The sequence below is a fragment of the Ruegeria sp. CF3 genome (genome assembly GCF_056537365.1).
Map to the genome: position 1 here is coordinate 170,680 of NZ_JBQFRK010000004.1, position 56,320 is coordinate 226,999.

53 protein-coding genes and 4 pseudogenes (2 of these 57 running past the window's edge) are annotated in these 56,320 nt (G+C 58.2%); 34 read left to right on the forward strand and 23 right to left on the reverse strand.

Annotated elements, in window-relative coordinates; genetic code table 11:
* Positions 1-867: the 3' portion of a DMT family transporter gene (locus ACR0KC_RS15280; RefSeq protein ID WP_480791157.1), read on the forward strand. Its footprint begins 51 nt before the window's first position; only the last 867 of its 918 coding nucleotides appear in the window; its start codon lies off the left edge, out of view; it ends in the stop codon at positions 865-867.
* Positions 868-912: 45 nt separating this feature from the next.
* Here ACR0KC_RS15280 and ACR0KC_RS15285 read toward each other — a convergent pair whose 3' ends face one another.
* Together ACR0KC_RS15285 and ACR0KC_RS15290 are read right to left on the reverse strand one after the other, a co-directional pair.
* Positions 913-1,383, reverse strand: a complete 471-nt coding sequence (locus ACR0KC_RS15285) for a hypothetical protein (RefSeq protein ID WP_480791156.1) — start codon at positions 1,381-1,383, stop codon at positions 913-915.
* Positions 1,384-1,394: 11 nt separating this feature from the next.
* A complete protein-coding gene (locus tag ACR0KC_RS15290; protein ID WP_480791155.1) occupies positions 1,395-2,189 on the reverse strand; it encodes a YdhR family protein in 795 nt (264 codons plus the stop codon).
* A 91-nt stretch (positions 2,190-2,280) separates the two neighbouring features.
* On the opposite strand from ACR0KC_RS15290, the gene ACR0KC_RS15295 reads away from it, so the two are divergent.
* Positions 2,281-2,712, forward strand: a complete 432-nt coding sequence (locus ACR0KC_RS15295; protein WP_480796351.1) for a winged helix-turn-helix transcriptional regulator — start codon at positions 2,281-2,283, stop codon at positions 2,710-2,712.
* 137 nt (positions 2,713-2,849) lie between these two features.
* Here ACR0KC_RS15295 and ACR0KC_RS15300 read toward each other — a convergent pair whose 3' ends face one another.
* The 4 genes from ACR0KC_RS15300 to ACR0KC_RS15315 form a co-directional block, all read right to left on the reverse strand.
* Complete coding sequence (locus ACR0KC_RS15300; protein ID WP_480796352.1) at positions 2,850-3,254, reverse strand: helix-turn-helix domain-containing protein; 405 nt, start codon at positions 3,252-3,254, stop codon at positions 2,850-2,852.
* A gap of 223 nt (positions 3,255-3,477) precedes the next feature.
* Positions 3,478-3,822 carry a type II toxin-antitoxin system RelE/ParE family toxin gene (locus ACR0KC_RS15305; RefSeq protein WP_480791152.1) on the reverse strand — a complete coding sequence of 115 codons (345 nt, stop codon included), beginning with the start codon at positions 3,820-3,822 and terminating at the stop codon, positions 3,478-3,480.
* Complete coding sequence (locus tag ACR0KC_RS15310; RefSeq protein WP_480791151.1) at positions 3,812-4,069, reverse strand: ribbon-helix-helix domain-containing protein; 258 nt, start codon at positions 4,067-4,069, stop codon at positions 3,812-3,814. Before ACR0KC_RS15310 ends, ACR0KC_RS15305 begins: the two co-directional genes overlap by 11 nt.
* Before the next feature lie 252 nt (positions 4,070-4,321).
* The gene (locus tag ACR0KC_RS15315) at positions 4,322-4,978 is read right to left on the reverse strand and encodes a GntR family transcriptional regulator (RefSeq protein WP_480791150.1); all 657 of its coding nucleotides are present in this window, start codon (positions 4,976-4,978) and stop codon (positions 4,322-4,324) included.
* Positions 4,979-5,116: 138 nt separating this feature from the next.
* Between ACR0KC_RS15315 and dctP (ACR0KC_RS15320) the strand changes: the two genes are divergently transcribed.
* The 5 genes from dctP (ACR0KC_RS15320) (at position 5,117) to ACR0KC_RS15340 (ending at position 10,834) form a co-directional block, all read left to right on the forward strand.
* The gene (dctP, locus tag ACR0KC_RS15320; protein WP_480791149.1) at positions 5,117-6,103 is read left to right on the forward strand and encodes a TRAP transporter substrate-binding protein DctP; all 987 of its coding nucleotides are present in this window, start codon (positions 5,117-5,119) and stop codon (positions 6,101-6,103) included.
* Positions 6,104-6,196: 93 nt separating this feature from the next.
* Complete coding sequence (locus ACR0KC_RS15325; protein WP_170378218.1) at positions 6,197-6,739, forward strand: TRAP transporter small permease; 543 nt, start codon at positions 6,197-6,199, stop codon at positions 6,737-6,739.
* A 5-nt stretch (positions 6,740-6,744) separates the two neighbouring features.
* Positions 6,745-8,061 (forward strand): TRAP transporter large permease, encoded by a 1,317-nt coding sequence (locus ACR0KC_RS15330; RefSeq protein WP_170463731.1) that lies wholly within the window; start codon positions 6,745-6,747, stop codon positions 8,059-8,061.
* Positions 8,058-9,314, forward strand: coding sequence for a malonyl-CoA decarboxylase (locus ACR0KC_RS15335; protein WP_480791428.1), 1,257 nt, complete (start codon positions 8,058-8,060; stop codon positions 9,312-9,314). The genes ACR0KC_RS15330 and ACR0KC_RS15335 overlap by 4 nt, the downstream gene beginning before the upstream one ends.
* A gap of 5 nt (positions 9,315-9,319) precedes the next feature.
* Positions 9,320-10,834 (forward strand): malonate--CoA ligase, encoded by a 1,515-nt coding sequence (locus tag ACR0KC_RS15340; protein WP_480791427.1) that lies wholly within the window; start codon positions 9,320-9,322, stop codon positions 10,832-10,834.
* A 257-nt stretch (positions 10,835-11,091) separates the two neighbouring features.
* Here ACR0KC_RS15340 and ACR0KC_RS15345 read toward each other — a convergent pair whose 3' ends face one another.
* Positions 11,092-11,376 carry a glycine cleavage T C-terminal barrel domain-containing protein gene (locus ACR0KC_RS15345; RefSeq protein ID WP_480796353.1) on the reverse strand — a complete coding sequence of 95 codons (285 nt, stop codon included), beginning with the start codon at positions 11,374-11,376 and terminating at the stop codon, positions 11,092-11,094.
* 47 nt (positions 11,377-11,423) lie between these two features.
* Here ACR0KC_RS15345 and ACR0KC_RS15350 point away from each other — a divergent pair, with 47 nt between their 5' ends.
* A complete protein-coding gene (locus tag ACR0KC_RS15350) occupies positions 11,424-11,669 on the forward strand; it encodes a hypothetical protein (protein ID WP_480791425.1) in 246 nt (81 codons plus the stop codon).
* 71 nt (positions 11,670-11,740) lie between these two features.
* Here the strand turns inward: ACR0KC_RS15350 and ACR0KC_RS15355 are convergent, their stop codons facing one another.
* The 3 genes from ACR0KC_RS15355 to ACR0KC_RS15365 form a co-directional block, all read right to left on the reverse strand.
* The gene (locus ACR0KC_RS15355) at positions 11,741-12,409 is read right to left on the reverse strand and encodes a hypothetical protein (RefSeq protein ID WP_480791424.1); all 669 of its coding nucleotides are present in this window, start codon (positions 12,407-12,409) and stop codon (positions 11,741-11,743) included.
* Between the two features lie 3 nt (positions 12,410-12,412).
* On the reverse strand, positions 12,413-13,813 hold the full coding sequence (locus tag ACR0KC_RS15360) for a selenium-binding protein SBP56-related protein (protein ID WP_480791423.1): 1,401 nt from the start codon (positions 13,811-13,813) through the stop codon (positions 12,413-12,415).
* Positions 13,814-13,896: 83 nt separating this feature from the next.
* Complete coding sequence (locus tag ACR0KC_RS15365; protein WP_480791422.1) at positions 13,897-14,655, reverse strand: IclR family transcriptional regulator; 759 nt, start codon at positions 14,653-14,655, stop codon at positions 13,897-13,899.
* 88 nt (positions 14,656-14,743) lie between these two features.
* On the opposite strand from ACR0KC_RS15365, the gene ACR0KC_RS15370 reads away from it, so the two are divergent.
* Genes ACR0KC_RS15370 through ACR0KC_RS15380 form a run of 3 tightly spaced genes read left to right on the forward strand, consistent with a single transcriptional unit; the run spans position 14,744 to position 17,986 of the window.
* Positions 14,744-15,856, forward strand: coding sequence for an S-(hydroxymethyl)glutathione dehydrogenase/class III alcohol dehydrogenase (locus ACR0KC_RS15370; RefSeq protein ID WP_480791421.1), 1,113 nt, complete (start codon positions 14,744-14,746; stop codon positions 15,854-15,856).
* Positions 15,857-15,859: 3 nt separating this feature from the next.
* Entirely contained in the window at positions 15,860-16,732 is an 873-nt protein-coding gene (locus ACR0KC_RS15375) for an MBL fold metallo-hydrolase (protein WP_480791420.1), read from the forward strand.
* A 33-nt stretch (positions 16,733-16,765) separates the two neighbouring features.
* On the forward strand, positions 16,766-17,986 hold the full coding sequence (locus ACR0KC_RS15380) for an NAD(P)/FAD-dependent oxidoreductase (RefSeq protein WP_480791419.1): 1,221 nt from the start codon (positions 16,766-16,768) through the stop codon (positions 17,984-17,986).
* A 193-nt stretch (positions 17,987-18,179) separates the two neighbouring features.
* On the opposite strand, the gene ACR0KC_RS15385 is transcribed toward ACR0KC_RS15380, so the two are convergent.
* Positions 18,180-18,749, reverse strand: a complete 570-nt coding sequence (locus ACR0KC_RS15385) for a TetR/AcrR family transcriptional regulator (protein ID WP_480791418.1) — start codon at positions 18,747-18,749, stop codon at positions 18,180-18,182.
* A gap of 119 nt (positions 18,750-18,868) precedes the next feature.
* Here ACR0KC_RS15385 and ACR0KC_RS15390 point away from each other — a divergent pair, with 119 nt between their 5' ends.
* Positions 18,869-19,360 (forward strand): hypothetical protein, encoded by a 492-nt coding sequence (locus ACR0KC_RS15390; protein ID WP_480791417.1) that lies wholly within the window; start codon positions 18,869-18,871, stop codon positions 19,358-19,360.
* Positions 19,357-19,887 carry a hypothetical protein gene (locus ACR0KC_RS15395; RefSeq protein ID WP_480791416.1) on the forward strand — a complete coding sequence of 177 codons (531 nt, stop codon included), beginning with the start codon at positions 19,357-19,359 and terminating at the stop codon, positions 19,885-19,887. The genes ACR0KC_RS15390 and ACR0KC_RS15395 overlap by 4 nt, the downstream gene beginning before the upstream one ends.
* 136 nt (positions 19,888-20,023) lie before the next feature.
* Here ACR0KC_RS15395 and ACR0KC_RS15400 read toward each other — a convergent pair whose 3' ends face one another.
* From ACR0KC_RS15400 to ACR0KC_RS15415, 4 genes are read right to left on the reverse strand one after another with little or no spacing between them, the layout of a single operon-like run.
* Positions 20,024-23,407, reverse strand: a complete 3,384-nt coding sequence (locus tag ACR0KC_RS15400; RefSeq protein ID WP_480791415.1) for an indolepyruvate ferredoxin oxidoreductase family protein — start codon at positions 23,405-23,407, stop codon at positions 20,024-20,026.
* A 17-nt stretch (positions 23,408-23,424) separates the two neighbouring features.
* Positions 23,425-24,672 carry an aminomethyl transferase family protein gene (locus tag ACR0KC_RS15405; RefSeq protein WP_480791414.1) on the reverse strand — a complete coding sequence of 416 codons (1,248 nt, stop codon included), beginning with the start codon at positions 24,670-24,672 and terminating at the stop codon, positions 23,425-23,427.
* A gap of 26 nt (positions 24,673-24,698) precedes the next feature.
* Entirely contained in the window at positions 24,699-25,541 is an 843-nt protein-coding gene (locus tag ACR0KC_RS15410; RefSeq protein ID WP_480791413.1) for a fumarylacetoacetate hydrolase family protein, read from the reverse strand.
* Positions 25,538-26,473: a ketopantoate reductase family protein gene (locus ACR0KC_RS15415; protein WP_480791412.1), complete on the reverse strand. Its 936-nt coding sequence runs from the start codon at positions 26,471-26,473 to the stop codon at positions 25,538-25,540. Before ACR0KC_RS15415 ends, ACR0KC_RS15410 begins: the two co-directional genes overlap by 4 nt.
* Before the next feature lie 144 nt (positions 26,474-26,617).
* Here ACR0KC_RS15415 and ACR0KC_RS15420 point away from each other — a divergent pair, with 144 nt between their 5' ends.
* The gene (locus tag ACR0KC_RS15420; RefSeq protein WP_480796354.1) at positions 26,618-27,517 is read left to right on the forward strand and encodes a LysR substrate-binding domain-containing protein; all 900 of its coding nucleotides are present in this window, start codon (positions 26,618-26,620) and stop codon (positions 27,515-27,517) included.
* On the opposite strand, the gene ACR0KC_RS15425 is transcribed toward ACR0KC_RS15420, so the two are convergent.
* Entirely contained in the window at positions 27,514-28,215 is a 702-nt protein-coding gene (locus ACR0KC_RS15425; RefSeq protein ID WP_480791410.1) for a Type 1 glutamine amidotransferase-like domain-containing protein, read from the reverse strand. The two genes, ACR0KC_RS15420 and ACR0KC_RS15425, sit on opposite strands and share 4 nt — an antisense overlap.
* Before the next feature lie 211 nt (positions 28,216-28,426).
* On the opposite strand from ACR0KC_RS15425, the gene ACR0KC_RS15430 reads away from it, so the two are divergent.
* The 7 genes and pseudogenes from ACR0KC_RS15430 (at position 28,427) to ACR0KC_RS15460 (ending at position 35,293) form a co-directional block, all read left to right on the forward strand.
* Entirely contained in the window at positions 28,427-29,905 is a 1,479-nt protein-coding gene (locus ACR0KC_RS15430) for an ABC transporter substrate-binding protein (RefSeq protein ID WP_480791409.1), read from the forward strand.
* 60 nt (positions 29,906-29,965) lie between these two features.
* On the forward strand, positions 29,966-30,925 hold the full coding sequence (locus ACR0KC_RS15435; RefSeq protein ID WP_480791408.1) for an ABC transporter permease: 960 nt from the start codon (positions 29,966-29,968) through the stop codon (positions 30,923-30,925).
* A gap of 3 nt (positions 30,926-30,928) precedes the next feature.
* Entirely contained in the window at positions 30,929-31,816 is an 888-nt protein-coding gene (locus tag ACR0KC_RS15440; protein ID WP_480791407.1) for an ABC transporter permease, read from the forward strand.
* Positions 31,817-31,830: 14 nt separating this feature from the next.
* Positions 31,831-33,864 (forward strand): dipeptide ABC transporter ATP-binding protein, encoded by a 2,034-nt coding sequence (locus tag ACR0KC_RS15445; RefSeq protein WP_480796355.1) that lies wholly within the window; start codon positions 31,831-31,833, stop codon positions 33,862-33,864.
* Positions 33,861-34,199 (forward strand): annotated as a pseudogene (locus ACR0KC_RS15450) (FAD-dependent oxidoreductase); the annotation flags it as partial. The gene ACR0KC_RS15445 and the pseudogene ACR0KC_RS15450, both read left to right, overlap by 4 nt.
* Positions 34,198-34,710: pseudogene (locus tag ACR0KC_RS15455) on the forward strand (IS6 family transposase); the annotation flags it as partial. The pseudogenes ACR0KC_RS15450 and ACR0KC_RS15455, both read left to right, overlap by 2 nt.
* 118 nt (positions 34,711-34,828) lie before the next feature.
* Positions 34,829-35,293, forward strand: coding sequence for an N-acetyltransferase family protein (locus ACR0KC_RS15460; RefSeq protein ID WP_480791405.1), 465 nt, complete (start codon positions 34,829-34,831; stop codon positions 35,291-35,293).
* A 120-nt stretch (positions 35,294-35,413) separates the two neighbouring features.
* On the opposite strand, the gene ACR0KC_RS15465 is transcribed toward ACR0KC_RS15460, so the two are convergent.
* Both ACR0KC_RS15465 and ACR0KC_RS15470 read right to left on the reverse strand, forming a co-directional pair.
* Entirely contained in the window at positions 35,414-36,904 is a 1,491-nt protein-coding gene (locus ACR0KC_RS15465; protein ID WP_480791404.1) for an aldehyde dehydrogenase (NADP(+)), read from the reverse strand.
* A 16-nt stretch (positions 36,905-36,920) separates the two neighbouring features.
* The gene (locus tag ACR0KC_RS15470; protein ID WP_480796356.1) at positions 36,921-37,574 is read right to left on the reverse strand and encodes an enolase C-terminal domain-like protein; all 654 of its coding nucleotides are present in this window, start codon (positions 37,572-37,574) and stop codon (positions 36,921-36,923) included.
* On the opposite strand from ACR0KC_RS15470, the pseudogene ACR0KC_RS15475 reads away from it, so the two are divergent.
* A pseudogene (locus tag ACR0KC_RS15475) lies at positions 37,511-38,395 on the forward strand (IS1595 family transposase); the annotation flags it as partial. The gene ACR0KC_RS15470 and the pseudogene ACR0KC_RS15475 sit on opposite strands and share 64 nt — an antisense overlap.
* Here the strand turns inward: ACR0KC_RS15475 and ACR0KC_RS15480 are convergent.
* Positions 38,352-38,819 carry a hypothetical protein gene (locus ACR0KC_RS15480; RefSeq protein ID WP_267367467.1) on the reverse strand — a complete coding sequence of 156 codons (468 nt, stop codon included), beginning with the start codon at positions 38,817-38,819 and terminating at the stop codon, positions 38,352-38,354. The pseudogene ACR0KC_RS15475 and the gene ACR0KC_RS15480 sit on opposite strands and share 44 nt — an antisense overlap.
* A gap of 62 nt (positions 38,820-38,881) precedes the next feature.
* On the opposite strand from ACR0KC_RS15480, the pseudogene ACR0KC_RS15485 reads away from it, so the two are divergent.
* A pseudogene (locus ACR0KC_RS15485) lies at positions 38,882-39,052 on the forward strand (integrase core domain-containing protein); the annotation flags it as partial.
* 31 nt (positions 39,053-39,083) lie between these two features.
* On the opposite strand, the gene ACR0KC_RS15490 reads toward ACR0KC_RS15485, so the two are convergent.
* The gene (locus tag ACR0KC_RS15490; protein ID WP_480796357.1) at positions 39,084-39,626 is read right to left on the reverse strand and encodes a leucine-rich repeat domain-containing protein; all 543 of its coding nucleotides are present in this window, start codon (positions 39,624-39,626) and stop codon (positions 39,084-39,086) included.
* A gap of 786 nt (positions 39,627-40,412) precedes the next feature.
* On the opposite strand from ACR0KC_RS15490, the gene ACR0KC_RS15495 reads away from it, so the two are divergent.
* The 10 genes from ACR0KC_RS15495 to ACR0KC_RS15540 are packed head-to-tail and all read left to right on the forward strand — an operon-like array spanning position 40,413 to position 51,193.
* Positions 40,413-41,774 carry an FAD-dependent oxidoreductase gene (locus tag ACR0KC_RS15495; protein ID WP_480791401.1) on the forward strand — a complete coding sequence of 454 codons (1,362 nt, stop codon included), beginning with the start codon at positions 40,413-40,415 and terminating at the stop codon, positions 41,772-41,774.
* Between the two features lie 50 nt (positions 41,775-41,824).
* Positions 41,825-42,841 carry a TRAP transporter substrate-binding protein DctP gene (gene dctP, locus ACR0KC_RS15500; RefSeq protein WP_480791400.1) on the forward strand — a complete coding sequence of 339 codons (1,017 nt, stop codon included), beginning with the start codon at positions 41,825-41,827 and terminating at the stop codon, positions 42,839-42,841.
* Between the two features lie 54 nt (positions 42,842-42,895).
* Positions 42,896-43,399, forward strand: a complete 504-nt coding sequence (locus ACR0KC_RS15505) for a TRAP transporter small permease subunit (RefSeq protein WP_480791399.1) — start codon at positions 42,896-42,898, stop codon at positions 43,397-43,399.
* Positions 43,400-43,403: 4 nt separating this feature from the next.
* Complete coding sequence (locus ACR0KC_RS15510) at positions 43,404-44,717, forward strand: TRAP transporter large permease (protein ID WP_480791398.1); 1,314 nt, start codon at positions 43,404-43,406, stop codon at positions 44,715-44,717.
* Positions 44,718-44,724: 7 nt separating this feature from the next.
* The gene (locus tag ACR0KC_RS15515) at positions 44,725-46,290 is read left to right on the forward strand and encodes a CoA-transferase (RefSeq protein WP_480791397.1); all 1,566 of its coding nucleotides are present in this window, start codon (positions 44,725-44,727) and stop codon (positions 46,288-46,290) included.
* 12 nt (positions 46,291-46,302) lie between these two features.
* On the forward strand, positions 46,303-47,043 hold the full coding sequence (locus tag ACR0KC_RS15520) for an enoyl-CoA hydratase/isomerase family protein (protein ID WP_480791396.1): 741 nt from the start codon (positions 46,303-46,305) through the stop codon (positions 47,041-47,043).
* Positions 47,043-47,789 carry an enoyl-CoA hydratase/isomerase family protein gene (locus tag ACR0KC_RS15525; protein ID WP_480791395.1) on the forward strand — a complete coding sequence of 249 codons (747 nt, stop codon included), beginning with the start codon at positions 47,043-47,045 and terminating at the stop codon, positions 47,787-47,789. Before ACR0KC_RS15520 ends, ACR0KC_RS15525 begins: the two co-directional genes overlap by 1 nt.
* 21 nt (positions 47,790-47,810) lie before the next feature.
* Positions 47,811-49,355, forward strand: a complete 1,545-nt coding sequence (locus ACR0KC_RS15530; protein WP_480791394.1) for an AMP-binding protein — start codon at positions 47,811-47,813, stop codon at positions 49,353-49,355.
* A gap of 21 nt (positions 49,356-49,376) precedes the next feature.
* Positions 49,377-50,480 carry a glycine cleavage T C-terminal barrel domain-containing protein gene (locus tag ACR0KC_RS15535; RefSeq protein ID WP_480791393.1) on the forward strand — a complete coding sequence of 368 codons (1,104 nt, stop codon included), beginning with the start codon at positions 49,377-49,379 and terminating at the stop codon, positions 50,478-50,480.
* Positions 50,481-50,533: 53 nt separating this feature from the next.
* On the forward strand, positions 50,534-51,193 hold the full coding sequence (locus ACR0KC_RS15540; RefSeq protein ID WP_480796358.1) for a GntR family transcriptional regulator: 660 nt from the start codon (positions 50,534-50,536) through the stop codon (positions 51,191-51,193).
* A gap of 401 nt (positions 51,194-51,594) precedes the next feature.
* Here ACR0KC_RS15540 and ACR0KC_RS15545 read toward each other — a convergent pair whose 3' ends face one another.
* The 3 genes from ACR0KC_RS15545 to ACR0KC_RS15555 form a co-directional block, all read right to left on the reverse strand.
* A complete protein-coding gene (locus tag ACR0KC_RS15545; protein ID WP_480791391.1) occupies positions 51,595-52,728 on the reverse strand; it encodes a CaiB/BaiF CoA transferase family protein in 1,134 nt (377 codons plus the stop codon).
* A 21-nt stretch (positions 52,729-52,749) separates the two neighbouring features.
* Positions 52,750-54,132: an MmgE/PrpD family protein gene (locus ACR0KC_RS15550; protein ID WP_480791390.1), complete on the reverse strand. Its 1,383-nt coding sequence runs from the start codon at positions 54,130-54,132 to the stop codon at positions 52,750-52,752.
* A gap of 149 nt (positions 54,133-54,281) precedes the next feature.
* Positions 54,282-55,622 carry an MmgE/PrpD family protein gene (locus ACR0KC_RS15555; RefSeq protein WP_480791389.1) on the reverse strand — a complete coding sequence of 447 codons (1,341 nt, stop codon included), beginning with the start codon at positions 55,620-55,622 and terminating at the stop codon, positions 54,282-54,284.
* A 125-nt stretch (positions 55,623-55,747) separates the two neighbouring features.
* Here ACR0KC_RS15555 and ACR0KC_RS15560 point away from each other — a divergent pair, with 125 nt between their 5' ends.
* Positions 55,748-56,320: the 5' portion of a LysR substrate-binding domain-containing protein gene (locus ACR0KC_RS15560; protein ID WP_480791388.1), read on the forward strand. 372 nt of this gene lie beyond the right edge of the window; 573 of the gene's 945 nt are visible here — the first part of the coding sequence; the start codon lies at positions 55,748-55,750; its stop codon lies beyond the right edge, outside the window.

A 56,320-nucleotide genomic window follows, 5' to 3' on the forward strand; every position in this document is an offset into this window, starting at 1 on the left:
TCGTCTTTCCCACTGATCAACATCGCTGTCGACGAGATTTCACCGATGTACATGGCTGCCGCGAGGGTTTTGATCGCCACACCGATTGTGGTGGTGTTCCTGTACGCGTCCGGCCGGAAACTACCGCCAATCGGGATAAAATGGTTGCCGCTTTTGGTGTTGGGTCTGCTGACGGCGGCCATTCCCTACTTCACGATTGCCTGGGGACAGACGCGGATCGATAGCAGTCTCGGGGGAATACTGTTTGCGACCATCCCAATCTTCACAGTTATCCTTGCCCCGATCCTTACGAAGGAAGCCAGCTTGTCCGGTGCGCGCATGATGGGCGTCGCCCTCGCATTTCTCGGGGTCGTTCTTGCGGTCGGGCCCGAGAGCTTCGAGAACCTGGGGGGACAGGCCGCAGGTGCAGTCGTCACGCTTGCCGCCGCTCTGAGCTACGCGCTTGGCAATATTTTCGCGCGCGCCCAAAGCGAACTGGATCCGGTTCTGATGGCGGCGGGACAGATGGTGACAGCCTCGCTTGTTTTGGTGCCGATCGGATTGTTTTCGGGCGGGCCGTTTCCTGCGATGCCAAATGCTGCTGCGATCTTCGCCACGTTGGCTGTCGGCGTATTCAGCACTGCTGTGCCGGTTCTGCTCATGTTCATGCTCGTCAAGAAGGTTGGGGCAACCCGTACGTCCTTACTGGCCTTCTTCATTCCAGTGGCTGCCGTTTTGTTGGGCGTCGCTCTTCTAGGCGAGCAACTGGCTCCTCTAACGATACTGGGGTTCGCGATGATCATCGGCGGAGCGCTTTGGTCTTCACGGGTACCGGCCAAAGCGCCGGAACCTGTTGCCACATCTCAATCGGCATCAATCAGAGACTAAGCAACTGCCAGACGGGCGGCATGTTCATAGTGCCGCCCGTTCTCGTTATTTGCAGATCTTGCCGAAGTAACGAACCAGCCCAACGAGGTTATCTGGGTCGCGCATGTCGACCAGCCCATAGCTCTGGAACTGGCCAGAAACGCCTTCCATGGTCCCCCGTGTTGAGCCTTCCTGAATGTCGTAGGTGATCTCGACCATATACCGGCCGGGCTTTCCGGGCACTGCCGTTAGCTCTGCATGATCTTTTGTTAAAAAGGCCCCTCCGTCGCCGCGACCAAAATAGTGCTCAATGTCCATTTCAAGGCCAGTTTCAGTTTCTCGCTGCGACAGGATTTTACCTGCTGCGTTTTGAACGCTGCCCATAAGAGTAGCGGAAATGACGATGGGTTGTTCCTCGCCTTCGACAAAGAAGTTCGGAATTGCAACGCCCCCGATGGGAAAGCACTCTTCGGCATCTGCCGTGCTTGCCGCCGCGATACCTGCGGCCAGCAGAACGAGTTTGGCCAAGTTTTTCATTCCTATTCCTTTCAGGATTCAATCTGATAATAGGGAGAATTCAACAGCCTGCTTGCCTCTTCAGTGACTGTGGCATCGAATATCCGCGTATAAAGTGCGGCGTTCATTCTGGCGGCTGTTTCGGGGAACGCATCGATTGCGAAGTTGCGTGCGTTCTCGACGGTATCGAACGCATCCAATCCGCCAAGCGTGTGTGTGTTGAGACCACTGAGCCAGGTTTTTGAAATCAGGCCGGGCGTCTCCTTCAGTGCCGGATTCCGATCCTGCCAAGGCGCGTCCGCAAACGGTACGTTCACTTGTAGCTCTGTATAGACAAACGCGCCCGGCGCTTTATCAAGCTTCTGGCCGAAATGCGGGGAGTAGATGTCGCGGCTGGCCTGGGCGACGACCGACGCATCAAAAATTCGCGTGTTGTGCGCAACGCCGAAGGCGCGTGGCTCGGTTGGAAAATAGACGTTCACGAACCGTTGCGCGTTTTCGATGCTGTCAAAGGCATAGAATCCACCGAGCGAGTTGTTGCCCAGGCCGGAAAGCCAGGTTTTGTTCAGAAATCCAGGCTGTTTGCGGATGGTTTCGCTGATCTGCCGCCAGGGGGCATCTGCGAATGGAACCGAGATCTGAACTTCAGTGTATACAAAGGCTTTTGCATTCATTTTGGTTTTCTCTTGATTGACGTTGGTTTGCGCACGAGCAGCCGAGGGTGAGAGAACTGAGGCTGCTCCTGCCGCAGCGATCCCCCCTATCACTCGCCTGCGGTTCAGTGTGTTTGCCAGCGAAGCCATGCTGTTCTTGTCGTCATGTTTCATTGCCGTTTCCTGTATCGAGAGAATCAACTTGCATTTTGCAAGTGGTGAACAATTACGTCATCTACTTGTATTTTGCAAGTGGTGAGAGTAAATGCTTCGAATGACTGATCAGAACTCAAAACGGCCGTCAGGTTGCCCTTTAGCGTTTGCGCTGGATACCTTCGGAGACAAGTGGACGCTGTTGATCATCCGTGAACTGATGTTCAACGACAAAAATACCTATGGCGATTTTCTGGAAGCCGACGAAGGGATCTCAACTAATATTCTGGCAAGCCGACTAAAACATCTGGAAACGGAAGGGATCATCGTAAAGCGCCGCGACCCGGAAAATTTTCGCAGTTTCATCTATAATCTTACGCCGAAAGGGTTTGATCTCGCCCCGGTACTGTTTGAGATTATCGCTTGGAGCGGAAAGCATGACCCAAGGCCCTCGAGGTTAAGACAGATGGTGGACCGTGTCGCCAAGGATCGCAAAGGACTGGAGCGTGAAATCGAACAGAAACGCACATCGCAGAATGAGTAACACAAGGTCGTTCTAGGTCAGATCATTCGAGAAATAATTAGGTATTTGAAAAAGCTTCCTAAACCTAAAGTACAAAACCTGTTTTGAACTTAGTCCAAAGACAACTTGCGCGAAAAGGTGAATGCGTGAAGAAGCGCTTACCCAAAGGTCTTAAGATAGTCTGAAACGTGAATTCCAAAACGTCTTTGAAATGCGCGACGCGTCCTTTGAACATCGCCAAACCCGCTCTCAGAAGCCGCTTGTTTTTGCGGTAGTTTGTGCTCTAGAAGCCCGCGCGCGTGATCGACGCGGATCCGTTCGACGAACTGCGCTGGTGTCTCCTGCAGATCACGTTTGAAATGTCGCGACAACGTGCGCGGATTGAGCCCAGCTTCACTAGCCAAGGCATCCAGCGTCCAATTCTGATGCGGTTGAGAGACGACTTTCTCGATAAGACCTGAAAGAGTGTCCCCCCGGGAAAACTGACCTGCCAGGTGAATCGCATATTGGCTCTGACCTCCGGTCCGCCGCAGTTGAACAACCAACTCCCGCGCGACTGACAAAGCGACCGAGGGTCCGCAATCCCTTCACCAATCGCGCAGATCCAGCTCTGAGTGGACCACTCTCCTCCATGACCCTGATGGCATCCAGACTGAAATCTTTGGCTAGGCCTTAGTTTTCGAACCGCAGGATTGCACTCGAGATTCAGTACTGTTCGACTATCAAAATAGGTAGCTGACTTATGAGAACTGCCGGCCGATCGTATTTCCAATGGACGCGTTGGGGTTACGACAAAAGGCGCAGCAGAATGTGCGCATCGTGGTTTTGACCACTATAGAAGACTGCGAGTACGCGTACGATCAGTTCGTCATCGTCGACTTCAAAATAGATGATCGCTTTGTTCTTGGTTACGTTCCGAATGCTATTGCCGAGATGTGGTCTTAGGGTGCCTTGATGTGGAACGTTCGCCAGGCTTTCGAGGCTCTCCTGAATCTCTATGACGCGCTTCTCAGCGCGCAGAAAAGCGGGTTCCAGATCTTCGCCAAAGTGCTCAGCGGTTTCAACAAGATAGTCAAATATGAGATCGAGATCTGAGGTGACTTCTTCGGCGCGAACGACTTTATAGACCACGCGCAGCCCGCTTGCGTGCGATCATGTCTTCGGTACGCTCCTTGCCCTCTCTGAGAGTAATGAAGGTTCCGTTTCGACGCTGATCCAGCAGCTCTCGCAGTGCGTCAGTTTTTTGCGATTGTTCACGCATCAGTTCAAGCCCATGCTGAAGCACGGCGGACAGGCTAGCGTAATGACCCTGGGCGACCAGACTCCGCGCGTAGGCGTCTTGTGAGTCAGTCAGGGATATAGATGCTTTGACACTCATATCAAGCCCCATTTGTACTACTGAGTAGTATAATATGCCGCAAACAACAGTCAATATTGGGCGCGCACGAACGTATTTTATTGGCATTACTATCTAGAAACAAACTTCCCTGCATATTGGTATCTTCAGGGGCAGCAGTGGTAGAACCTTAGGGCCGCCCAAACAGGCAGGCTGACATCGTGATCCAAGATGCTGGAACTTCTGCTGGATCGCTTCTTCTTAGGCAACTGTGATGCGGTGCGATTGCTGAAACTATTTCGTTGTGTTTTTCAGCGACGCCATCAGATTGTGGAATTTCTCGCCCTGAACGGCGACATGTGATCGAAGTGCACGTGCCGATTCTTCCGGGTTGCCCGTATCGAGGGCGCACACGATGTCTCGATGTTCGGACATCGATTGCGCCATACGCCCACGAAGCCGAAGCTGCTGACGCCGGAATGGCCTTAACCTTTTGTGCAGTTTAGAAGCTTCTTGTTCCAAAAACGAGTTGCCCGATTGATTGTATATGATTCTATGAAAGCGCTCGTTTTCGATGTAATATGCGTCCGGGTCACCGGCATCGACCGCTATCTGGCATTTCGTATTAGCCTCGGTCAGCTCCTTCAGAGCTTCATCGGATATGCGCAGGGCAGCAAGCCTGCCACAAACGGCTTCGAGCTCTGCCATGACCTCGAACATCTCCATGAGCTCCACAGGGCCGGGTTGTCGGACAAAAGCTCCTCGGCGCGGGATGAGATCGACCAACCCAGACTGGGCAAGCCTTTGAATTGCTTCCCGAAGTGGTGTTCTGGATACACCGAACTGCTCGGCCAGTTTGACTTCATCCAGACGGTCACCGTCCGAAAAGGTTCCGTCAAAGATAAGCTCTTCCAAATCCTGAGCGATGGTATCGGCAAGTCGTTGGTCCATGGCTGCTTGTTTTATCCGCGATCAAATGAGAACTCAATAAGATAAATCTTGTATACAAAAATATTGACTAAAAAAACATTACTGCTCTATGCTCCCGCTCATCCCCGGTATGACCGGGATGGTAATGGGAGGAAGAATATGAAATCCACGTTCAAAACAGCGGTCGCTGCGCTGGCGCTTGTATCTGCCGGTACGCTTGTATCCGCAAAAGAGCTGCGCCTGTCGCACCAGTGGTCCAACAAGGACATCCGTCACCAGGTCGCCCAAATCGTGGCCGATGAGGTCGCAGCCGCCGATGTCGATCTAGAGATTAAGATTTTCGGTTCAAAATCGCTGTTCAAGCCGCGCGAGCAATACAAGCCGCTCAGCCGAGGTCAGCTGGACATGACCGTTCTGCCGCTCAGCTATGCCGGTGGTCAGCAGCCCGCCTATAACCTGACTTTGATGCCCGGCTTGGTGAAAAACCACGATCACGCAGCGCGTCTCTCCGAGTCTCCCTTCATGGAGGCGTTGGAAGAGAAGATGGCCGAGGATGATGTGATGGTTCTGGTCCATGGCTATCTGGCTGGTGGTTTTGCCGGAAAAGACAAGTGCATCACCAAGCCCGAAGATATCGCAGGCTTGCAGACGCGTGCAGCAGGTAAGTCTTTTGAGCAGATGCTGGCCGGGGCCGACGCCTCGATCGCCTCGATGGCGTCATCGGAGATCTACAACGCGATGCAGACCGGTGTTTTGCAGGCGGCTAACACGTCGTCATCGTCATTTGTCAGCTATCGCATCTACGAACAGGTCAGCTGCTATACGCCAGCGGGCGACGTTGCCCTGTGGTTCATGTACCAGCCATTACTGATGAACAAATCCACCTTCGACGGGCTGAATGAAGATCAGCAAGCTGCATTGCTGGCCGCGTCTGAAAAGGCACAGACCTACTATCTTGAAGAAGCCAAGAAGCAGGACGCAAACTCGGCCAAAGTCTTCGCCGAAGCGGGCGTTGAGATTGCTGAAATGAGCGCGGAAGACTTCGAAGCATGGCGCGCTCTGGCACAGGAAACATCCTATAAGGCGTTTGTGGAAGAGGTGCCGGACGGGCAAGAGCTGCTGGACAAGGCTCTGGCGGTCGAGTGACCCTTTTTCGCCCGGGCGGCCCCGCTGCCGCCCGGCACTGATCTCAGTTCTGATTTTCAGACTTAATTGCATCTCAATCACTAGGAGACGCAAATGGCTGGCCATAGCTCTGCCGTTGCTTCCCATACCGGGAACAATCCTTTCCTTCGTCTTGTCGCTGCGCTTTCAACACTGGCCGGATGGTGTTCCGCAGCTATGATCGTTGCCGCCGTCGCCATCACCTGCCAAATGATCGTGGTGCGCTTTGTCCTGAATGGCTCGACCATCTGGCAAACCGAAGCGGTCATCTATCTTGTCATCGCGGCCACCCTCGTCGGTCTACCTTATGTGCAGCGCCTCCGTGGTCATGTGAATGTCGACCTGATCCCGATCTCGCTGGCCCCGCGCCCCCGCTATTTTATGGCGATCCTGACCTCGGCCCTGTCCATCGCCATCGTCTCGGTCATGCTGTTCTACGGCTACGAGTATTGGCACTTCGCATGGGAGCGTGGCTGGAAATCCGACACCGTATGGGGTGTGCGCCTTTGGATTCCCTACCTGTCCATCCCGGTCGGCTTTGGACTGCTGCTGCTTCAGCTAATCGCTGACCTCGTCGCCGTCCTGCTTGGCATCGATAAACCCTTTGGTCTGGAGTAAAGCCGATGGACCCCCTCCTGCTCGGCGCCATTGTCGCCATCGCCACCATCCTCGTTTTGTTTTCGGGCGTATCGGTCGCCATCGGTTTGTTGATCGTTTCAGCCGGGTTTCTGATCGTCTTCGACGGCCCGCGTTCGCTGGAACTGATGCCAGAAATCCTGTTCGGAAAGCTGGATAACTTTGCCCTTCTGTCGATCCCGATGTTCATCATCATGGGGGCGTCCATCGCGTCGACGAGGGCTGGGGCCGACTTGTACGAAGCCCTAGAACGCTGGCTGACCCGCGTACCCGGAGGGTTGGTCGTATCCAACCTTGGTGCCTGCGCTTTGTTCGCCGCGATGTCCGGATCGTCACCTGCAACCTGTGCCGCCATCGGCAAAATGGGCATCCCCGAAATGCGCAAGCGCGGCTATCCCGACGGCGTTGCCGCAGGTTCCATCGCTGCAGGTGGTACACTGGGTATCTTGATCCCACCCTCGGTCACCATGATCGTCTACGGCATCGCCACCGAGACCTCGATTGGTCGTTTGTTTTTGGCCGGCGTGATCCCCGGCCTGATGCTGGTTGGTCTGTTCATGGCCTGGTCGCTTTATTCGACCTGGAAATCCGGTGACGCAACCCGTCTGGGGTCTGGCAGCTACACTTGGCGTGAACGTTTCGAGATCCTGCCGCGGGTTCTACCCTTCCTCGGCATCATTCTGGGTGTGCTGTACGCCATGTATGGCGGTATCGCCACGCCATCGGAAACGGCTGCCGTTGGTGCCCTGCTCTGCCTGCTGATCGCAATGATCATCTACAAGCTGTGGAACCCCAAGGACATCTGGGTCGTGCTGCGCGACAGCACCAAGGAAAGCGTGATGATCCTGTTCATCATCGCCGCTGCCGGTGTATTCTCGTACATGCTCAGCTCGCTGTTCATTACACAGGCGATTGCTGAATGGATCGGTACGCTGGATGTGAACCGCTGGGTTCTGATGGGTGCGGTCAACGTGTTCCTTCTGATCGCCGGGTTCTTCCTGCCCCCCGTCGCTGTGATCCTGATGGCGGCACCGATCCTGTTGCCGATCATCACTACCGCTGGCTTCGATCCGATCTGGTTCGCGGTTGTACTGACCATCAACATGGAGATTGGCCTGATCTCGCCCCCTGTCGGCCTCAACCTCTATGTGATCAACGGCATCGCGCCCGACATCTCGCTGAAAACCATCCTGACCGGCTCTCTCCCCTTCGTGGCCTGCATGGTGATCGCGATTGTCCTGCTGTGCCTCTTCCCGGGTCTCGCGACATGGCTGCCTGATCTGGTGATGGGGGCAGCGGTATGACCCTGTTCGCCGATCTTCTGTCCACCGTGTTCGAGCGGCGCTACCGACGCTCGGGCGCTGCGGCCCTCGATGGCCGCCCGCTGTCCGAACTGGCCGATGCGCTTGTTGGGTCAGCGGGCGAGACCTCTGGGCTGGCGTTGGCCGAAGAAATCCTGACCCGGTTCGACACTCTGGATGACGAGGAAAAGCTGGAGTTTTTCCGCTACCTCGCCTCGGCCATGAATATCAACCCCGAGGCGGTGCGGTCGTCGCTGGATGAATACGAACGCGACCCCTCGAAAACGACCTATCGCAGCTTTGCGGCTGCGGTGGAACCGGCCCGGCAGGAAATGATCCGCCGGTTGAACCGGGTGCCCGGTGCCACCGGCGCGCTGGTACAGATGCGTGCCGATCTGCTGCGGCTGGGCGGCGAGGAACCGGAACTGCAGGCGCTTGACCTGGACTTCCGGCACCTGTTCGCCAGCTGGTTCAACCGTGGCTTTCTGGTGCTGCGCCCGATCAACTGGGAAAGCCCTGCGCATATTCTGGAAAAGATCATTGCTTATGAGGCAGTCCACGCCATCGGCAGCTGGGATGACCTGCGCCGCAGGCTCGAGCCCGCCGACCGGCGCTGTTTCGCCTTTTTCCACCCCTCGATGCCCGATGAGCCATTGATCTTTGTCGAAGTGGCGCTGAACCAAGGCATCCCGGGCTCGGTTCAGGCGCTGCTCGCCGAAGACCGCTATCCACTGCCGCAGGATCAGGCGGATACAGCTGTGTTCTACTCTATCTCGAACTGTCAGGCTGGCCTCGCCAGCATCTCGTTCGGCAACTCGCTGATCAAGCAGGTGGCCTCGGATCTGGCGGCGGAACTGTCGGGTTTGAAGACCTTTGTCACCCTGTCGCCCATTCCGGGCCTGACCAAATGGCTGACGCAAGAAAACATCGAATGGGACGTCGAAAAGCCCGAGCAGATGAAGGCACTGGCGGCGCATTACCTGCTAAACGCCAAAGGGCAGGGCAACATGCCGTTTGATCCGGTCGCCCGCTTCCATCTGGGCAATGGCGCGTTAGTTCACGCGGTTCACGCGGATGCCGATACCTCGGACAAGGGCCGGGCCCAGTCCGGCGGCACCATGGTCAACTATCTCTATGACCTCAGCCGTGTGGCGCAGAACCACGAACAATTCGCCAATACCCGCGAGGTGATCGCCTCGACCGAGGCCAAGTCGCTTGCGGCTTCGGCCTCTCTCACATCGACACAGGAAAGGTAATCCTTATGGCCAATCCTCTCTATGACGGTTTGTTCGGCGCTCATGCCGGTAAAGACACACCTTTTTTGCAGCTGCTCGACGGTTCGGTGATTACCCATCAGGACTTTCTGAGCACCGCAGCACAGATCGCCCACCTGACAAAGCAACTGGACTTGAAACCCGGCGACCGGGTTGCGGCGCAGATAGAGAAATCACCCGAAGCGCTGGCGCTCTATGCGGCCTGCGCGCAAGCGGGTTTGGTGTTCCTGCCCCTCAACACTGCCTACACAGTGGATGAGCTGACCTACTTCATCGAAAACAGCGGGGCCTCGCTAATCGTCTGTGACAGCCGCAGCGAAGCGAAACTCGCCCCTGTTGGAGCGCAACTGGGCGCGCAAGTGGAGACTCTGAACGCGGATGGCAGCGGCAGCCTGATGGATCAGGCCGCAACCATGCCTGCCAGTTTTGAAACCGTTGATCGCGATGGTGACGATCTGGCGGCGTTCCTCTACACCTCGGGGACGACGGGCCGGTCCAAAGGCGCGATGCTGACCCAGAACAACTTGTTGTCGAATGCACAAACGCTAGTCAAGGAATGGCGCTTTACATCCGACGACGTGCTGCTGCACGCGCTGCCGATCTTTCACACTCACGGACTGTTTGTGGCAACCAATGTCACACTGGCTGCGGGCAGCAGCATCATATTCATGCCCAAGTTTGATTTGGATGAGATCATCGGGCGGATGCCAAATGCCACGACGATGATGGGCGTACCGACCTTCTATACCCGACTGTTGGGTGACGATCGGTTCACAAAGGAACTGACCGAACATATGCGCCTGTTCGTGTCCGGTTCCGCACCTCTGCTGGCGGAAACCCATGTGCAATTCGAAGAGCGCACCGGCCATCGGATTCTGGAACGCTACGGCATGACCGAGACCAACATGAATACTTCAAATCCCTATGGCGGTGAACGTCGTGCGGGCACCGTTGGGTTCCCGCTTCCGGGTGTCGAACTAAAAATCTGCGACTCTGATGGCAACGCCCTGCCTCTGGGCGAGATCGGAGAGATCGAGGTGCGCGGGCCCAACGTGTTCAAGGGCTACTGGCAGATGCCGGAAAAAACCGCCGCTGAACTGCGCGAGAACGGGTTCTTCATTACAGGTGATCTGGGGCGGATTGACGAGGATGGCTATGTCCAGATCGTGGGTCGCAACAAAGACCTGATCATCTCGGGCGGCTACAATATCTACCCCAAGGAAATTGAACTTGTGCTGGATGACCAGCCGGGAGTTCTGGAAAGCGCCGTCATTGGCGTGCCTCATCCCGACTTTGGCGAAACCGTTCTGGGTGTGATTGTCGCCGAACCGGGCCAGTCCCCCGATCTGGATACGATGATGGGCACCGTGCGCAACAACCTCGCGCGGTTCAAGCATCCCCGCCAGTTGATCCTGATGGATGAACTACCCCGCAACACCATGGGCAAGGTTCAAAAGAACATCCTGCGTGACCACTACAAAGACATGTTCGTGGTCGCCTGAGAAAACGCTCCCCGAGCCTGCGGGACCATTTCTCGACTCGCGGGTTTTCCTCCAACGGCCTGAAGGCGCGTCCACCGTGATTTCAGGCCGTTGGCCTTTTTAGGTTTTCAGATAAATTCCTTCAAAGACCGCGCGAGCATCGCCGAGTTGACCAACGATCAGCGCTCTCACTGAAATCTGTGACCTCTTCTCAACGGAAGAGTGCTGGAACTACTTAAAGGCTGTCGGATATGTCTAAGGTTAAAAGGCCGGACGCCTTAGCCGTGTGTGCGCAATTTGCCAGGGTCGTAGACCGGGCTGCTGGCAATACGGGCCGTTGTTTCCAGACCGTCGCCAGACACCATGAGCGTGGTGCCAACCGAAAGGCTAGGCTCTACATGTGCAAGCGCCAGCGATTTGCTCATCCGGTGCGAATAGCAGGGGCTGTTGATCACGCCAACATCCGCGCCATCCAGCGACAGAGTTTCACCGCCTGCGACCATGTCCGGATGGTCGATGTCGAGGCAAACGTTGTTGACCTTCTCAGCACCTTTCGGTGCCAAGACTGCCGCTTTGCCCCGGAAAGCACCGTTTTGACCGCGTGCGGCACTTGGACGATATCGAGACATGGTCAACGCGGGCGAAACACGCGATGGCCATTCTGTCTGGCCACACACCGACAGCTCTGCGCAAGGTCTTCACGGACTGGCCACTGATCTCGGCTCCTATGGCCGAGGTCTCGACCGATGCAAGCCGAGCCGCAGTGCAACGTAATCTGAAACTGATGGACGAGATGGGACTGGTGCAGGAAGTTTCGAGGCAAAGGCGTTTCAGGATTTGGCGCGCATGCAAATAGATCTGTCACGCCAAACTATGGGTGAGCATAAACTGCTTGCACGCCGCGGCCGAATGCCAAGTGGCCGACATTCAATGCCCCAAATAGGCAGAAGCTACTCCGAGAGCACCAACCAGAATGAGGCTCAGTGCCCAGACGAGATCGAGGTTGAACCAAGTCTTCGACAAGAATTTCAACCCAAACCAAAGGTAAACAGTCAGTGCGGCGACGCCTCCGGCGATCGTCATCGAGAAGGTATGGACAAATGCCACGATGAACGCGGTCGTGACATTGTTACCCATCAGAGATTGTGCGGCAGCATGGCCGGCTTCATCCGCGCCCACCGCGCAGATTCCCAGAAAGATGGGCACCAGCATCAGGCCGGCGCCATGCGCCATGGCCGCCAAAAACGACCACAAAGCCAGGCGTGCCGGATGAATACGCGCCAATATCTTCGGATGCCTGCGATTGATCAGCAGATAGATTCCCATGGCAATAACCAGCAACCCGGCACCGACGCGAATCTGCATTTCCCATTCGACGAGAAAGAGCATCAGGGAGAATGGCAGCAATATCCCTATCATCGCCAGGAAATGCCCAAGCGCCAGCATTGCCAGCGCCTTGGGCATCGCCATGCGGCGACGCTCCATCAACGCCGCCGATACGGCCAGTGGCCAGCCCATGCCGGGGTTGATGCCGTGGTAGAAGCCAGAAAAAATGACAGCCCACCAAAGGGCTGTCACCGTTGTCATGTCACCCATCGATTAGACGGACGGATAGCAGAAGCTGTCGGTCGAGCAGTCGCCGCCTTCCAGCCTGATCTGGTGGCTCCGGTAGCCTTTGGGGAACTCGATATAGAAATCCTTGTCGAGCTCCAGCCCGCCGTCATCGCCGACATTGGCCATCACCATCTGGCCGCCTTCGTCATCGGGATAGAACTGATCATCCCATGTCGAATAAAGCGAGTTGGTCCAGTAGACGCGCTTGCCGTCGCGACTGATTTCCACCATCTGCGGCCCATAGACGAAATCCTTGCCGTTGGGGTGCTTGGCCCCGCGCGCGATGCCACCGATCTCGACCTTGCCGGTGAGCTTGGGGTTCATCGGGTCCGAAACATCGTATTGATGCATCTCGCCCTGGCCCCAGCAGGCGACATAGAGATATTTGTCATCGAGGCTCAGGTCGATATCGGTGACCAACGGCGGCACCGCCTCGAACCCCTGCAGCAGCGGCGGCAGGTTCTCGGGCTTCTCGGGGCGCGGGTCGATGGTAATGGTCTTCTTAGCCTCGAAGGTGCCGTCGTCTTTTTGCCACCAGGTGAATATCGCGCCTTGCAGGTTGGTGGTGTCCACAACGACCCCGCAGAACCCGTAGTCCTTTGCCGGATCATGTGCAGGCCGGATTTCGAGCGCCATCTGGTGGTTTTCACCCAGGTCGATGGTCTGCACGTTCTTGCGCTCACGCAGGTTCCAGAAATGGATCGAATGGCCGTATTTGTTGCTCAGCAGATCCTCAGGCACTATCCCGTTTTCAAACTGAGGTGGCAGGCCCCATTCCGAGCTGACCATGTAGTCACGTGGCAGGTTCCACCAGAAGTCGTAGTGCTTGTCCTGCTTGCCCCGGTCCATTTCGTAGCGGCCGAGGATCTCGAAGGTCTCGCAATCCATGATGAAGATGCCCGGAGGTCCGTCAGTGCCATCCTCGCCGCCACCGCCAAGGGTCGAGACATAGATGCCCTCTGGGCCGCAATGAATGGTGTGCGGGCGGGAGTAGCCGGTTTTCTCGAACACTTCCTCGGGTTCGATGATCTTGTGGATCTTGGCCTTGAGCGGTTCCTTGACGTCGATGACGTAAATGCGGGACGAACGGATACCGGGGATGATCAGGTAGCGCCGTTCGAGGAAGGCGTGGCCGGTCAGCGGCGAAAGAGCTGAGGAACAGGCATTCCAGCCGAAATGGTGAAACTCGTCGCCCTTGTTGGGCATGATGACCTGATGCACGATCTGGGAATAGGTTTTCGACTTGGGGTCCACGTCGACCACGGCAAGACCGTCGGGCTGTAATCCGTCGGGGCTGAGCATCAGCGTGAAGGCGAGCGTTTCGGCAGGGGCCTCCATCGCGAGCTTGGGGGTGGCGTGGAAAGTCGGGTCCGGTCTTAGGTTCATTTGGTTTCTCCCTTGGTGATTGAGTGCGCCCCATTTCGGGGTCTGTTATTCTAGGTCCAGCGGATTGAAAAAGCGGAGCCTGGTCATACCTCCGCGACGTTGCACAGTTGAATGGCCCCGCTGATCTTCTCGGATATGTCCTTGAGCCTCCCGCCGATGTCGCGGCGGTAATCGGGTCCCAACCGGCGGATCGGACCGACCGCGCCGACACTGAAGGTTGCACCGATATTGCCAATCGAAATCGGAGCCGCGACGCTAGCGATGCCAAGGTCGATTTCCTGGTCACAGTCGGCAAAGCCCTGTTCGACGATCTTGGTGAATTCCGCGCGCAGCGCGGCCTCGGTGGTTTTCGTGTGCTCGGTATATTGCTGCAAAGTGCCCGACAGGATCGCATTCTGGAATTCGGGCTCGGTGAAGGCCGCGATGGCCTTGGAACAGGAACAGGCGTGCATCGGTCGTTCGCCTAGCCCGGGGTGGATGAACGCGCGCCCCGGATCGTCGGGGGTCTCGACGTGGATGATCTCGACTTTGCTGTCGCGGAAGCGCGCCAGAAACACCGTTTCGTTGAAGGTGGTCGCCGCCGTTTTCAGGATCGGGGCCGCGCAGCGCCGCACATCGGCATCCGATTTGCCCAAAAGAGCGATGCGGATCAGCCGCTCGCCGATCACGACCTTCCCGTCTGTACCGGGCTGATCCACCAGTTTTTGATCGATCAGTGTTTGGACAAGGCGATAGCAGCTGGGCTTGGGCAGTCCGGTGGCCCTTTGTACCTCGGCAGCCGATAAAGGCCGTCCCGCGACCGCGATGACCTCTAGAAGACTGATGAGACGTTCGAGATGCATGTTGACGGAAAACTACCAGTTGTGAGACTGTGTCTCGAATTATGAGAATGTTTCGATTCGAAGCAAGCCGAAAATTGGGAGGGGACAAATGCGTACCAAAGCCGCCGTTGCCGTAGCCGCCGGACAGCCGCTGGAAGTGATGGAAGTTAACCTTGAAGGCCCCCGCGCTGGCGAGGTGCTGGTCGAGATCAAGGCAACCGGCCTTTGCCACACCGACGAATTCACCCGATCGGGCGATGACCCGGAAGGAATTTTCCCGGCCATTTTGGGCCATGAGGGCGCTGGTATCGTGGTGGAGGTTGGCGAGGGCGTCACATCGTTGGAAGTGGGTGATCATGTCATCCCGCTTTACACGCCAGAGTGCCGGGAATGCGAATACTGCCTGAACCCTAAGACCAACCTCTGCCAATCGATCCGCGCGACGCAAGGCGCGGGCCTGTTGCCCGATGGCTCGACGCGGTTTTCCATGCTGGATGGCACGCCGATCCACCACTACATGGGGTGTTCGACCTTCGCCAACCATACGGTTGTGCCCGAGATTGCGCTGGCCAAGGTCCGCAAGGACGCACCGTTCGACAAGATTTGCTATATCGGCTGTGGTGTCACCACAGGTATTGGCGCGGTAATCAATACGGCCAAGGTCGAGATCGGGTCGCGTGCGATTGTGTTCGGGCTGGGCGGTATCGGTCTGAATGTGATTCAGGGGCTGCGGTTGGCGGGTGCCGATCAGATCGTCGGCGTCGACCTCAACAACAGCAAGGCCGAAATGGGCAAACAGTTCGGAATGACCGATTTCGTGAATCCCTCGGACGTGGACGGCGATCTTGTTGCTCATCTGATCGAACTGACGGGCGGCGGGGCGGATTATACCTTCGATGCCACGGGGAACGTGAACGTCATGCGCACCGCGCTTGAGTCTGCGCACAAGGGCTGGGGCGAGAGCATCATTATTGGTGTCGCGCCCGCGGGTGCTGAAATTTCAACACGCCCCTTCCAGCTTGTCACCGGCCGGGTCTGGCGTGGCACTGCATTTGGTGGCGCGTCTGGCCGGACAGACGTTCCAAAGATCGTTGATTGGTACATGGACGGTAAAATCGAGATCGACCCGATGATCACACACAAGCTGTCGCTGGACCAGATCAACCATGGCTTTGACCTGATGCACGAAGGAAAGTCCATTCGCGCAGTCGTTGAGTTCTAACGCGTGCGACAAACAATACCTGAGGTACACAGCTTTTTTGACGAAGCCACCAACGCGGCCTGCTACATCGTCAAGGATCCATCATCCAATGCCTGTGCGGTGATCGATTCCATTCTAGATTTCGACCACGCGTCGGGCCGCACGCATACCCGGCACGCTGACAACCTGATCGCGACCATCCGGTCCAACGGCTGGGCGCTGAAATGGATCATTGAAACCCATGTCCACGCGGATCATCTGTCGGCAGCACCGTATCTGGCACAGCAACTGGGTGGTAAGATCGCGATCGGCGTCAACATCTCGTCGGTGCAGGAGGTCTTTGGCAAGATTTTCAACGCAGGCACTGAATTCGAGATGGACGGCAGCCAGTTCGACCGCCTGTTCGCCGATGGCGACTGTTTTGCCATCGGAAACCTCGACGCTGTGGTCATGCACACACCGGGCCACACGCCCGCCTGTGTAACCTATGTTATCGGCGATGCCGCCTTCATCGGTGACACGCTGTTCATGCCGGATTTCGGCACTGCCCGTGCCGATTTCCCGGGCGGGTCGGCCACTGACCTCTACAACTCGATACAGCGTATCCTCGCACTGCCCGACACAACGCGCCTGTTCTTGTGCCACGATTACAAGACCGCGACTCGTGACACCTTTTGTTGGGAGACCACGGTCGCCGAGCAGAAGGCCAGCAACATCCATGTCGGCGGAGGCAAATCGGAAACCGAATTCGTCGAATTCCGGACAAAGCGTGATGCCCAGCTTGCCATGCCAAGACTCATCATTCCGTCGATCCAGGTGAACATGCGCGCGGGTCGGATGCCACCAGCCGAGGAAGACGGAAACACTTATTTGAAAGTGCCAATCAACCGCCTTTGAGGGCCTGTGGATCAGCGAAGGGGAGACAACAACATGACCAAACACCACCAAGTTCTGATTGTCGGGGGCGGCGCCGGAGGAATCGCGACTGCAACTAGCCTGAAAAAACGCGACGGATCGCTCGACATCGCGATCGTCGAACCGGCAGACCAGCATTTTTACCAGCCTGGCTGGACAATGGTGGGCTGCGGTGTTTTCTCGAAAGAGCAGACCGTGAGGAGCATGGACTCGGTCTGGCCCAGCGACATAAAGCGAATAAAGGGCGCGGTCGCGACATTTCAGCCCGACGCCAATACCATAGCGCTGAATGACGGAACGATCATCGGCTATGATTTCTTGGTCGTGGCCGCGGGACTGAAACTGGACTGGGATGCCGTTGAGGGTCTGTCGGAAACACTGGGCAAAAACGGGGTCACCTCCAACTATCGGTTCGACCTGGCACCCTACACCTGGAAACTGGTGCAGGAAATGTCGGGCAAACAAGCGATCTTTTCCCAGCCGCCGATGCCGATCAAATGTGCGGGCGCGCCACAAAAGGCGATGTACCTGTCCTGCGATGCCTGGATGCGGGCGGGCAAGCTGGGCGACATGAACGTGGCGTTCTGCAACGCCGGGCCGGTTCTATTCGGCTGCGCGACTTATGTGCCACCGCTCATGAAATACGTGAAGAAATACGGTATCGACCTCGATTTTGGACATAACCTGGTCAAGATCGACGGCCCCGCCAAGACTGCCTGGTTCAACGTTACTAGAGAAAGTACAGAACCCGAAATCGTCGAGCGCAAGTTCGACATGATCCATGTCTGCCCGCCGCAATGCGCTCCCGATTTCATCGCGGCAAGCCCGCTGGCGGGTGCAGGCGGATGGGTCGATGTGGATCAGGCCACGTTGCAGCACACCAAGTTCGACAATATCTTCGGGTTGGGCGATGTCACGTCGACACCGAATGCGAAAACCGCAGCTGCCGCCCGTAAACAGGCTCCGATCGTAGCCGAAAACCTGATCGCTCGGATGAAGGGTGCCGCCCTGGCGCCGATCTATGATGGGTACGGGTCGTGCCCGCTAACGGTCGAGAACGGCAAAATAATCCTGGCAGAGTTCGGTTACGGCGGCAAAGTCATGCCGACTTTCCCATGGGACTCGGCGAAACCGCGGCGGTCAGCATGGTTTCTGAAGAAGTCAGTTCTTCCATGGGTCTACTGGAACGCAATGCTGAAGGGGCGCGAGTGGCTGACCAAATCGACCGCTGGCTGAGATCTTGACCGGTGCCAGCCGAGCCGCAGTACAACGTAATCTGACGCTGATGGACGAGATGGGGCTGGTGCAGGAAATTTCGGGGCAAGGACGTTTCAGGATTTGGCGCGCAGGCAAATAGATCTGTCACGCCAAACTATGGGTGAGCCCAATCCGCCTGTAAAGCCCGGACATCGAGATTAACACTCATTCCCTACTCGAGAGGCTCGTCGCAGGCTCTCAAGAGGAATGCCAAATATTGATCTACGTCGTCCTTGGGGATGGTCTCCGTCGCCATGTGGCGGGCAAGTGCCAGGGTCGTGACGGTTAGAAAGCGGGCGAGCGGCTCGGTACCGTGTCCATTTGCAGGCGTCTCAGCCATGAGTTCAGCAGCGATCTCAGTTTCAATCATCGCTGAAATTTCCGGCGTCGTGTGCGCCAGTGACGTCAATAGCAAGACCGTGTCGTGGTCCGTTCCTGCGAGCGACAGCATCATGTCGAGACAATTCCTCAATCGCTTCCGACCACGCGGCTGTTCCCGGTGCATTTGGTCAAAGCGCGCCTTGATATCAGCGGCGGCCTCAAGTGCCACAGCGGCAATTAGAACGTCGATGTCCTCAAAGTAGTTATAAAACGACGTACGCCCGACATTTGCCTCCGCGCAGACCGTCATCACGTTCACCCCTGTTGTGCCCTCGCGGCCTATCAAAGACCTGGCAGCGTCGATCAAGGCAGCCCGCGTTCGGCGAGCCTTTGGAGTGAGATTGTCCAGTTCTACGTTCAAGAAGTTTTTCCTTGTGCCGACCCCATAAATGACATACCTGTCATTTTTATCTGACACAACTGTCATTTCGAGGACCTCACATGGTGGCACTTGTAAGTAAACTCGCGACGAGACGAGGATTGACCGTTCTGTTGCTAGCCTATGCTGTCGTTTTCGGAACGATCCTTCTGACGCTCGGCCAGCTTTCCGACATCAGCGGCGGCTATGGAATCCTCGACTTCGAACAGGGGTATTCCCCGGACCGGGTAAGCGAGATTCTGGGCAGTTACGGACCTGAGGGAATGTCGCTCTATAACCGCATTCAGATTCTCGATGTGTTCAACCCAGCACTTTATTCGCTTGTCGCGGCAGCGCTCACCTATCTCCTGTGGCGGGATCGAGGACCGGCTTGGGTGTGCCTGATGCCCCTGTTGGGTGGCTTTGGTGACTATGCAGAGAATGTGACGCTCTTCCTGATCGCGCGCGCATTTCCTGAAGTGCCGGACGGTCTTGTGCAGGTCAGTTCCGCGTTGAGCCTGATCAAGAACGGGCTTCTTGTCATCGGCATGTCGCCGCTGGTCATCGGGATCGTGCTTTGGACACTACGTAGAATTCGGGGGACCTCGGAATGATCCCTCGGACCTCCTGGCGCAGTGTAATCGCGCTCTGGGTCAGCACACTGATCGTATTTGGACTTTACCTGATCTATGTCCAGCCACTGAAGGACTTCCTGGCACCTGACATCTACCTGGACCTAAGGTTCGATGGCTACGACCATGCAGAAGTTTTCGCCTTCTTTGATGGCCCGGGCGCGCTCGGTCGGGCTTTTTACATGCGCTCCACCGTCTTCGATACCGTCTGGCCGCTGATGCTGGCGTTCGCAGGATACCTGATCGCGCGGCAGACTTTTCGAAAAACCTGGCTGATCTGGGCCTTCGCTTTCGGACCGGTGGCCTTCGGACTGCTCGACTTGATCGAGAACATCGGATTATTCGCCATGAATTTCCAGTTCCCCGAGATTTCCCAAGGACTGGTGGATGCCACGAACATCGTCACTTTGACCAAGCAGAAGGTGATACCATTGGCCTTTGGAGCATATTTGCTGACGCCATTGGTCAGGACAGCACAACTTGCATGGAAAGGTCGCTCTGTCGGGTAGCTCTGGCCTCGACGGCGACCCAAGTTGCATTCTCCTAGCGAATTCAGGCGGTATTTGCATTGATCCGCTTCAGTCTCTCGCGCGCAACAGTGTGGTAAACAAGGAAGTCACTGCGAGAACCGTCGAGTGTGTCAACCTAGATCAAACCCAGACCACATAGTAGATGAGTCCTGTTCCCGTTTGCACACTCGGCATTCTTGGCTTTTACGTGGCCAAAGCCCCTTATCATCTCAGGCACCCTTGCAAGCTCGATGACCGTCTCGACATTTTGACGTGAGACCACCTCAATCGCGCGTTCGATGTCGAATTCGTAGTCGAGGATCAACTGCCGCTCAAACCGCCTCTCGGCTGTATGTCCGAATGGGTCAAAAGGAGTTCCGCGCAGCCCTTTCATCATCGTCAGAATCCAAAAGACATGTCGTATCCACGGGCCGAAAGCTCGTTTCTTCGGGCGTCCGTCCTCACCGGTACCGCTGAACAGTGGAGGGGCCAGATGAAAAGTCACGCGCCGGACAGAGGAAAACTCTTCCGCGAGCATCTGGTCCAGATGGCATAGATGCAGGCGCGCAACCTCGTATTCATCCTTGTAGGTCAGGAGCTTGAAGTACCCGTCTGCAACCGCATTTGCCAAGCCAGTGACACCCTTTTCCGCTTCTACTAGTTTTGCTCGCTCCACCAACCGAAGAAACCGCGCTTTCAAGCCCGGCCCCTGATAGTCGAGAAGGAAGGAACAGAGACGATCGGTCTTTTCCGCAAGTGTTTCTTCTTTGCCCGCTCGGGCATTGGGATCTGAGAATCCCGACTGGACGTAACGCCCGGTTTCAAAAGCCGCGAGATTTGCGTCGACATTCGCCCCATTCAGTTCGATTGCCTTTCGCAAGGCCGCGTGGCTCAGTGGCACCAGGCCAGCTTGCCAGGCGGCCCCGAGAAGCACCACATTGCTGTAGATGCTGTCGCCCAGATAGGTCCGTGCCGCCTCAGAAGCGTTAATCTTTGCAATAGCCTCCTGGCCTACTCGAAGCGCGATCCGCTGCGAGAGATCACTATCCGGAATGGTGAAATCCGGGTCTAGGGCAAACTGGCCAGTCATGGCCGTGGCGGAATTCGCAACGACTCGTGTTCGATCGGGTGACATCAGGGCAAGCGACTTCTGGCTGGACGCGACCACCAGATCGCCGGCAATGACCGCGTCCGCCTCGCCGGTTGTCAACCGGGTGGCAGAAATATCTTCAGGGCTGGGCGCAATCCGGCAATGTATGGACACTGCGCCGCCTTTCTGCGCCAGGCCAGCCATCTGCAATTCGGCCGCACCCTTGCCTTCAAGATGGGCCGCCATAGAAAGAAGCGCGCCGATTGTGACGACACCAGTTCCTCCGACTCCCGTGATCAACATGTTCCACGGCCGATCCAGAACAGGCAGCGCGGGATAGGGCAGGTCGGGAAGCTTCACTTTGGCGGAGGCCGATGCCTTGGGTCGTGCCCCGGAGAGGGTGACAAAGCTGGGGCAAAAGCCCCGCAGGCATGAAAAGTCCATGTTGCAAGCTGACTGATCGATCTGTCGTTTTCGGCCATACGGGGTATCGAGCGGCAGGATTGCCACGCAATTCGACGCCTTTCCGCAATCGCCGCAGCCTTCACAAACGGCGGGATTGATGATGACCATCTGATCCGGATCAGCCAACTTGCCACGCTTTCGGCGTCTTCTTTTCTCCGCAGCGCATGTCTGAACGTAGAGGATCGCTGTCACGCCCTTGATGCCTTGCAATTCTTTCTGCACGCTGTTGAGCTGATCGCGTGATCTGACTTCAATCCCCGACGGTAGCCGTGGCATAGGTTCTTTTTCGTCGATGACAGCCACAACTTTCTTGACCCCGAAGGCCAGCAACTCCGCCCCAATTTGATAGGGGGTCATGGCGCCTTCGTGTTGCTGACCACCTGTCATGGCAACGGCATCATTGTAGAGGATCTTGAATGTGATGTTCGTGCCAGCGTAGACCGCAGCCCTGATCGCCTGATTGCCGGAGTGGTTATAGGTTCCATCGCCCATGTTCTGGAAAACATGTGCGCGTTTCGAGAAAAGAGCCTCCCCCACCCAGTTAGCCCCTTCACCGCCCATGTGCGCATGGCCGCTGGTCTCCCGTTCCATCCATTGCGCCATGTAGTGGCAGCCAATGCCGGCATAGGCACGAGCCCCTTCTGGCAGGCGGGTGGAACTGTTATGGGGACAGCCCGCACAGAACCAAGGCTTGCGTTCCACTGCATCGTGGATCGTATCATCAGGTGCCAGATTGCGCAGGACCGCGGCGCGCTCCAGGAGGGGGCCCGTCTTGACGCCGATCTGTTCAAAAGCGTGGACGAGAGCTACCGCAATCCTTGACGGGTCAAGGTCGAGGATGGAGCGAAACAGGGGTAGGCCGTTCTTGTCTTTGCTGCCCAGCACTGTTGTCCCAACAGGCACGATTTCCCGAACCTGGGGTTCCAGGACTGGACGCTTTTCCTCGACCACGATGACGTGATCGAGGCCGACACTCCATTCCTTCAAACATTGGGGCTCGAGTGGCCAGACCATACCAACCTTGTAGGTGGTAACCTCGATTTGCTGCAGTGCATCATCGTCCAGATCGAGCAGTTCGAGTGCGTGAACAAGGTCGAGCCAACTCTTGCCCGAGGCGACCAATCCAACCCGAGCGCCGGGCGCTCCGTGCACGCGCCGGTCGATCCGGTTTTCGCGGACATAGGCTTGAACAGCCGGATTCTTGGATTGGTGCAGTCGGGCTTCCTGGTTCTGCGGCGTGTCACCCAAACGAATGCTGAGGCCGGACCCGTCAGGTGTCTTGGGGAGCTTGATGTCAACGCGGAAAGGGTCACCATTGACGACGGCGGTCGCCTCAATCGTATCCTTCACCGATTTCAGGCTGACCCAGCACCCACTGAACCGGCTCAGCGCCCAACCGTGCAAACTGAAATCAAGCAACTCCTGCACTCCAGCTGGCGACAGAATCGGGATCATGGCGTCAATGAGTGCGAGTTCGGATTGATGGCACGTCGTCGAGCTTTCACAGGTATGGTCGTCGCCCGCTGCGACCAGGACTCCTCCCAGCGGGGACGTGCCCGCCAGGTTCGCGTGGCGGAAAACGTCTCCTGACCTGTCGACGCCGGGGCCTTTACCGTACCAAAGCCCGAATACCCCCTTGTGCAGACCTTCTCCGCGCAATTCAGCCTGTTGGGTACCCCACAAGGCCGTTGCGGCAAGATCTTCGTTCAGCCCAGCTTGGAATCTGATGTGAGCAGGCTCCAGCAGCGGGGCCGCTTTTCTAAACGCCTCGTCAACGGCTCCAAGGGGCGACCCACGGTAGCCTGTCACATAACCCGCCGTATCAATCCCCGCTGCCGCATCACGGGCGCGTTGCATCAGGGTCGCACGGACCAGGGCCTGCGTTCCGGACAACAGGACGGTTTTCTTGCTCAGGTCGAAACGATCGACAAGCGACACGTTCCGCAATTCCGGGGAACCCGACATCTTTCTAGCTTTGCCGATCAGGCGCTTTGGACAGTTGCAAGGTCATGCCTTACGCCCGCCCATGGATTGGGGCCGTCCGGGATGGTCGTATTGATGCCACGGACGATTTCACCCTTCGGATCATACATCGGCAGGGTACAGAGTTCGCCGCGGTGGCGCGCCCCATCGGTGCATTCAACCTCAACAATTGTCCCCGGCCCCTGCGCATCCTGGTCGAGATGAACGATACCGATGCCGCAAACCTGATATGGGGACCAGGTGCTCGAAGTCACCCGCCCGATCTCTTGCCCACCCTGATACAAGGTTCGCCCGCGTAAGGCGATGCTGCCCTCGACTCGAAGTCCCCAGGTGCGGCAGGTTCGGTCGGCCGCAAGAAGCGCATCGCGCCCGATAAATTCACCACAGTCGAAGTCGATGAATTTGCCGAGGCCGACAGAAAACGGTGTCGTGTTCCGGGTGAAATCCTGGCCCGCGGACAAGAGCCCCGCCTCGATCCGGCGTCCCCGGAAACCGGGCGTCGCGGTCAGGAGCATGCCAATCTTTGTACCTTCGGCGAGGATCAGATCACCCAGCATCTCGATATCATTTTCGGGCCGGAAATAAATTTCCCATCCGAGTTCGTTGGTGAACCCCGTGCGACTGATGATGACCTTCTGTCCCGCCATGCTCACCTCGGCCCAGTCGAAATAGCGCCAGGGGTTCGGCATCGCACCATCCAGCAGATGTGCCAGCAGCTTCATGGAATGGGGTCCCTGGATCTGGCTGACCCAGACCTCGGGGTCGCTGATCGTGACATCCAGACCAGCGGAGTGTGCCATGTACCACGAGAAGAGATCGCCATCGGCCTGCGCGAACCAGAAGCGGTCATCGGCCACGCGCAGAAGCAGCCCGTCGGTGATCATTCCCCCATCGTGGTAGCAGGCAAACTGGTAGGAGCAGCGTCCGGTCTTCACTTTGGACACATCGCGCGGAAAAATCCGTTGCAGGAGTTTCAGCGCATCGGGCCCCGCGATCTCGAACGGGTGTTCGCCGGTGTGCCGCAGAATGATACCCTGCCGAGCCGCCCAGTACATCTCGTCAGGTGTGGCATTGGTCATTTTCTCCGGGGTCAGGCGGCCGGCGTAAAGAGAGTATTCCGGCTCAAAGGGCAGTTCCTGGTAGGTCAACGGATGAACGGCCATTGTTCGGGCAAGTTCGACGGGGCGGTTCCCTTCAACTGGGAAGGGTTTCACCGAGAAACGGAGTTTCTTGAGATCGGGATGCATGGGTGTCGTCCTTGTTCCGAAGCCGGTCATTCGGCCACATGATTGCGCAACGTGCCAATGGTCGTGACTTCGACCTCGATCACATCGCCAGGTTTCAAAAATGCAGGTGGTGTTCGGCTTCCGCCGGTCCCGTCCGGAGAACCGGTTGCGATCACGTCACCGGGATTGAGACGGGTGATGTTCGACAAATATGCGATCAGTTTCGGCACGGAATGAATCATCTCCGCCCCGGTCGCCTGCTGCATGACCGTCCCGTTTACGCGCGTCACGAGAGTCATCTTCTCGATCGGTCCAGCTTCGTCTGCCGTGGTCAGCCATGGCCCCCAAGAACCGGACGCAAAGAAATTCTTGCCGGCATGGACGGAATGTTTTTGCCAGCCTCGCACCGATCCCTCGTTCATGCAGGAAAAGCCGGCGACATATGAAAGCGCGTCGACCTCGGTTGCATGGCGGCAGGTCTTGCCGATGACCGCGACAATCTCGCCTTCGAAGTCGAAAGTTGCCGCCGCCTCGCCCTTGGGCATCTCCAGCGGAGCTTTGTGGCTGATCAGCGTATCGTCGTGGCGGCCGAAGATCACGATGTTGTCGGCTTGCACGGTTTGCCCGGCAACCGGGTAGGGCTTACGATAGTTCAGCCCGACGCAGAGTATTTTGGACGGAGCGGGAATAGGCGGCAGGAAGACGAGGTCTTCCGGATCGAACGCGGTTGACTGGCAATTGTCCGGGATATCTGCCAGCTTGCCCGCCGACAGCACGGAGCGAAGATCTGGGTATTGCGCCGAAAACATGGACGACACAGGCTTGATGCCTGCGGGCGTGACAAGCCCATAGGTTGGTTGGCCTTCCACTAGGAAGCTGGCGATCCTCATCTTGACGCCCCCTCGAATGCGGCCTCACGCACGCGCACCTCGGCGCTCAGCCTGTCGTTGACGGGGGTCGCGATCCCGTATTGCCGGCCAATTGGGGGGATCGCCCCGTTGATAAAGTCGATTTCCGAAGCGCGACCAGCAAGATGATCGAGCCGCATCGACGGGCTGGCATGGCGAACAAGTTCGGCGAAGGCCGTGACATAGGCCTTGGGGTCGTCGAAGGAAAACGCAACGCCGCGTGCTATGCCGCAGGCATAAGCCTCTGACATGGCGGCGAGCGCTTCGGACCAAAATTCAGGGCTATCCATCAATTCGCCCACGGTGCAGTTATGCACGGTGCAGGGAGCCGACAGGGTCACATTGCACAGGAGCTTTTCCCAAACCAGTTGATGGATGTCGGCAAAGGCCTGCACCTGGAAACCGGCCCGCTGCCAGATGTCCACAACTCTGCCCAGCCGGTCCGTCTCGCCGCCCGTAAGCTCGCCGAGCCGGATCATTTTCATCGCGGTATGGCGCACATGGCCCGGCTCTGGAATCGAAGCCCCGAACCCGTCAGCGACGCCCAGAAGGATCGCGCTATCCGGCAGATGCTCACGTAGCCTTTCCCCGGCCCCAAGCCCGTTCTGGATTGTCAGCACGGTCGCCCCGGGTGCCAAAACCTCCCGGACAGCGCGTGCCGCGTCGGCAACACCCGCCGCCTTGGTTGCGATGATAAAAAGCTCAGCGCCCTGCGCATGTGACACGTCTATCGAAGCGGTGATGCCCGAAACAACCCGATCACCATCCGGGCCTTCCAGACGCAGCCCGGATTTGGCGATTGCTGCGATGTGATCGGCCCAGAGATCAACGGCAATGACGTCAAAGCCAGCCTCTGCGAACCGCGCAGCGTAGACCGATCCCATCGCTCCGGCACCGAAGATAGCGATTTTCATGGCACAGCACCCAAGTTGCGCGACCCGGCCCGGACAAGGTCGCGTGTTTCCAATAGGTCGAAGGTCTTGCCTTGTATTGTCTTTGACAAACGAGATTTCCGAGCGCTATGGATTGCATAATTTTCATCTATGACGGGGATTATTGTGACTCGATCTTCGAGAAGACTGCCTCTGACGGCGCTTCGAACCTTTGAGTCCGCGGCGCGGCACCTGAGTTTCAAGGCTGCGGCTGAAGAACTGTGTGTCAGCACGACAACGGTCAGCAATCAGATCCGGCAACTGGAGAAGGATTGGGGCTTCAAACTATTTCATCGCCACACGCGCGCAGTCAGCCTTACCGAGAAGGGAAGCTCGCTCTCGAAGGTGCTTTCTCGCGCTTTCGACGATATCCGGGGGGAGGTCGAACGACACGTAGCCCAACCGCGCCGCACGGTGTCGATAGCCGTCGGCCCGATTTTCGGATCCCGCTGGCTGGGGCCGCGGTTGGCCCGGTTTGGCAAGGAGCACCCGAGGATCGAGCTTCTGGTGCATCATGGATCCCGCATAACCGATGCAAAACAACTCCAGACCGATCTTGCCGTTGACTGGGGTTTCGGAGATTGGCGTGGTCTTGTGTCGACCAGACTACTCGACGCGCGCTATTCCCCGATCATAAGTCCGGAACTGGCAGAGCAAGTCGGCGCCCTGACAAATCCTGCACAGTTGGCGCGCCTTACGATAATCCATCAGCACGATCATAGCGAATGGCACAACTGGTTCGCATTGGCCGGCTGCCCGAACGTCGCAATCGAAAGCGAATTCACGGTTGTCGATTCCAACATGGTTCAGCGCGCGGTGAAAGACGGGCAGGGCGTCGCTCTGGGTGTTTTTCCTTTCATGGATGGTGATGTCGCCAAGGGACAATTGATCAAGCCCTTTGACATCGACCTGAACCCGGCACGTGCCTTTCACCTTTTGGAGCGCCCGAAGGCGCGGGAGTCCACGGCAATCCGGACGGTTTGTGAATGGTTCGAAGCCGAGACCGGGGGCGCGCGCAGTCTTTAGACGCAATCCGCAGAGAACTCTGGCAATCGGTTGTACGTAACGAGGCCCGCCTGCACGGCAAGGCTATGCGCGGCACGGTCCGATCGCGCCGAGAAATAGCTTCGTGCAATACCGTTCAGTGTGACCAGGCAAGCGCTGTCATCCACGGCAATCGCTGTTCCGCCGCCACATCCTAGAAGCGTATGCTCAAACCTGGACTTGCGGTCAGGTTCCGAACTGAAGTGTGGGCATATACCTCCCTTGGCCAACGATAGCCCGGCAATCGGTTCGTAGCCGCGCCCGCCTGAATCAGACAGGATCCACTCGAACCAGCAGACACCGCCAGCGCTGACACCAGCGAGGACACAACCTGCCTCGTTGGCAGATTGCAGTATTGGAAGGGCTCCAGCGGCCTGGATTGCCGCGATCAAATCCGAGGTGTTTCCACCCCCCAAATAAATCAGGTCCTTGCCCTGAACCCATGCACAGACCTGAGCAGGTGACGCCCCCAGAGGCAAGTGGGACAGTGATCCTGCCTGGTGTTCAAATCGCGCGTAGAACCGCAAGAGCCGGGTTTCATCATCTTTGTTTGCCCAACCCAGGTAGCCGATAGCGGGTCTCGGAGGCAGAAATTGCAGACAGAAATCGTCCAGATCCGGGTCAGTTCCATGAGTAAAGCCGCCTCCGCCAATGGAAAGGATGATCTGCCCCTGGCGCATACACCGACCCCTTGAATTTGATTTGGTAGTCAATCAGTAGGTAGGCAAGCGCTTTTCGCAAACCGAATTTGCGACAAGCATGGATCAACTTTGTTTCATCCATACCCTCCCTTTTTTTCGTTTGACCAAGCGGCTGGCCGGGCGGGACTGTTGGGCAGGTTTCTCCGCCTGAGCGCTTTGGACTGGAGGGACGCCAAAGGGAGGACTACAAATGAAAATTTTTCTAGGAATGGTATCCGGGCTGGCGCTAACGGCTTCAATGGCCTGGGCCGAACCAACCGGAGTTTTCCGGCAGGCGCACGAGGTCGGATCAGGCGCGGCTTCGAGCCTTGACCCGATTTCGAAGGGTCGGGTGTTCCAGATCACCGAAAAGATCATGAGCCGCCTTGTCCGGCCTGACATGGACGGACGCCCTTCGCCGGATCTGGCTGTCAGCTGGTCGGCGAACGAGGATGCAACGGAATGGACGCTGGAACTTCGGAACGGTGTCACGTTCCACGACGGCACGACCTTCGGGTCCGAGGACGTTGTCTATTCCCTGGAACGCGTCCTTGACCCCGAGATGGACAGCCCGGCACGTTCGGCCATTGCCATGATCAACAAGGTCGAGGCCGTGGACGGGGACACCGTCAAACTGACTCTGAACAATTCCTTTGCGGACCTTCCGCTTTTGCTGATGGACTATCGTCTGCGGATGATCCCCGAAGGCTCGGGTGACACGATTGCAGCGACAGGTATCGGCACCGGCCCTTTCCGACTGGTCAGCTTTGACGCCGAGGGTGTAACGAGGCTCGAGGCAAACATGGACTATTTCGAAGGCGCCCCGGGTGTCGCCGAGATGGAAATCATCGGCATTCCCGATGCGCAGGCGCGCTTGCAGGCTTTGCTCGGCGGGCAGATCGACATGGAACGCGGTATCACGGCGCAGCAAAGCGTCATGCTGTCTGGGTCCGACAAGTTCGAAATACAGACAATTCCGACCGGCAACTGGCGCGGTCTGGTGTTCCGAACGGACGTCGCGCCCTTTGACGATGTTCGTGTGCGCATGGCGCTTCGCCTTGCTGCCGACCGTCAGGGCATGGTGGACTTGGTAATGGGCGGCGGAGCGGTGGTTGCCTGCGACAGCCCTGTTGGTCCGCGCGATCAATACCGCGCTGATATCGATTGCGGGCAGGATATCGACCGCGCGAAGGCGCTGCTGGCAGAGGCGGGCTATCCTGATGGGCTGGACATCGATCTGCATGTCGCCACGCTCGAACCGACATGGCCCGTTCTGGCCGAGGTCTATCAGAACCAGGCGGCCGCGGCCGGCATCCGGGTCAATATCGTCCAGGTGCCGTCAGACGGGTTCTGGAGCGATGTCTGGATGCAAAAGGATGCAGTGACCACGCGCTGGAACGAGCGTCCGGCGGATCAGGCGCTGAACGAGATCTACCTCAGCACCGCCAAGTGGAACGAAAGCTACTACAAGGATACGGATTTCGACGCGCTCCTGTCTCAAGCCCGTCAGGAACTCGACTTTGACGCGCGTCGCGCCCTGTATGTTCAGGCACAGGAGTATCTTTGGGAAACCGCTGGCACTCTGATCCCGTACCACGTGACGCGACTGGTCGGCACGTCATCCCGGGTGGAGAACCTTGACGCTGTCGAAAACAACTCGGTGCGCTGGCACCTTGTGACAGTGAACTGAACGATAGGGACCGGGGCGTGAAAGACGCCCCTGTCATTCCTGCCTGAACGGATTCAGAACATGCTTTCCATGCTCCTGCGACGGCTGGGCCTCGGGGCCATTACCGTCTGGCTTGTCTCGATCATCATCTTCGCCGGCGTTGAAATGCTGCCGGGTGATGCCTGTACCGCCTTTCTCGAGCGCGAGGCACAGGGCAAACTGCTTGAGAATTGCCGACAGGATCTGGGCCTCGATCGTCCGGCCATCACCCGCTATTCGGAATGGGCCGGAAATGCCCTGCGGGGTGACTTCGGCGTTTCGGCCAACGGGCAAAAGCAGATATCCGAGCTGGTCGGTTATCGCTTGCGCAACACGCTTTTGCTGGCGTCCGGCGCAATGCTGGTCGGAATCCCTCTTGCGCTGTTTCTTGGCATCGTTGCCGCCCTGTGGCGCGACAGGCCCGCGGATATCATCGTATCCACGACCGCAATCGCCGCGATGACCATCCCCGAGTTCGTTTCCGCAACCTTGATGATTCTGGTATTCTCGGTCTGGCTTGGCTGGGTGCCAGGCATTGTTCTGACATCGACGAACGCGCCTCTGGCCGAGTTTTTCCCCGAAGTGCTGTTGCCCATCGGTGTACTGACACTGGTGATGACGGCTCATATTCTGCGGACTGTCCGGTCGTCGGTGATCGAAACGCTGGCGTCCGACTATTCGCAGATGGCGCTCCTGAAAGGTGTCCCCTATTGGCAGATCGTGTTTCGGCATATTCTGCCCAATGCTCTTTTGCCGACGATCAACGTGGTCGCGCTGACCATCGCCTGGCTTCTTGGCGGTGTGGTGGTGATCGAGACCGTGTTCAACTATCCCGGTCTTGGCCGGATGATGATTGACAGCATCTCGGATCGGGACCTACCGGTCACCCAGGCCATCGCTCTGATCATCGCTTCGGTCTACGTCGGCGTGAACCTTCTGGCTGATCTTCTGACGATGATTGCCAATCCGCGCCTGCGCACTGCCCATATGCGCGGGAAATAAGTCATGGCACATATTTCAACATATCGACGCCCCGGCCCACTCCAGAGGTTTCTGGCCGTCCTGAGGGACATCTCTGCCCGCCCATCGGGTGCGATCGGACTTGCCCTTGTCATCTCACATCTTGTTCTGGCGCTGATCGGCCCGTGGATCGTTCCCTTCAACTACACGGAAATGAACGCGGGCTTGATGCTATCGGGGCCGACATCCGAGCATTGGTTGGGCACAGACCATCTTGGGCGGGATACGCTGACAAGAACTCTGCTCGGCGGGCGCGAGGCCATCTTGGTCACAGGCATCGCCACGCCGCTGGCGGTCCTTTGGGGCGGATTGGTCGGAGTCTTCGTCGGTTTGACGGGCGGGCGTCTGGACGAGGTCCTGATGCGCGTCGTCGATGCCTTCCTGTCGTTGCCCTGGATTCTGAAGATGCTGGTCTTGATCGTCACTTTCGGAACCGGCACCGAAGTGTTGATCCCGACGCTGGCGTTCTTCTATGGCATCCCGGTCATACGAATTGCGCGCGCAGCAACGCATGACGTGGTGGCCCGTGATTTCGTGCAGGCCGCCCGTGCGCGCGGCCATGGTCATTTCTCGATCATCTGGCGCGAGTTGTTGCCGAACGTGCGCGACGCGCTGCTTGTCGAAGGAGCGATGCGTTGGTCCTGGATGCTCCTGGCATTTTCGTCGCTGTCCTTCCTGGGCTTCGGCGTATCGCCACCCACGCCGGACTGGGGGCTCATGATCGCTGACGCACGCGGCTTTATGTCGTTCTCTCCTCTCGGGGTTCTCGCGCCAATGGTCGGTCTGTCCTCATTGATCATCGGCATCAACCTGACCGCGGATGCACTGGCCAAGGCACTTGGCATCGACCGCGCACAGAAGGCTCCGGTATGATGCAGCAGGCGAAATTGTCAAAGACCGTGATCTCGGTCGAGAACCTCAGCATCGGATTTCGGGGACGTGCCGGAGGGATGCTGCCAGTGCTGCGCAATATCAGCGTATCGGTGGCTGCCGGGGAAAGCATCGGTCTTGTGGGCGAAAGCGGGTCGGGAAAAAGCACCCTTGCACTGGCCATGATGGGGTATCTCAAGACCGGCCTGAAGGTTATGGACGGCAGTGCAAGCTTCAATGGGACGGACATGTTCGCCCAGGACCGTCGCGCGTTGGAACGCATCCGCGGGGGGCGGCTTGCGCTGATCCCACAAAACTCTGGCCAGTCGCTGACACCGAGCCTTCGGGTTGGCGCCCAGATCCGGGAAGCTTTGCGGCTTCACAGCGCCTTGCCCGAAGCCAAACACGAGGCCCGCGTGGTCGAATTGCTGGCACAGGTTCGCCTGCCTGATCCTACCGCGATCGCCAGGCGGTATCCGCATGAGTTGTCCGGTGGACAACAACAGCGGGTCGCCATCGCCATGGCACTGGCAGGTGAACCCGAAGCCCTGCTGCTGGACGAACCGACCACCGGTCTCGATGTGACGACGCAGGCACATATACTGGAGCTCTTGCGCGATCTTGCCCGCGACACCGGCATGGCGATGGTCTATGTCAGCCATGACCTTGGCGCCATAGCGCGCGTCTGCGACCATGTCGTGGTCATGTACGCAGGCGAAATCGTGCTGGAAGGCACCGCCCGCCAGGTGCTGCGCGATCCGGATCACCCCTATGCGCGCGGGTTGCTGGCCTCCATTCCAAAACTCTCAGACAAGTGCCTGCCGCGGGCGCTTGACGGGCGCCCGCCAGCACCGGGGCAGGCGGGAAGCGGCTGCGCCTTTGCCACACGCTGCACCATCGCTGCGGACCGATGCAAGGCGGAGCGTCCAGACCTGCGGGAGACCTCTGGCGGGTCGCGCACGCGCTGTCACCTTCCCGAACAGGTCCGCTCCATCCCCCTGACCGGTGAACGCGAGGCTGGCGAGCGGTCGTTGCCGGACGCGCTTTCACTCGACCTTCAAGACATGGCCATTTCTTATGCTGTGCCTGGCCTGCTTGACCGTCTGCTGCGGCGCGAAACACAAGCCGTTGCAACCGTGGACGGGATTAACATTGCGCTGCGCCACGGAGAAACCCTGGGACTGGTCGGAGAGAGCGGTTCAGGCAAGTCGACCATCCTCAAGTCGATCGCCGGGTTGCTTCCGCCCCTGTCCGGACGCGTCATTCTGAAAGGACAAGACGATCTTCCTCCCCGGGTCGAGGACCGCGCTGGTCAGCATCTTCGTCAGGTTCAGCTGATTTTTCAGAACCCCGACGAGAGTTTAAACCCGCGTCAGACGATCGCGCAAATCCTGGCTCAGCCGCTAAAGCTCTATTTCGGCTTGAGCGGGCAGGATCTGCTGGATAGGTCTGCCGCTTTGCTGGAACAGGTGCGCCTCGGCGCGCATTATCTGGATCGGTTGCCAGGCCAGCTGTCAGGCGGGGAGAAACAGCGCGTCGCCGTGGCGCGTGCATTCGCTGCACAGCCCGAACTGGTTCTTTGCGATGAGATCACATCGGCGCTCGACGTATCAGTACAGGCGGCAGTTCTGGAACTGCTTGACGATCTGAGGCGTGACAACAGCACCAGCTACATTTTCGTCAGCCACGACCTTGCGGTGGTCAAGGCCCTTTCCGACAGGGTCGCCGTTCTCTATCAGGGTCGCCTGTGCGAACTTGGCTCGACCAGCGATGTCTACAGTTCCGTCTCGCATCCCTATACCGAGGTCCTGCTGGGAGCGGTTCTGGAACCCGACCCGGACTTTGCCCCCACTCTTTCGGCAGGTGATGTGGTCGAGCTCAGCCCGCCGGCAAAGGGATGCCCTTTTCAGCGGCGGTGTCCGAAGCGGCTTGGCTCCATTTGCGAAGAGGCTGCGCCGCCTCGCAGGACGTTTTCCGATGGTCACTCGATCTGGTGCCACCGCGCAGATCTTCTGGATACTGATCTGTCCATTCCTTTGAGGGCAACATGACTGTCATCACCGAACCTACCCGGCAGACGCCGGTCATCCACAATGCGGACGTGCTTATGATCGGATCCGGCTCCGGGGGGCTTGCCGCAGCTCTTGCGGCAGCGCGGGCTGGGGTCGAGGTCTGTCTGGTAGAGAGGTTTGGATGCTTCGGCGGCAACATCACCGTCGTTGGTGTCGAAGGTTTCGCCTGGTATCGCGACGAAGCGACCGTCGAGGCAGGCGGTATCGGACGCGAATTCGAAGACCGCGCACGCGACATGGGCGCTGCCGTGCCCGAAAGCCAGTCGCCGAGTTACGAGATCGACAGCGAGGGCTTCAAGCTCGTCGCCGATCGTCGCAGCTCGTGCGCAGTCAAAGAAGCGTCCAACGCTGAGTTCATGGCGCATGGACGAGACCTATATTCGTGTTCGCAGCAAATGGATGTACCTCTATCGGGCAGTGGACAAAGCTGGGAATACTATTGATTTCATACTGTCTGAGCGCAGGAATCGTCCAGCAGCAGCAAGATTCTTTGCCAAAGCGCTGTCTTCAAATGGAATCCCGAGCAAGATCGTCATAGACAAAAGTGGCGCCAACGCGGCTGGCATTCGAGAGGTGAACAAAATCCTTAATCGGTTTGGCTGCCCAGCCAAAATCCAAACGGTCAGGTCCAAGTATCTGAATAACCTGATCGAACAGGATCATCGGTTTATCAAGCGTCGCGTACGGCACATGTGTGGGTTAAAATCGTTCAGATCCGCATCAGCCACTTTGGACGGCATCGAAGTCGCCGATATGATCCGGAAGCGGCAATTCCCAAGCGATACGACTTCCGGCTTTCAGCTATTCGCCGAGATCGCAGGATAGGTGTATCCAGTAAGTCGCTGACTTTGGCCGTTCCAAATGTTTGCGACACATCCTTCCAGAAAAAGTAACGAACCGGTAGAGCAGCTGGCACAAAGCCGTTAGACAAAATGAGGTCGTAATGCTTCAGATCAGACAAGCCGTGATGGCTGATGCGGCCGAGATGAGTCGTATTCTTATTGATGTTCTCGACAAGTGGCAAAGCTCCAGGCCCGGTTCAATGGAGCATGTCCGTGGCTTCTATATAGACCATCCTGACAGCATCAAATGCTCTGTTGCATCTGATGAACAGGGCAGGGTGGTCGGGTTCCAGTCACTGAAGATTGCTCGATCCGGGAATGACTACGAGGTCCCGTCTGGATGGGGGGTCATTGGGACCTACGTCAGCAGTGCCGCATTGCGTCAAGGCGTCGGGTCTGCTCTGTTCCGCAGCACCCTTAACGCCGCTTCGGATGCCGGTATCCGTTCGATTGATGCAACGATTGGCGCGCAGCATTCGGATGCACTTGGCTATTACGATGCAATGGGGTTCCGGACCTATCGCAGTATCGAGGGTGCGGTCGGTAAGCGGTTTGATTTGCCGTAGAGACGTTTGGTTTTCGGCGCTGTGAGTGCTTGGTTGGTGCGGTTCCTGCGTCCACCGCATACGCTCAAGGATGGCGCCCATAAACGCCTGCACCTAACTGGCTTCACTCGATCGGCAGTGTCACCGTAGGTCGTGCGGCATGTTCTGGTAACAAACCGGTCGAAGGAACCTGCGTATTGAAAGGGTTCCAACCGAGGTTGCCCCAAAATTGGTGCTGGCCGGGTAGGGGCCGCCGTGGACCATGCTGTCACAGACTTCCACCCCGGTGGGGAAGCCATTGGCCAGCACCCGTCCTGCTTTGCGCTCCAGAACGGGAAGCAGGTCTTGGGCAAACTGCGCGTCGCCTGCCTCAATATGCATGGTGCAGGTCAACTGACCTTGCAACGAATGGGCGACAGAAAGCACCTCTTCGCGCGAACGTGCCTTGACGATCATTCCGACCGGGCCAAATACTTCTTCACCCAATTCCTTGTTCGCCAGCCATTCGGCTGCGGTTGTTGCAAACAGGCTGGGCGTGGCCTGCCGGTTATCACAGCCCGAAGTCATGACTGAGTGCACACCTGGTGCGGCGGCTAGCCGGTCGCGCCCGCTTTGAAACGCCTCAGCGATCCCCCGGGTCAACATGGTTTGGCTCCCCACCGGACCCAAAGCGGTCGAAACGTCTTGTGTGAAGGCTTCGGCCTCTGGTCCTTCCAGCATCATTGCGACCCCGGGATTGGTGCAGAACTGCCCCGCCCCCATGGTCAGCGACCCGACCCACCCCTCGGCAATCTGGGGGCCACGGTTCGACAACGCTTGTGGCAGGATGAACATCGGGTTGATCGAGCCCAGTTCGCCAAAAAACGGGATTGGATCTGGTCTTGATGCACAGAGATCGAACAGGGCGCGCCCTCCGGCCAGCGAACCCGTGAACCCGACAGCCTTGATGCAGGGGTGTTGAACAAGTGCGGTTCCGACCGCGCGGTTGCCGCCCTGAACCTGGCTGAACACGCCAGGGTGCAGGGCCAGGGCTTTTATGGCGGCGTTGATGGCCTGTGCCACCAGGTCACTGACGCCGGGATGCGCTGAATGGGCCTTGACCACCACGGGGCAACCCGCGGCAAGCGCGGCGGCGGTATCGCCGCCCGCCGTTGAGAATGCCAGCGGGAAGTTCGATGCACCAAAGATGGCAACAGGTCCGATGGGGCGTTGCATCATGCGCAGATCGGGCCGTGGCAGTGGGGCACGGTCGCGCAATGCCTTGTCATGACGTCGGTCCAGATAGTCCCCGGCCTCGATATGTTCGGCAAATATCCTGAGCTGCCCCGTGGTGCGCGCACGTTCACCAACAAGACGGGCCTCTGGAAGACCCGTTTCCTTGATCCCCATATCGGTGATGTCATCACCCCGCGCATCGATCTCGTCGGCAATCCGGCGCAGGAAACCAGCCCGTGTGTCGCGGTCGGAATAACCATAGGACCAAAATGCGTCCTCGGCCGCCTGGCAGGCACGATCAACAAGGTCCGGAGTTCCGACAGCAAAGCTGTCAGCCTTGCCATTGACCGGTTCGTTGGTGAATAGCGCCTCACCCCCGATCCATTTGCCTGCAATCAGATGCGTGGTTTTCAGCATTCGATCTCTCCCGTTCTCAATCCCGTGCCCAATAGCTGTCAGGGGGTGGGCCGAAATCAATCAGGGCGCAGGAATAGACGGCGGTTTCATCAAACGGGTATCGCGCCTCGATTTCCGGTGTCAGGGTCAAACCCAGACCCGGTGCGGTGGGCCGCTTGAGATTGCCATTAACGATCTGGCCCTGATCACCCATCATCTCACGCCCCAAAGGGAAATCCAGCATCGGAAACTCGACGAGTTTCCCACCTGCGGCAAAAGCGGCGTGATAGCTTGCCATGATCGCGGCAGCACCGCCCCAGGCATGAACGACGACCGGGGTGTCCTTGGCCTTGGCTGCTTCGAAAACATCCATGACGGCAGAGATACCCCCCATGACCGAGGCGTCAGGCTGAACAAAATCGTAAACATCGTCATTGATACGATCGATCATTTCTTTTGGTGTCGTGATGATCTCGCCCCCGCATACATCGACTTCAATGCGCGACCGCAGTTCCCTGAACCCTTCCGGCGCGTCCGGACCGATCGCCTCTTCGACAAAGATCATCCGCCGGTCGGTGATGGCGTGAACGCTCTCGACAAATGTCACCACATCGTCGACTTCCTGCGGCATACCGTCGGTTCTGCCGACTGCGTTGGCCGGAGAACGATGGTGAACCGATCTGCCCTGCATGCGGGTGCATTGATGTTTACGACCTGACGACCAGGCGTCGATTCAAGTGCGCGGCCTGCTATCGGCAATTCAGCGTGACGTCGGGCACAATCTTCGCCTCTCGAAAGCTCGCCTTTGTCGATCTCCTGGGCGCGATCTGTCTGTTCGTGAATGCGGCGAAGGGAGTGTCTGCGGTTCAGATGTCACGTGATCTGGATGTGCAGCACAAGACGGCGTTCGTGCTCATGCACAAGCTCAGGGAAGCAATGTGGGCGGAGACCCGGGATGTCCGTCTGGGCGGCGAGGTCGAGATTGATGGTGCCGCGTTCGGTGGCCATGTCCGGCCCGCCAACCTGCGGGAAGAGCGTGTTGACAGGCGGCGTCGCGCCAACCGGAGTGGGAAGCGTCGGGTGGTTGTCGTACTCCGCCAGCGAGGCGGTCGAACAGTGACGAGAACCTTTCTTCGGGAGGCGCAGGGCGTCGAGTTCGCAAGGGAAAGGATCGCTCCAGAAACCGTCGTCTCGGCCGATGAAGTTGCGCATTGGGATCCTCTGGAAACAGATTTCGACATGCAAAGGATCAATCATTCAGAGGGTTACAGCGTCGGAGGAGCCCATACCAACCTTGCCGAGAGCTTCTTCTCACGGCTCAGACGGATGATTGGCGGACAGCACCTGAAAGTCGAAGGAAGGTATCTCGATGCATACGCGGCGCATGCAGCCTGGCTCGAGGATCATCGGGAGGAGAGCAATGGCCGCCTGGCGGATTACTTGATCGGCGGCGCGCTCGCGTCCCCGGTCAGCCGGTCGTGGAAAGGGTATTGGCAACGGCGCGCAGCGTGACGGCGTCGCCGGCACCCCAGACACACATGCCTTTCTTCTTCTCGATCATCCTGACGAGCTTTCGTCGCCTGGCATGTCGCAGCGCCTGGACGACCTTGAAGACCACCGAGTTCCTAAGCGCAGTATCTGAGATGTCCAGGTTGCGCTCCGCCATTACGCGCTCGGCAAGTTCTCTCGTGGTCAGCTCAGCATCGACCCCGAGATGGCGGATGCAGATATCCGCGATCTCGCCTTTCTTGAAGAACCCATGGCTCACAATGTACCGGGCACGCTGCCGCTCAGGTGCGGCGAACAGTTCAATCGTCGCGTTCACATGCGCCAGATCGTGCTTCGCATGCGCGATCTGCGCCTCGTATGCTTTAATCTGGCCCAGTATCTCGGCCCGCTTCTCTGTCAGCGTGTGAACAATCAATGGTTTCGACATACCGCCATTCCACACGAGATCTCGCCAGCCATCCAGATGGCAATTTGGTGCATTTGCTACCTAAGACCGAGCTGCTCAACGGCGAAATCTTCTACAGCCTGCGCGAAGCACAAATCCTGATCGAACAATGGAGGAGACACTACAACACAAAACGCCCCCACAGTGCACTGGGCTACCGCCCGCCAGCGCCCGAAACCATCATCTCAATGGATCACAGGCCAATGATGCACTAACAATCAACTTGGACCAGTCAGATGAGGCTGCTCAGTACTGCCAACCCGGTCGATAGTCTTGGCGGTAGGCGCTCCCACCTGACAACTCAAGAAATGGACGCTCCTCCAGGATCGCAAAGTGCTCACGAGACCCATCAAGCGCGTGGCTGTTGTGAAGATTCAACCAGACCAAACTTTCGATCTGTGTAACAGGCCGCAGCGTGTCAATTTGTGTCTTACCAATATCAAGGCGCTCAAGTGACGGTATTGCTGCTATGGGTGACACATCAGACACCCAGGTATCATGGAGGTAGACCAGCTTCAGGTTCGGCAAGCCCTGAAGCGGTTTGAGATCGGAAACCCGTGTCATGTTCACGTCAAGATGTTCGAGCGTCGTGTTCCCTTCCAGCCCGGTCAGATCGCTTAAGCTGGTTCCCCGTGCATTCAGGTATTTTAAGTTTGGAACATCGCCGATGTTGGCTGGCAGCTTCCGAAGATCGACAAGGTCGCTGAAGCTTAGGTTATTGGTTCCGGCAGAAATTGCATCTGCAACCCGCTGCTCGGCTACAACAAGTTGTTGGTTTGCAGTTCTCATCAGTTTGTACTGCCATGCCGCAAATGCGGCTGAGGCAATAATAAATAGTAAGATAGTTTTCCTCATACAATTGGTGGTTACCGATCGAATGTGGTCAATCTGTGACTGTTGCGTTTGGGGCGAAAAGCAGGCATTTATTCAAGCCGCGGTCTCTGCACTACAGGCTCTTTGCCGCCTGTTTCTGCAGTGAGCTTGAACAAGCCATTTGAGCCCTGAACCGCCATTGCCGCTCAGCTTAGACGCTGCGGATGCATTCGGCGGCTCTCGGTCGATTGCAGACCACGTTCCTCAGGGTGATGAAAGCGAACACTGCGGGACTTAGCGAGCATTTAGCTAATTGACTGCAGTGTCTGGTCTGCTGTGCATTGCGGTATTTCGCTTCAAGAGAAATCGCACAAACAAAACCCTCTCCTCTGTCGTCGACATACCGCCGCAACTTCCCCGCAGCGGCCATTCGATATCTCGATGCGCAATCTCAATCTGTCTGAAGTTTCACAGTGTGTTCTATCGCAAAGGAGAGTTCCGAACGCCAAGGACATCTGTCCTGGAACCGAGGGAATCAACTGGCCACTTTCCGGCGTTGGCATCTGAAAGTAGAAACCGTGAGCTTGGAAATGTGCTGAAGGGTCGTCCTTACAGAAGTTTCCTTGTTCGATTATTCTCCATGTTTTCCGAACCATAGAGGCTGTCTTGCGCTGGTACGAAAGAGCGCTGTCAGATTCATTGACCGTACTACATTATTTGACATATCAGATGACGTATCAATAATTCGAACAGGGCGATGCCATGCTTTCCGACGATTACGCAATTCAAGGAGTGCTGAACGAAGCGGCGATCCCAAGCCTGGGCCAGTTTGACGTGATCGTTGCCGGTGGGGGCGCTGCTGGTGTCTCGGCAGCAACGAACATCGCCCGAAAAGGGCATCAGGTTCTCATGATCGAGCGCTACGGTTTCTGCGGCGGTGGAGCGGTTGCCGGTATGTCGGGAACGATTTGCGGTCTCTACATGTCCAGCGATCGGAACGCCAATCGTGCCGAGCAAGTCGTGTTCGGTTTTGCCGACGAGTTCCGCAAGCGGTTGATCGTGCGTGGCGGTCTTACGGAACCGCAGCGCTATGGCAAGACCTGGACGGTCACGCATGACCCGCACATGTGGCGCGAAAACGCGGACGACTTTTTGTCCGATGCAGGCGTGAACATTCTCTACCATTCCCGCGTCGTGGGCGTGCTGCGAGATGGGGCTGCCGTGCGTGGCGTGATAGTCGACACGAAATCCGGCCTGGCCAAGATTGAAGCCAAGCTGGTTGTTGATGCCAGTGGAGACGCCGATGTCGTACACCGCGCCGGGTGGGCCACCACCAAGGGGCAGGACGGCACCATCCAGAACCCGACGATGATCTTCCGGTTGGGCAATGTCGATGTGGGCGCTTACCTGGAGTATTGGGGCGATAACACGATCAGCCCGGAACACGTCATTGAGGCGTTGATCGAGGCCGAGAACAGCGGCAATTACCATCTTCCGCGCAAGAAGATCTGGATCTTTCCGACCTCGCGCCCGAACGAGCTCATGGTCAACGCAACCCGCATCCTGGGTCGTGACGGGCGCGATCTGGATGTGACCAACCCGGTCGATCATACCGAGGCCGAACTGGTCGCGCGGCACCAGGTGCGCGAATACGCGCGTTTCCTCAGGGACAAGGTTCCGGGCTGTGCTGACAGCTATGTCGTCGATACCGGGGTCGAGGTCGGCATTCGCCAGACCCGCTCGATTGTCGGGGTCAAACGTCTGACCAACCAGGACGTGGTGGGGCGCCACAAACATGCCGATGGTGTCGTGCGCTGCCCATGGCCGATCGAATTGCATTCCGGCCAGAAGCCCAAGGTCGAATGGCTCTTGGACGACTATTACGAAATTCCTTTCGGCACGCTCATTCCCGAGATCGGCGAGAACATCATCGTCGCGGGGCGTTGTCTTGCCGCCGAACACGAGGCGCTGGCGTCTGCACGGGTCACGGCCCAGTGCTTTGGCTATGGCCACGCGGCGGCCGTGGCAGCGGACATCGCGTTGCGCGACGGCGTCGCGCTGCGCGACATCCGAGGCGGAGACGTTCGCGACATTCTGAACCGCGAAGGTGCCGCGCTGGACTGATTTTCCGGACTTTGCACAAGCAATCAATGTCAAACCCCAGGAGGAAGCCCATGAATCTTGCAAAATCCCTGATGGCTGGCGCTGCGGCGCTGGCTCTGTCGGCGACAGCGTCGCTGGCCGAAAGTCACAACTGGAAGCTCCAGTCGTTCTGGGGCGGCGGATCTGCGCCGCAACTCGTCATTGAGCAATTCGCGGCTAACATGAATGCGGCTTCGGGTGGTGACATCAACATCACTGTCCTGCCCAACAAGGCCATTGTGGCTCACAACCAGACGCTGCAGGCTGTTGGCTCCGGCATTCTGGACATGCAGAAGAGCACGCCATGCTACTATGCCGGTGTCGACGCGGCCTTCGGTCTGCTGTGCGAAATGAACGCGGGCTATTCCAACGCCTATCAGTTCATCACCTGGTACTATCAAGGCGGTGGCCTTGAATTGGCCCGCAAGATCTATGCCGAACATGGGCTCCACTTCATCGGGCCGGTGCCGTGGGGCGTGGAATCCATCCCCATGAAGGAACCGATCCGTACGGTTGCCGAATTTGAAGGCGTGAAGGTTCGAATGCCAGAGGGTCCGTCTTCCGATCTTTTCCGGGCAATCGGCGCGGCACCCGTTTCGGTGCATGGTTCCGAGGTTTACACCTCGCTCGAAAAGGGTGTGATCTCGGCCACCGACTGGTCGACGATTTCGATTAACGACGGCGCGGGCCTGCATAATGTTGCACCCTACGCGATCTATCCTGGTATCCACTCGATACCGATGGGCGACGTATCGATGAATCTCGAAACCTGGAACAGCCTGGATGCCAAAACCCAAACCCTTCTGGAACTTGGTGTCCGGACCTTGGCCCTGGACATGCTTCAGACTTTTGAGAACGCAGACGCCGAAGTGCTGGCGGCGGCCGAAGAAAAGGGCATCACCCTGATCGACTGGGCGCCGGAAGAACGCGCCAAGTTCCGCGCGGCGGCACAGGAAATCTGGGCAGCGACGGCGGCAAAAAGCCCCCACGCCCAGAAAGTCTATGAAAGCCAGATCGCCTGGCTGAAATCCATCGGTCAGATCGACTGATCTCTTCCAACTGCCGGGCCGTGATCGGCCCGGCTTTTTTCTTCGAGGACCACCATGGAACTGCCAGAGCCTGATGCGCGCGCCCCGTCTCTCCCTTGGGTGCTGAAACCGGCCGAGCTTGCCAGCTATGGCTTTGCCATCTGCGTTGCCATCATCGGCTTTGAGGTGGTGATGCGTTACGGCTTCAATGCACCGCGGATCTGGGTGCAGGACATGGTCGTCATGCTCGTCGGGGGCTGTTTCGCGATTGGCGGCATCGTGGTGCTTTACGAAGGCAGCCATATCCGGATCACCGCAATCTACGACAACGTGCCCGAGCGGGTGCAGCGGTGGTTGGACTTGCTGGCGGCTATCGTTGCCGCTGCCTATCTGGCACTGATTGGCTATGGCGCATGGGTCAATGCGCGCCTGTCGATCAAACTTCATGAGACGACCGGAACCAGTTGGGACTCGCCTCTGCCGATGATCCTGAAAACCGTGCTGCTGGTCAGTGCGGGCATCATGTGCGTGATCGCCGTGACGCAGATCTTCCGTTCGATGAAACGCCTGGTGGGCTAGGTTCATGGGTGTTGGCCTGATCACGCTGATCCTTGTTATCGGCATCCTGTTTTTGCTGTTCGCGGGCGTGCCGCTGGCCTTTTCCACGGGGATCATGGCCGCGACCCTGATCCTGATGGAGTTCGGCCCGACGGGTCTCAGCCTCATCGCAACCCGCATCTACGATCTGATGGCGGATTTTTCCTTCGTGGCCGTGCCGCTCTTCGTGATGATGGGGCTGGTTCTGGAGAAATCAGGGGTCACCAATGACCTGTTTCGGGCCATGTCGATGCTGGGCGGCAAGATACGCGGCGGACTGGCGGTTCAGACTCTGGCGGTTTCGGTTCTGCTGGCCGCGATGTCCGGCATCATCGGCGGCGAGATCGTCCTCTTGGGCCTGATCGCCCTACCGGAAATGCTGAAACGCGGATACGACAAGAAACTGGCCGTGGGCGTTGTCTGTGCTGGGGGGTCGCTGGGCACGATGATCCCGCCGTCGATCGTGTTGATCGTCTATGGGCTGACCACCGACACCGGCGTCGGAGAGCTGTTCCTTGCCGTGCTCCTGCCCGGCTTGATGCTGGCCAGTCTTTATGTGGTCTATGTCATGGTGACGGCGACGATCTGGCCGGACAAGGCGCCGCCGCTACCGCCTGAAGAACGCGACATGTCACCGGCCGAGAAGATGGCGGTGATGCGTGGTGCCATCCTGCCTGTCGCCGTGGCCGCCTGGGTGCTGACCTGTATCTATACCGGCATCACCTCCTTTATCGAAGCCGCTGCCATGGGTGTCATCGGCGCCCTGATCTCGGCCGCGGTCAAGGGCACCTACTCGCTTGGCCTCATCCGGGACGTCTGCAATCAGACCCTGCGTATCTGCGGCATGATCATGTGGATCGTGTTCGGCGCGACCGCCCTCATCGGCGTCTACAACTTTTTCGGTGGTGCGGCCTATGTCACCTCGGCCATCAACGGGCTCGACTGGTCGCCGCTGGCGATCCTGATCGTGATGATGCTGATCCTCTTTGTGCTCGGCATGTTCATGGACTGGATCGGAATCCTGTTACTGACCATGCCGATCTTCGTGCCGATCATCATCGGCTTCGGCTATGACCCGATCTGGTTCGGCGTTCTGTTCACCATGAACATGCAGATGTCTTATCTGACACCGCCTTTCGGCCCGGCCGCATTCTACCTGAAAGGCGTGGCACCCGAAGATATTACCATGGGCGACATCTACAGCTCGTTCTGGCCGTTCATCTTCCTGCAGGCGCTGGCCATCGCGCTCTTGATCGCCTTTCCGCAAATCGCCCTCTGGCTGCCATCCGTGTTGATGTGAGGACCCCATGAGCAAGATCACCGATTTCGAAACTGCCGTTGCCGACATCCCGTCCGGCGCCACTCTGGCCATCGTTGGCGTCATCGGGTGGATCGTTCCGGAAAAGCTACTGCGCACCTTGGGGCAGCGTTACCTTGATACCGGCGCGCCGGGCGACCTGACGCTCTATGTGCCCTGCTTCGGTGGCGACAACGGTTCGATCAAGGGCATCGACAACCTGATGCACGACGGCATGACCAGGCGGTTGATCACCGGATCGTTCATCAACCCGCCCGACCCCGAGACAGGCGAACGCCCCCGGTCGATGGGGCAGGTCCGTGCCGACAAAATCGAGGCCTACACCTTTCATATCGGCGTGATGATGCACTGGCTGCGCGAGATTGCGCGGCGCAGCCCCGGCTATCTGACCGAGGTGGGCATCGGCACCTTTGTCGATCCCGACCTGGATGGCGGCAAAGTCACGCCGCAGACTACCGAAGACATTGTCGAAAAGATCGATTTTCGCGGCAAACCGCACCTTTTCTTCCCCAGCCAGCATCTCGATTACGGCATCATCCGGGCAACGTCGGCCGACAAACACGGCAACCTTTGTTTTGAGGACGATCCCCTGGTGTCGTCCAACCTGGCGATCGCGCTGGCCGTCAAGGCTTGCGGCGGCAAGGTGATTGCCCAGGTAAAGCGCACCTATGAACCCGGTGAACGCCATGCGCAAATGGTCAAGGTGCCCGGGGTCCTTGTCGATCACGTGGTGGTCGACCCTGACCAGCAACTGGTCACCGGCATTCAGGATGACGCCCGGTTCCTGGGCCAGACGCGGATGGACCCGCGCGAGCTGCAACCGCTCAAACCCGGCGCGCCAACGGTAATTGCTCGCCGTTCTGCCAGCATGATCAATGAAAACGAACTGACGATCTACGGGTTCGGCGCCTCGTCCTCGATCCCGACGATCTTTGCCACCGAAGGCCGTTTTGATGGCGATGGCATCTATGACTACCCCTCCACCACCGAGCACGGCTCATACGGCGGCATCGTCACCTCGGGCTGGCAGTTCTCGGCCAATTACAACCCCGATGCCCTGCTTGATGGCGTGACCCAGTTTGATGCGATCCATGCGGGCCTGTGCAAGACCTGCGCGCTGGCCTTTGCCCAGTTTGACGCGCAGGGCAATATCAACGTCTCGAAATTCGGGAGCGCCAATCCCGGATCGGGCGGGTTCATCGACATCGCCCATAACGCCACCAACCTGATCTTCAACGGCACCTTCACCACCGGCGGGCTGAAGGTCGATGCGACAGGGGGCAAGCTGACGATCCTTCAGGAAGGCAAGGTTTCGAAATTCGTCTCAAGCGTCGAACAGATCACCTACCCGCTGCTGACCGGTGTGCGCGAACGCGGCCAAAGCGCCCATATCGTCACCGAACGTGCCGTCTTTGCGGTGACGCCGAATGGACTTGAGCTCTTGGAAGTCGCCCCGGGTATCGACCCGAAGGCCCAGGTGCTCGACCTGATGGGCTTTGCGCCGGTGCGCGTGCCCGATCAAATCCCCCTGATGGATCCGAAACTCTTCACGTAAAGGAAAACCTTCATGCTCGAAATCACCCGTGATGGCGCTGTCGCCACGCTGTCCATCGACCGCCCCGAGGTCCGTAATGCCATGAGCCTCGGGCTTGCACACAAGATTGCCCAGGTCACGGCGGAACTGGACCGCGATCCCGAGGTCAAGGCGATCATCCTGCGCGGCAAGGAACATGGCTTCTGTGCCGGCAGCGACCTGAAGGAGCTGGCCACGTTCAACCTCGACCAGATTTCCGCAGCGGAGCGTGAAAAGGCCGCCGTGGCCCGCTCGTTCTGTTTCATGGATACACCGGTGATCGCGGCGGTGGACGGGTTCACCATGGGCGGCGGCATGGTGTTCACGGTGTCCTGCGACGTGGTTTTCACTGCGAAGAACGCCCGCTGGCATTTGCCCGAGGTGGCGTTGGGTTGGAACCCCGGCTGGGGTGTCCAGGCATTCCTCGCCCGTTGCGGGCCCTATGTGACCCGCCATGTCTGCTGGGGCGTCGATCCGTTTGATGGCGAAGAGGCCGTTCGCTTGGGATTGGCGGATTTTCTTGCCGAGGGCAGCGCGGCCGAGGCCGCGCACGAATACGCGACCAAGCTCGCGGCACTGCCGGAACACGCCGTTACCGCGACCAAGCGGCTTTGTGCCCCGGCGGCGGGCGAAAACAGCCAGGTACTCGATCTGATGGCCAACCAGATGTTTCATGAAAGCTGCAAGCACGAGGTCGCAAGGGCTTCGTATGCCCGGTTTGGAGTGAAAATCTGATGACGGAAGGCCTGCGCGAGATCGATCACGGGGCGGTTCTGATCCTGGCGCTGGACCGCCCCGAGCGGCGCAATTCAATGGATCTCGCGGTGACGCGGGCGCTGGCCGGGGCGCTGGAGCGCGCCGCCGGGAATGAGGATGTCAATGCAATTGTATTGCAGGGATATTCGCATGGTTTCGGAGCGGGCAGCGATCTCAAGGCTCTCGCCGGTCAGAGCGTCGGAGAAATGATCGCAGACGAACGCGAAATGGCCGCACTAGCCCGCAGCTTCAATCGTCACCCGAAACCGATCATTGCCGCTGTCGACGGGTACGCCATCGGCGGTGGCGCGGTCTATGCCACCTCCTGCGACGTGGTGTTTTCCAGCGCGGATGCAAAATGGGCCCTTCCCGAGGTTCCCATCGGCTGGAACGCCGCCTATGGCATTGCCGCGATGCAGGCGCGGCTGGGGGCTTATACGGCGCGACATATCCTGTGGGGTGCAGAGGCGTTTTCCGGTGAAACCGCGTATCGGATCGGGTTAGCGGACTTCCTGGCCGAAGGCAGCGCGGCCAAGGCCGCACTCGACTATGCCACCCGGCTGGCTGCGCTACCGGCGCATGCGGTCGCGGCAACCAAACAGTTGTGCGCGGGGCCGATTGACCGGGATGCGGTTGAGATGGACGAGCGGGCGATGGCGTCATTCGAGCGTTGTCTCGCTACCGGAGCCGCACAAGCCACGCTTCGGAAGTTCGGCATGGTCTGAGGGTATTGCGGAAAGAATCGAATGACCGACCCACTGACACTCCATCGACTTTTCGAACGCGGTTGCACCATTGGTACCGGGCGCCGCATAAGGTGCTTTGGTCCGGACCGATCGGTTGTCGAACAAAGCTATGATCAGTTCGCCCACGATGTTCTTGCCTTGGCAAGTGCATTGCAGGCGCGTGGTCTCGAACCTGGCCAACGGGTCGCGACGTTCGCCACGAACGGTATTCGGCATTTGCAGCTGATGTGGGCCGTGCCGCTGGCGGGCGGCGTGTTTCACGCCGTCAACACGCGTCTGTCGGTCGAGGAAATCGCCTATATCCTCGAAAACGCTGACGACCGTATATTGTTCATCGATCCCGAATTCGCCGATTTGCTTCCTGAACTGCGCGAGGCCCGCCCTGATCTGGATATCTTGTCTCTGAGTGAAGCTGCGGGCAGACACGTCACCAGTTTCGATGCCCTTCCGGGGTCAGGCCCGCCGGGCCCTGATGCGATTGAGGCTGCATTAACCGACGAGAATGCCCCAGCCGTGCTCTGTTATACCAGTGGCACCACGGGGCGGCCCAAAGGTGTCGGCTATTCTCACCGCGCGCTGACGCTGCACGCCCTGACCGAGGCAATGGTCGATGGCTACGGCATCAGTCATTCCGACAATGTGCTGCTCATGGTTCCTTTCTGCCACGGCGCAGGCTGGGGTGTTCCCTATTCGGCATTCATGTGCGGGGCGGATATCTCGGTGCTTTCAGGGCCGATCCAGGCAGATCAAGTCCTGGATATCCTGACCCAACAGAAGATCACCTTCACCGGCGCCGTTCCCGAGGTGATTGCCCGCATTGCCCCGGAAATCGCCTTGCGAAAGGCAAACCTCACCGGGCTGCGTATCCTGATGGGTGGCACGGCACCGCGTTCTGAAACCTTGTCGATCCTCAGGGCGGCAGGTGTCACCTCAATGCTGTGCTGGGGCATGACGGAAACGCTGAGTGCGGCGACGATGCAGCACTTGCCGCCCGAGGTAGGCGAGGTCCCGCCAACGCAGGGCCAGCCGCTGCCGCTGACCGAACTTTCGCTGGCAGAGTCCGAAGATGGAACGCAGGAACTGCTGGTTCGCGGCCCGTGTGTCGCCGAGCGGTATCACGGCCAAAAGGGCTCGGCGCGACAGGCCGGTTGGTTCGCAACCGGTGATACGGCCGAGATTGACCAAAACGGCACCCTGCACCTGCAGGACCGCAAGAAGGACCTGATCAAGTCCGGCGGCGAGTGGATTTCCCCAGCCGCGCTGGAAAGGCAGATTTCACAGATCGCCGGAGTGGAGGAATGCGTCGTCATCGGTGTGCCACATCCGCGATGGGGAGAGCGACCTCTCTGCTTGGCCGTGGCCGGAGAAGCGATTGAGATCGAGCGCATTTCTCAGGAGCTCATGTCAACAGGTCGGTTCGCGAAATGGCAGCTTCCGGATGACGTCGTCACTCTCAAAGCGTTGCCTCGAACGGTGCTGGGCAAGCTCGACCGTCAGGCGTTGCGCCAGACCTTCAAAAACCACTTTCAACCAAACCCGGTTTGACCGGAAAGCAGAGGCCCCAAGATGCCGGAAATCGCCCCTCATACCCGCTTGCGCCCATCGCCCTATTACGAGGCAACCCTTGCAGAAGGTGTCACCTCATTCACGCCCTATAACCAGATGCTGATCCCACTGGGATACGGCGATGCCGATGCGGAATATAACCGGTTGATGAACGGTGTCAGCATGTGGGACGTTGGCGGCCAGAGGCAGGTTCAGATCAAGGGGCGCGACGCTGCGCGTCTCGCACAGATCCTTTCTCCGCGCGATCTTTCCGGACAGGTGGTTGGCCAAGGCAAGTATGTACCGATGTGCAATCACGCCGGAACTCTTATCAATGACCCGGTTGTCAACAAGCTGGACGACGATCTGTTCTGGTTCTCGATCGCGGACAGTGACGTCAAACTTTGGGCGCGCTGCATCGCTGCCGAACGCGGACTTGAGGTCGAAATCGCCGAGCCGGACGTTTCGCCGATGGCCGTTCAGGGCCCGATGGCGGCAGATGTCGTGGCGTCGGTCTTCGGGGATTGGGTGCGGGACCTGAAATACTTCTGGTTCGGCGATGCCGAGATCGGCGGCATTCCGGTCAAGATCGCCCGATCCGGATTCTCGAAACAAGGCGGCTTTGAGATTTACCTGATGGACGGATCCCGCGGAACCGAGCTTTGGAACATCGTGCGTGAGGCGGGTGCGCCGTTCGGGATCGGTCCTGGATACCCCAACCCCTGCGAGCGGATCGAAAGCGGCCTTCTGTCCTGCGGTGGGGATTCCGATGACACGACCAACCCCTTCGAGGTTCGGCTTGGCAAATACGTTGATCTGGACGTGGATGACGAGGTGATCGGCGTCAAGGCACTTCGCCGGATCAAGGAAGAGGGTCCACGGCGTCACCAGCTGGGCGTTGTTCTTGAGGGCGAGACGCCGTCTGCGAACCATGCGCGGTGGTACGACATCCAGGTTGGTGGGATCAAGGTCGGTGACATGACCAACGGCACCTGGTCGCGAAAGCTTGGCCGAAACATCGGCTTCGCTCTGGTTTCCCGAGTGTATCGCTCGGGCGACCACGTCGAGGTGAAAAAAGAGGGGAGTATGCTTGGCGGCACCCTGTGCGAGCTGCCATTTTCCTGATTTGGGTCGGATGAAGTGGACAAGGCATGGGGATTGCAGGCAAGTATGGAGATATGGACAAGACCGTGAAAACCCTTTCAGACGCCGAGGCCACCTTTCTGAAGCTTGAGGAAATGATCGTCCTGACCGAGCTGAAGCCGGGCGTGATGTATTCCGAGAAAGAGCTTGCTGAAGTCGTCGGATTCGGCCGAACACCCGTGCGCGAGGCATTGCAACGCCTCGAATTCGAGGGCCTGGTGGCCATCAAGCAGCGCCGGGGTATTCAGATTACCGAAGTGGAACCGGATGTTCAGTTGCGGTTGCTCGAAATTCGGCGCCCTTTACAGAACTTTGCCGCCGAATATGCGGCTATCCGGGCCACGGAAAAGGACCGGAAGATCATGAGGAACTTCGGTGAAGAGTTGTTGGAAGCCAGTAAGGCTCCGCCTGCGTCGCGTCCCCAGGCCCTTTCGGCTGTTAGAACGGCCCATGACCTGGTTGTCGAAGCTTGTCACAATGAATTTTCAAAGAAAACGATGCGTGTTGTCCAGGGTTTGTCGCGCCGTTTCTGGATTTTTCACATGAAAAAAGAAGACTTCAACATTGCGGCCGAGCTGCACGCTCGGTTGCTACTTGATGTCGCAAACGGAGACACGACGGCGGCCATTGCCGCTTCAAACGCATTGGTCGACTACCTCGAAGAATTCGCTCGGGAAACCAAGGAATGGAAGTGACTGGCCTTTCTTTCTGCGTGCCAGTTTTTGCGAACTACCATGATCCGTACCCCAACGCGGCATCGACAAACCAGCAGAAACGACTGCTTCTTGCGTCATGACTTGCGACAACGTCTGCTTCACACGCTTTGTAATCATTAGCGCTCTGTGCAGCATCAGTAGGTCTGGGCCCTGAGCTGTCATGCGGTCGTGCAGCATTCAGCCTGGGTCCGCCCGAAGAGCGCCGTTGCTGACGGCCCAAACCCACAAGTGCTGCACAATGCGCGAATGGGTGCGATTTCGCTCATGGAGGGCATTGCTCTGGAACCAAGCGTCCGCAAGTGTCACAGAACAAACTGCTCGAGGTCTTCTCGATTTCAGCTTAGCAGCCGACCGGCAGTAGGTTGCGCCATCGTCGGAGCCTACGAGCCTCCGAACTCGTCAAAGACGCTAGTGGTATGCTGCCCAAGAGTCGGAGGTGGGGGCAGACTGTCATTTGCGTCGATGGATCGATGAATCGGCGGAGCTGCCATGGTAACTTCTGTACCCATGGTGGTCGCAACGCGGACACGCTTCAGGCCTGCGTGATCGGCAAGCGCCGCCAAAGAATTGACAGAGCCGTAAGCGATATCTGCGTCGGCGAGACTTCTGGTGAATGCGTCCCGTGAGAGGGAGCGGGCGACGCTGCCGATGATGTCATGCAGCGCCTCGACGTTTTCAACCCGCGCATTGTTGCTGTTGAACCTTTCGTCGGTGGCCAAACCCGGTCGCTCTAGTACCTTGTCGCAAAACCGTGCCCATTCGCGTTCGTTCTGGATGGCGATGATGACCTGGGATCCGTCGTTCACCTTGAAGGCTGCGTAGGGCTGGATCGTGGGGTGCATCAGGCCAACCCGCCTGGGGGCCTTGCCGCCGTATTCGTACTGCATCAGCGGCACGTTCATCCATTCTGACGCTACACCGAAGAGCGATACGCTGACGCCATAGCCTTCGCCGGTGCGTTCGCGATAGAGGAGCGCTTCGACGATCGCCGCGTGCGCTGTCATCCCTGCGCCAATGTCGCAGATCGAAACACCGATGCGGCCCAGGTCATCCGGCGCACCCGACACATCTACCAACCCGCTTTCGGCTTGAACAAGAAAGTCATAGGCCTTGAGCGCGCTGGCTGGACCTTCGTCGCCATAACCGGAGATGTCGCAGGTGATGAGCCGCGGGTTTTTCTTGCGCATTTCCTCCGATCCGAACCCCGCGCGGGCCATCGCGCCCGGCGCGAGATTCTGGACAAAGACATCGGCCTTCGCCAGAAGGCGGTGCATCAGGTCGGCGTCCCCTTCGGATTTCAGGTCCAGAACCACCGACTCCTTCCCGTGGTTGGTCCAGACGAAATACGAACTGTCGCCGTGGACTGCGGCATCATAGCCCCGTGCGAAATCGCCTCCGGCGCGTTCGATCTTGATCACCCGCGCGCCCATATCGATGAGGCGCGATGTGCAAAGAGGTGCCGCCAACGCCTGTTCGACGGACACCACCAGCAGGTCGGAAAACGGGTTTGCCATGCTACTCTCTCCGGGTCGACGTCAGGCCGCGCCAAGGCTCTTGGTGACCTCGCGAAGGTCTTCGGCGGCCTCCAGAGCGAGGATGTCGGCGGACACCCGGTCGGTTCGCTCAATGCCAAGCGCCCCGGTCGCCAGCGTGCGGAACTTTGCCGCAATTTCCTCCGGTGTCATTCGGTTGTTCGGGTCGCCCTTGGCGTAAATCTGTTCCCCTGAGAAGACCCGACCATCGCGGGTTTTGACATCCACTAGGGCGGCAACAGTATTGGGGTATTTCTCTGCCAGTTCCATGCTGGCCTCGATCTTGATGCGGGGCATCAGATCGCTAATATCCGGGTCGGCAAGAGTTTCGTCCGAGAAGCGTTCGAGCGTGACTGCCCCGTCCTTGAGGCCCAGAGATACGGCGAAAGGCGTGCTGAGACGCGCTGCAAGGGGGCTCTTTGGCGCATAGTTCATGCCTTGTCCTGGCATGGTCTCGGACTGCACGATGCTGACCTCAGCGATGTCTTCCGTTTGCAGGCCGTTCGCGGCGACCAGGTCGAGCGTTTTTGTCACTGCCGTATGGCTGCATTGGATTGTCGGAAGCGATTTCAGACCGCCGATACTGACCTCGTAATATTCTCCCAACCTGTCGAGAAGAGGTTCGGGGTTTGGCTCTTCCGAGAAAGCGTTGAAGAAGCCAGACGGATATTCAAGGATTCCAAGCGGACCGGTCGCCCCGCCTTTGACCAGTTGGGCAAACAGCACGGCTTTCATCGCTGCCATGGCAGGATGCAAACTTTTTGAGAAATCACCATTTTCGACGCCGTAGCGAAGCCCGCCAGCTGCATCAGCCGCAAGTCCCATGGTCATTTCGATGCCAACAGCATCCAACTTCAGCAGCTTCGCTGCGGCGGCGGCTGCGCCGATGCCCCCGAAGGTCGCGGTCGGATGCCAGAACTTGTAGTGGGTCGGCATAGTGCAACGCCCGATGCGCCCGGCCACATCGAAGCCCAAGACAAAGGCCTCAATGATCTCCTTGCCGCTCGATTGCAGTTCCTCGCCCAGGGCAAAGGTCGTGGCGACCAGAGACGATCCGAGGTGGGAAATCGACGGCATATGCGTGTCGTCGAAGTCAATCGTATGTGCCATGGCGCCATTGGTCAGAGCGGCTGTAACAGCGCTGGTTTTTCCCGCCTCGCCAAAGACGGTGGAATATCCACCGGCTTTCTGAGCCGCGGCGAACCCCGTCACCCAGGAAACCTCTTCTCTAGCCTGAACGCGACCGCCCAAAGCACAGCCAAGGGTATCGAGTACGAAGAGTTTCGCCTGTTCGACGACCTCGGTCGGCAAGTCATCGAAGCTCGTGCGAGCAACGAACTCTGCGAGCTGACGAGTCAGGTCCACTTTGTCTGTTGATTGTGCCATGAATTTCTCCGGTTCGCGCTTATCTTGGTAGGGTGTCTGTTCGAACCAGAACTCGCATCTGCATTGGGATTGCAAAACTAAAATGCATGGATAGGTGCTATATCAGGTTTTTATGATGCAGCTTGCTTGGTGCAGGTGTCTGGGTCGTTTTAGCCCCGCAACCATTCATCAAGGGAGGCAGGCTCCGCTGCCTTCACGGCATTCCAAAGATCGGATGCGGAGTCTTCGCCCAGCAAAGCCTGAGCTTTGGCCTTGATCTTCTGCTCGCGCAACGCGAGCCCTCCCATGCGATCAATGTCGTGGGTGATTTCAACGCTTCGGCCATCATTGGTCATGATCCGGGCCGTTGCTTGCGTTTCCGCCAATCCGTCAACACCTTTCACCACTACGCGGTCGCGCAGGGCAACGAGGTCTGGGGCGCGGCAGGCGGCATCAGTATAGGTGGTCAAGGCGGCTGTGTCCCGACCCGAGAGAACCATCGCGGAACACAGACGATAGCTGAACTTCGCCTCAAGCCCCGTCTGGGGTTCAAGGATATTGCAGACCTTCAGATACCGCGGTGGCACTGAAAGCGAGACACTTGCAACCTCGTCCGGTATTACGCCCAGTCTGTCACGCGCTTCAATCAAGGCCTCAAGCGACGCGTGCGCACCGTGACAACAAGCATGGAACTTATGCAGCACCCCTTCGAACATCCACGACTGGCCAAGACCGTCCAATATCTCACCTGGATCCCGCATTTCTGCCGCGTGGGTGATCGCGAAACCCTGGTCGGCCTCCAACGCGTCGGGACGGGACACAAAGCCTGCGTGGGCGAGAAGCGTGGCCTCGACACCATTGGACGCGGCCATACCGGCATGAAATGGTTTGCCCATTGTCCCGAATTGTGCCCGCAAACCCGAGGCGCGCGTTGCGACCAACCCGAGGGCGTTTTCTGCGCCCCGCACGTCCAGTCCAAGCAATCGGGCCGAGGCCAGTGCCGCGCCGAAGGCACCTGCGGTTGCGGTGGAATGAAATCCGACAAAATGGTGATGGCGCCCAAGCCAAGTGCCGATGCGCGTTGCCGCTTCCATACCGACAAGCGATGCTTCCAGAAACAACTTGCCGCTCGATCCGGTCTTTTGCGCCAAAGCAAAACTCGCGGGAAAGACGGCGACGCTGGGATGCCCAAGATAGGCGAAATGGGTATCGTCATAGTCAAGGGCGTGACTGATCGTTCCATTGGCCATTGCGGCTGCCCGCGCCGGTAGCTTCTGCGCCGTTCCGACAACCGTAGCTTCTGCGACACCGCCTTCGGCTGAGACATAGTCCCTGACGATCCGGCTGACCGGCTCGTCCTGCCCGGCGATCGAAACAGCCAGCCAGTCGAACAGTGATATGCGTGTCATGCGCAGCGCGGCCTCAGATCGGCCCTCATCCAGAGAACCCGTCGCAAACGCTGTGATGGCCTCAGTGATTGGAGCGGAGTTCAAGGTGTCAGATTTGCTCATCGGCGGTTCATTCCTGTAAATCACGTATGGCCTCTTGCAAAACCACATTTACTCTCTTCCATTGACGGAAATAAAAATATGCGAAAGTAAGTATAGCCACGATAGCGAAATTCGAAGGTGTCGACGTGGATATCAAGCAGCTCAAGACTTTCATCTGCGTTGCGGAAACCGGATCACTCAGCGCAGCCTCGGACCGATTGCGCCTGGCGCAACCAGCCCTGTCGCGTCACATCAAGCTGTTGGAGCATGAGATCGGCGTTCAGCTTTTCGCGCGCCATGTCAGGGGTATGACACTCACCGAACCGGGTGAAAAACTCCTTGGGCGTGTTTCCGGCCTGATCCGCCAGTTGGAGCAATCGGTCGACGACATCCGCTCGAATGATGAAGTGGTCAAAGGCAACGTTGCGATCGGTTTGATGCCCAGTGTGAACACCGTTTTCGCAGTGCGTCTCGTAGAACGAGTGCGGCGCGAGCTGCCCAAGGTCACACTCCGGATCGTCGAGGGGTATTCAGGCCACCTGATCGAATGGCTTCAGCGAGGCGATCTGGACATTTCGTTTCTCTACGGGCCTGCGGCTGACCTGCACCTGCGCTGCAAGGAGTTGCTTTACGAGGAAATTGCGCTGATCAGCCCTCCGGATTCGTTGCCCGACCTCGGTCCGCAGATCCGGATCGCTGACGCGGCGCATCTACCGCTT

Bases quoted from the DNA above. Each gene is read 5' to 3' on its own strand.
- ACR0KC_RS15285 (WP_480791156.1), bottom strand. From the start codon at position 1,383: ATGAAAAACTTGGCCAAACTCGTTCTGCTGGCCGCAGGTATCGCGGCG.
- ACR0KC_RS15290 (WP_480791155.1), bottom strand. From the start codon at position 2,189: ATGAAACATGACGACAAGAACAGCATGGCTTCGCTGGCAAACACACTG.
- ACR0KC_RS15295 (WP_480796351.1), top strand. From the start codon at position 2,281: ATGCTTCGAATGACTGATCAGAACTCAAAACGGCCGTCAGGTTGCCCT.
- ACR0KC_RS15310 (WP_480791151.1), bottom strand. From the start codon at position 4,069: ATGAGTGTCAAAGCATCTATATCCCTGACTGACTCACAAGACGCCTAC.
- ACR0KC_RS15315 (WP_480791150.1), bottom strand. From the start codon at position 4,978: ATGGACCAACGACTTGCCGATACCATCGCTCAGGATTTGGAAGAGCTT.
- dctP (WP_480791149.1), top strand. From the start codon at position 5,117: ATGAAATCCACGTTCAAAACAGCGGTCGCTGCGCTGGCGCTTGTATCT.
- ACR0KC_RS15325 (WP_170378218.1), top strand. From the start codon at position 6,197: ATGGCTGGCCATAGCTCTGCCGTTGCTTCCCATACCGGGAACAATCCT.
- ACR0KC_RS15330 (WP_170463731.1), top strand. From the start codon at position 6,745: ATGGACCCCCTCCTGCTCGGCGCCATTGTCGCCATCGCCACCATCCTC.
- ACR0KC_RS15335 (WP_480791428.1), top strand. From the start codon at position 8,058: ATGACCCTGTTCGCCGATCTTCTGTCCACCGTGTTCGAGCGGCGCTAC.
- ACR0KC_RS15340 (WP_480791427.1), top strand. From the start codon at position 9,320: ATGGCCAATCCTCTCTATGACGGTTTGTTCGGCGCTCATGCCGGTAAA.
- ACR0KC_RS15355 (WP_480791424.1), bottom strand. From the start codon at position 12,409: ATGGGTGACATGACAACGGTGACAGCCCTTTGGTGGGCTGTCATTTTT.
- ACR0KC_RS15360 (WP_480791423.1), bottom strand. From the start codon at position 13,813: ATGAACCTAAGACCGGACCCGACTTTCCACGCCACCCCCAAGCTCGCG.
- ACR0KC_RS15365 (WP_480791422.1), bottom strand. From the start codon at position 14,655: ATGCATCTCGAACGTCTCATCAGTCTTCTAGAGGTCATCGCGGTCGCG.
- ACR0KC_RS15370 (WP_480791421.1), top strand. From the start codon at position 14,744: ATGCGTACCAAAGCCGCCGTTGCCGTAGCCGCCGGACAGCCGCTGGAA.
- ACR0KC_RS15380 (WP_480791419.1), top strand. From the start codon at position 16,766: ATGACCAAACACCACCAAGTTCTGATTGTCGGGGGCGGCGCCGGAGGA.
- ACR0KC_RS15395 (WP_480791416.1), top strand. From the start codon at position 19,357: ATGATCCCTCGGACCTCCTGGCGCAGTGTAATCGCGCTCTGGGTCAGC.
- ACR0KC_RS15400 (WP_480791415.1), bottom strand. From the start codon at position 23,407: ATGTCGGGTTCCCCGGAATTGCGGAACGTGTCGCTTGTCGATCGTTTC.
- ACR0KC_RS15405 (WP_480791414.1), bottom strand. From the start codon at position 24,672: ATGCATCCCGATCTCAAGAAACTCCGTTTCTCGGTGAAACCCTTCCCA.
- ACR0KC_RS15410 (WP_480791413.1), bottom strand. From the start codon at position 25,541: ATGAGGATCGCCAGCTTCCTAGTGGAAGGCCAACCAACCTATGGGCTT.
- ACR0KC_RS15415 (WP_480791412.1), bottom strand. From the start codon at position 26,473: ATGAAAATCGCTATCTTCGGTGCCGGAGCGATGGGATCGGTCTACGCT.
- ACR0KC_RS15425 (WP_480791410.1), bottom strand. From the start codon at position 28,215: ATGCGCCAGGGGCAGATCATCCTTTCCATTGGCGGAGGCGGCTTTACT.
- ACR0KC_RS15430 (WP_480791409.1), top strand. From the start codon at position 28,427: ATGAAAATTTTTCTAGGAATGGTATCCGGGCTGGCGCTAACGGCTTCA.
- ACR0KC_RS15435 (WP_480791408.1), top strand. From the start codon at position 29,966: ATGCTTTCCATGCTCCTGCGACGGCTGGGCCTCGGGGCCATTACCGTC.
- ACR0KC_RS15440 (WP_480791407.1), top strand. From the start codon at position 30,929: ATGGCACATATTTCAACATATCGACGCCCCGGCCCACTCCAGAGGTTT.
- ACR0KC_RS15460 (WP_480791405.1), top strand. From the start codon at position 34,829: ATGCTTCAGATCAGACAAGCCGTGATGGCTGATGCGGCCGAGATGAGT.
- ACR0KC_RS15465 (WP_480791404.1), bottom strand. From the start codon at position 36,904: ATGCTGAAAACCACGCATCTGATTGCAGGCAAATGGATCGGGGGTGAG.
- ACR0KC_RS15470 (WP_480796356.1), bottom strand. From the start codon at position 37,574: ATGCAGGGCAGATCGGTTCACCATCGTTCTCCGGCCAACGCAGTCGGC.
- ACR0KC_RS15480 (WP_267367467.1), bottom strand. From the start codon at position 38,819: ATGTCGAAACCATTGATTGTTCACACGCTGACAGAGAAGCGGGCCGAG.
- ACR0KC_RS15490 (WP_480796357.1), bottom strand. From the start codon at position 39,626: ATGAGAACTGCAAACCAACAACTTGTTGTAGCCGAGCAGCGGGTTGCA.
- ACR0KC_RS15495 (WP_480791401.1), top strand. From the start codon at position 40,413: ATGCTTTCCGACGATTACGCAATTCAAGGAGTGCTGAACGAAGCGGCG.
- dctP (WP_480791400.1), top strand. From the start codon at position 41,825: ATGAATCTTGCAAAATCCCTGATGGCTGGCGCTGCGGCGCTGGCTCTG.
- ACR0KC_RS15505 (WP_480791399.1), top strand. From the start codon at position 42,896: ATGGAACTGCCAGAGCCTGATGCGCGCGCCCCGTCTCTCCCTTGGGTG.
- ACR0KC_RS15510 (WP_480791398.1), top strand. From the start codon at position 43,404: ATGGGTGTTGGCCTGATCACGCTGATCCTTGTTATCGGCATCCTGTTT.
- ACR0KC_RS15515 (WP_480791397.1), top strand. From the start codon at position 44,725: ATGAGCAAGATCACCGATTTCGAAACTGCCGTTGCCGACATCCCGTCC.
- ACR0KC_RS15520 (WP_480791396.1), top strand. From the start codon at position 46,303: ATGCTCGAAATCACCCGTGATGGCGCTGTCGCCACGCTGTCCATCGAC.
- ACR0KC_RS15525 (WP_480791395.1), top strand. From the start codon at position 47,043: ATGACGGAAGGCCTGCGCGAGATCGATCACGGGGCGGTTCTGATCCTG.
- ACR0KC_RS15530 (WP_480791394.1), top strand. From the start codon at position 47,811: ATGACCGACCCACTGACACTCCATCGACTTTTCGAACGCGGTTGCACC.
- ACR0KC_RS15535 (WP_480791393.1), top strand. From the start codon at position 49,377: ATGCCGGAAATCGCCCCTCATACCCGCTTGCGCCCATCGCCCTATTAC.
- ACR0KC_RS15540 (WP_480796358.1), top strand. From the start codon at position 50,534: ATGGACAAGACCGTGAAAACCCTTTCAGACGCCGAGGCCACCTTTCTG.
- ACR0KC_RS15545 (WP_480791391.1), bottom strand. From the start codon at position 52,728: ATGGCAAACCCGTTTTCCGACCTGCTGGTGGTGTCCGTCGAACAGGCG.
- ACR0KC_RS15550 (WP_480791390.1), bottom strand. From the start codon at position 54,132: ATGGCACAATCAACAGACAAAGTGGACCTGACTCGTCAGCTCGCAGAG.
- ACR0KC_RS15555 (WP_480791389.1), bottom strand. From the start codon at position 55,622: ATGAGCAAATCTGACACCTTGAACTCCGCTCCAATCACTGAGGCCATC.